At 73.5% G+C, this 44475-nt stretch carries 39 protein-coding genes; 18 read left to right on the top strand and 21 right to left on the bottom strand.

Annotated features, from left to right (window positions below; translation table 11 throughout):
* Window positions 1-121 precede the first annotated feature (121 nt).
* Window positions 122-742 (top strand): carboxymuconolactone decarboxylase family protein, encoded by a 621-nt coding sequence (locus E1212_RS20410; RefSeq protein WP_131985830.1) that lies wholly within the window; start codon window positions 122-124, stop codon window positions 740-742.
* Here the strand turns inward: E1212_RS20410 and E1212_RS20405 are convergent.
* Both E1212_RS20405 and E1212_RS20400 read right to left on the bottom strand, forming a co-directional pair.
* Entirely contained in the window at window positions 729-1991 is a 1263-nt protein-coding gene (locus tag E1212_RS20405; RefSeq protein WP_131985828.1) for a Dyp-type peroxidase, read from the bottom strand. The two genes, E1212_RS20410 and E1212_RS20405, sit on opposite strands and share 14 nt — an antisense overlap.
* Window positions 1991-2755 carry a hypothetical protein gene (locus E1212_RS20400; protein ID WP_131985826.1) on the bottom strand — a complete coding sequence of 255 codons (765 nt, stop codon included), beginning with the start codon at window positions 2753-2755 and terminating at the stop codon, window positions 1991-1993. The genes E1212_RS20405 and E1212_RS20400 overlap by 1 nt, the downstream gene beginning before the upstream one ends.
* A 299-nt stretch (window positions 2756-3054) precedes the next feature.
* Between E1212_RS20400 and E1212_RS20395 the strand changes: the two genes are divergently transcribed.
* Window positions 3055-8541 (top strand): SdrD B-like domain-containing protein, encoded by a 5487-nt coding sequence (locus E1212_RS20395; RefSeq protein WP_131985824.1) that lies wholly within the window; start codon window positions 3055-3057, stop codon window positions 8539-8541.
* A 279-nt stretch (window positions 8542-8820) separates the two neighbouring features.
* On the opposite strand, the gene E1212_RS20390 is transcribed toward E1212_RS20395, so the two are convergent.
* A complete protein-coding gene (locus E1212_RS20390; protein ID WP_131985822.1) occupies window positions 8821-9375 on the bottom strand; it encodes an RNA polymerase sigma factor in 555 nt (184 codons plus the stop codon).
* Window positions 9376-9473: 98 nt separating this feature from the next.
* Window positions 9474-11939: a helix-turn-helix transcriptional regulator gene (locus tag E1212_RS20385; protein WP_131985820.1), complete on the bottom strand. Its 2466-nt coding sequence runs from the start codon at window positions 11937-11939 to the stop codon at window positions 9474-9476.
* A 241-nt stretch (window positions 11940-12180) separates the two neighbouring features.
* On the opposite strand from E1212_RS20385, the gene E1212_RS29575 reads away from it, so the two are divergent.
* Window positions 12181-14961 carry a LuxR family transcriptional regulator gene (locus E1212_RS29575; RefSeq protein ID WP_162605557.1) on the top strand — a complete coding sequence of 927 codons (2781 nt, stop codon included), beginning with the start codon at window positions 12181-12183 and terminating at the stop codon, window positions 14959-14961.
* A gap of 182 nt (window positions 14962-15143) precedes the next feature.
* Here the strand turns inward: E1212_RS29575 and E1212_RS20360 are convergent, their stop codons facing one another.
* The 4 genes from E1212_RS20360 to E1212_RS20345 all read right to left on the bottom strand — a co-directional run bounded on the left by E1212_RS20360 (window position 15144) and on the right by E1212_RS20345 (window position 18389).
* Window positions 15144-15875: an ANTAR domain-containing protein gene (locus E1212_RS20360; RefSeq protein ID WP_162605556.1), complete on the bottom strand. Its 732-nt coding sequence runs from the start codon at window positions 15873-15875 to the stop codon at window positions 15144-15146.
* Between the two features lie 103 nt (window positions 15876-15978).
* Window positions 15979-16779, bottom strand: a complete 801-nt coding sequence (locus tag E1212_RS20355; RefSeq protein ID WP_131985817.1) for a GAF and ANTAR domain-containing protein — start codon at window positions 16777-16779, stop codon at window positions 15979-15981.
* A gap of 182 nt (window positions 16780-16961) precedes the next feature.
* Window positions 16962-17771 carry a GAF and ANTAR domain-containing protein gene (locus tag E1212_RS20350; RefSeq protein ID WP_131985815.1) on the bottom strand — a complete coding sequence of 270 codons (810 nt, stop codon included), beginning with the start codon at window positions 17769-17771 and terminating at the stop codon, window positions 16962-16964.
* A gap of 36 nt (window positions 17772-17807) precedes the next feature.
* A complete protein-coding gene (locus tag E1212_RS20345; protein ID WP_131985813.1) occupies window positions 17808-18389 on the bottom strand; it encodes a TetR/AcrR family transcriptional regulator in 582 nt (193 codons plus the stop codon).
* Window positions 18390-18495: 106 nt separating this feature from the next.
* Here E1212_RS20345 and E1212_RS20340 point away from each other — a divergent pair, with 106 nt between their 5' ends.
* Entirely contained in the window at window positions 18496-19173 is a 678-nt protein-coding gene (locus E1212_RS20340; protein WP_131985811.1) for a GAF and ANTAR domain-containing protein, read from the top strand.
* Window positions 19174-19216: 43 nt separating this feature from the next.
* Here E1212_RS20340 and E1212_RS20335 read toward each other — a convergent pair whose 3' ends face one another.
* Together E1212_RS20335 and E1212_RS20330 are read right to left on the bottom strand one after the other, a co-directional pair.
* Window positions 19217-20314, bottom strand: a complete 1098-nt coding sequence (locus tag E1212_RS20335; protein ID WP_131985809.1) for a baeRF2 domain-containing protein — start codon at window positions 20312-20314, stop codon at window positions 19217-19219.
* Between the two features lie 17 nt (window positions 20315-20331).
* A complete protein-coding gene (locus E1212_RS20330; protein WP_131985807.1) occupies window positions 20332-20715 on the bottom strand; it encodes a hypothetical protein in 384 nt (127 codons plus the stop codon).
* 115 nt (window positions 20716-20830) lie between these two features.
* Between E1212_RS20330 and E1212_RS20325 the strand changes: the two genes are divergently transcribed.
* The 3 genes from E1212_RS20325 (at window position 20831) to E1212_RS20315 (ending at window position 22363) form a co-directional block, all read left to right on the top strand.
* Window positions 20831-21157 (top strand): plasmid stabilization protein, encoded by a 327-nt coding sequence (locus E1212_RS20325; RefSeq protein WP_131985805.1) that lies wholly within the window; start codon window positions 20831-20833, stop codon window positions 21155-21157.
* A gap of 96 nt (window positions 21158-21253) precedes the next feature.
* On the top strand, window positions 21254-21631 hold the full coding sequence (locus E1212_RS20320) for a DUF1304 domain-containing protein (RefSeq protein ID WP_131985803.1): 378 nt from the start codon (window positions 21254-21256) through the stop codon (window positions 21629-21631).
* Between the two features lie 75 nt (window positions 21632-21706).
* Window positions 21707-22363 carry a G5 domain-containing protein gene (locus E1212_RS20315; RefSeq protein ID WP_203417040.1) on the top strand — a complete coding sequence of 219 codons (657 nt, stop codon included), beginning with the start codon at window positions 21707-21709 and terminating at the stop codon, window positions 22361-22363.
* A gap of 21 nt (window positions 22364-22384) precedes the next feature.
* On the opposite strand, the gene E1212_RS20310 is transcribed toward E1212_RS20315, so the two are convergent.
* A complete protein-coding gene (locus tag E1212_RS20310) occupies window positions 22385-23929 on the bottom strand; it encodes an MFS transporter (protein WP_131985801.1) in 1545 nt (514 codons plus the stop codon).
* A gap of 165 nt (window positions 23930-24094) precedes the next feature.
* On the opposite strand from E1212_RS20310, the gene E1212_RS20305 reads away from it, so the two are divergent.
* Window positions 24095-24988 carry a LysR substrate-binding domain-containing protein gene (locus tag E1212_RS20305; protein WP_131985799.1) on the top strand — a complete coding sequence of 298 codons (894 nt, stop codon included), beginning with the start codon at window positions 24095-24097 and terminating at the stop codon, window positions 24986-24988.
* 16 nt (window positions 24989-25004) lie between these two features.
* Here E1212_RS20305 and E1212_RS20300 read toward each other — a convergent pair whose 3' ends face one another.
* From E1212_RS20300 to E1212_RS20290, 3 genes are read right to left on the bottom strand one after another with little or no spacing between them, the layout of a single operon-like run.
* Window positions 25005-25796, bottom strand: a complete 792-nt coding sequence (locus E1212_RS20300) for an ABC transporter permease (RefSeq protein ID WP_131985797.1) — start codon at window positions 25794-25796, stop codon at window positions 25005-25007.
* On the bottom strand, window positions 25793-27256 hold the full coding sequence (locus E1212_RS20295; protein ID WP_203417039.1) for a DUF1349 domain-containing protein: 1464 nt from the start codon (window positions 27254-27256) through the stop codon (window positions 25793-25795). Before E1212_RS20295 ends, E1212_RS20300 begins: the two co-directional genes overlap by 4 nt.
* Window positions 27253-28182 (bottom strand): ABC transporter ATP-binding protein, encoded by a 930-nt coding sequence (locus tag E1212_RS20290; RefSeq protein WP_131985795.1) that lies wholly within the window; start codon window positions 28180-28182, stop codon window positions 27253-27255. The genes E1212_RS20295 and E1212_RS20290 overlap by 4 nt, the downstream gene beginning before the upstream one ends.
* Before the next feature lie 142 nt (window positions 28183-28324).
* Between E1212_RS20290 and E1212_RS20285 the strand changes: the two genes are divergently transcribed.
* A complete protein-coding gene (locus tag E1212_RS20285) occupies window positions 28325-29374 on the top strand; it encodes a sensor histidine kinase (RefSeq protein ID WP_131985793.1) in 1050 nt (349 codons plus the stop codon).
* A complete protein-coding gene (locus E1212_RS20280) occupies window positions 29371-30039 on the top strand; it encodes a response regulator (RefSeq protein WP_131985791.1) in 669 nt (222 codons plus the stop codon). The genes E1212_RS20285 and E1212_RS20280 overlap by 4 nt, the downstream gene beginning before the upstream one ends.
* Here the strand turns inward: E1212_RS20280 and E1212_RS29570 are convergent, their stop codons facing one another.
* From E1212_RS29570 to E1212_RS20260, 5 genes are read right to left on the bottom strand one after another with little or no spacing between them, the layout of a single operon-like run.
* Window positions 30040-30483 carry an MDR/zinc-dependent alcohol dehydrogenase-like family protein gene (locus tag E1212_RS29570; RefSeq protein WP_162605554.1) on the bottom strand — a complete coding sequence of 148 codons (444 nt, stop codon included), beginning with the start codon at window positions 30481-30483 and terminating at the stop codon, window positions 30040-30042. It lies immediately after the preceding gene.
* Window positions 30438-30962: an alcohol dehydrogenase catalytic domain-containing protein gene (locus E1212_RS29565; protein WP_162605555.1), complete on the bottom strand. Its 525-nt coding sequence runs from the start codon at window positions 30960-30962 to the stop codon at window positions 30438-30440. The genes E1212_RS29570 and E1212_RS29565 overlap by 46 nt, the downstream gene beginning before the upstream one ends.
* Before the next feature lie 5 nt (window positions 30963-30967).
* Window positions 30968-31330 carry a sensory rhodopsin transducer gene (locus E1212_RS20270; RefSeq protein ID WP_131985787.1) on the bottom strand — a complete coding sequence of 121 codons (363 nt, stop codon included), beginning with the start codon at window positions 31328-31330 and terminating at the stop codon, window positions 30968-30970.
* Between the two features lie 19 nt (window positions 31331-31349).
* On the bottom strand, window positions 31350-32123 hold the full coding sequence (locus E1212_RS20265) for an SDR family NAD(P)-dependent oxidoreductase (protein WP_131985785.1): 774 nt from the start codon (window positions 32121-32123) through the stop codon (window positions 31350-31352).
* The gene (locus E1212_RS20260) at window positions 32113-32790 is read right to left on the bottom strand and encodes a GntR family transcriptional regulator (RefSeq protein ID WP_131985783.1); all 678 of its coding nucleotides are present in this window, start codon (window positions 32788-32790) and stop codon (window positions 32113-32115) included. Before E1212_RS20260 ends, E1212_RS20265 begins: the two co-directional genes overlap by 11 nt.
* Before the next feature lie 142 nt (window positions 32791-32932).
* Between E1212_RS20260 and E1212_RS20255 the strand changes: the two genes are divergently transcribed.
* Genes E1212_RS20255 through E1212_RS20230 form a run of 6 tightly spaced genes read left to right on the top strand, consistent with a single transcriptional unit; the run spans window position 32933 to window position 41499 of the window.
* Window positions 32933-34288, top strand: a complete 1356-nt coding sequence (locus E1212_RS20255; RefSeq protein WP_131985781.1) for an ABC transporter substrate-binding protein — start codon at window positions 32933-32935, stop codon at window positions 34286-34288.
* A complete protein-coding gene (locus tag E1212_RS20250) occupies window positions 34285-35268 on the top strand; it encodes a carbohydrate ABC transporter permease (protein WP_131985779.1) in 984 nt (327 codons plus the stop codon). The genes E1212_RS20255 and E1212_RS20250 overlap by 4 nt, the downstream gene beginning before the upstream one ends.
* 11 nt (window positions 35269-35279) lie before the next feature.
* Entirely contained in the window at window positions 35280-36131 is an 852-nt protein-coding gene (locus E1212_RS20245; protein WP_203417038.1) for a carbohydrate ABC transporter permease, read from the top strand.
* A 7-nt stretch (window positions 36132-36138) separates the two neighbouring features.
* Window positions 36139-39063 (top strand): neutral/alkaline non-lysosomal ceramidase N-terminal domain-containing protein, encoded by a 2925-nt coding sequence (locus E1212_RS20240; RefSeq protein ID WP_131985777.1) that lies wholly within the window; start codon window positions 36139-36141, stop codon window positions 39061-39063.
* Entirely contained in the window at window positions 39050-40198 is a 1149-nt protein-coding gene (locus E1212_RS20235; RefSeq protein ID WP_131985775.1) for a mandelate racemase/muconate lactonizing enzyme family protein, read from the top strand. The genes E1212_RS20240 and E1212_RS20235 overlap by 14 nt, the downstream gene beginning before the upstream one ends.
* On the top strand, window positions 40195-41499 hold the full coding sequence (locus E1212_RS20230) for a DegT/DnrJ/EryC1/StrS family aminotransferase (protein WP_131985773.1): 1305 nt from the start codon (window positions 40195-40197) through the stop codon (window positions 41497-41499). Before E1212_RS20235 ends, E1212_RS20230 begins: the two co-directional genes overlap by 4 nt.
* A gap of 16 nt (window positions 41500-41515) precedes the next feature.
* Here E1212_RS20230 and E1212_RS20225 read toward each other — a convergent pair whose 3' ends face one another.
* Window positions 41516-41845 (bottom strand): TfoX/Sxy family protein, encoded by a 330-nt coding sequence (locus E1212_RS20225; RefSeq protein WP_131985771.1) that lies wholly within the window; start codon window positions 41843-41845, stop codon window positions 41516-41518.
* Window positions 41846-41896: 51 nt separating this feature from the next.
* On the opposite strand from E1212_RS20225, the gene E1212_RS20220 reads away from it, so the two are divergent.
* Entirely contained in the window at window positions 41897-42451 is a 555-nt protein-coding gene (locus E1212_RS20220; RefSeq protein ID WP_131985769.1) for a dihydrofolate reductase family protein, read from the top strand.
* A gap of 55 nt (window positions 42452-42506) precedes the next feature.
* Here the strand turns inward: E1212_RS20220 and E1212_RS20215 are convergent, their stop codons facing one another.
* Window positions 42507-43481, bottom strand: coding sequence for an AraC family transcriptional regulator (locus E1212_RS20215; RefSeq protein WP_131985832.1), 975 nt, complete (start codon window positions 43479-43481; stop codon window positions 42507-42509).
* A gap of 157 nt (window positions 43482-43638) precedes the next feature.
* Between E1212_RS20215 and E1212_RS20210 the strand changes: the two genes are divergently transcribed.
* Window positions 43639-44460 (top strand): NAD(P)H-binding protein, encoded by an 822-nt coding sequence (locus E1212_RS20210; RefSeq protein ID WP_131985767.1) that lies wholly within the window; start codon window positions 43639-43641, stop codon window positions 44458-44460.
* Window positions 44461-44475: the final 15 nt, after the last annotated feature.

Raw genomic sequence — 44475 nt, 5'->3', positions numbered from 1 at the left:
CGCCGGTGTCAAGGCCACGCCCTACCGGTGGCCTGCGCCCAGCCCTGACACCGACTGCGGGCCGCTCCCTCGAGCACCTACCGGGAGCAGACCTGAAGAACCCCTATGAAGGTAGGACCCGATGACCAGTCCGCACTTCCTCGGCGACGCCCCGGACTCGCCCGGCGCGCAGGAGATCTTCGAGCACGACCGGACCGACGGCGGCTACGTCATGAACGTCACGCGGCTGTGGGCGCACGACCCCGAGGCGCACCAGAGGCTGTTCGACCTCATCACCTATGTGTGGGAGAGCAATGGCATGACTGTGCGGCAGCGCGGCATCCTCGTCGGCGCCGTCGCCTCCGCCCTGGGCGACTCGCCCTGCTCGCTCGTCTGGGGCACCAAGCTGGCCGGCGAGGCCGACCCGGAGACGGCGGCGGCCGTGCTCAGCGGGCGCGACGACGGCCTGACGCCCAAGGAGCGGGCCATGGCGGCGTGGGCGCGCAAGGTGGTTCGCGACCCGAACGGCACGACGGAGCGCGACGTGCAGGACTTGCGCGACGCCGGGTGGACCGACGGCGAGATCTTCGGCCTGACGGTGTTCAGCGCGCTCCGGGTGGCGTTCTCGACCGTGAACGACGCCCTCGGTGCCAGCCCCGACGCGCAGCTCCTCGACCTCGTTCCGCAGCCGGTCCTCGACGCCGTCGACTACGGCCGCCCCATCGCGAACCGGCCGGTCGAGGACGCCGTCACGGCAGGGTGACGCCGAGGGGGCGGCCGGCGTCGAAGCCGGGGAGGATGAGGAAGGTCGCGCTGCCGGTGGGTGTGACGTACTCGCCGAGGTCGTCGACCTCGTCGAGGCGGAACTGGGTCTGGACGAACGTGCGCAGGTCGCGCTGGAAGCAGACGAACAGCAGGCCGTGGTCGTCGCCGCCGTCGTCGAAGGCGTAGCCGCGGCGCAGCATCAGCGCGCTACCGGTGACCGACGGGTGCGCGGCCCGCACGTGCGACCGCGCGGGCGTGACGTACTGGCCGTCGGGCGTCTTGGCCAGCAGGTCGACCTCGCCCGTGGGGCCGCCGCCGGACAGCGGTGTGCCGTCCGTGCGGCGCCGGCCGATGACCGCCTCCTGGCGGGCGACCGGCTCGGCGGTGAACCGCGCGACGTCGAGGCGGAGCCTGCGCACGACGCAGATGCTGCCGCCGGCGAACGGGCCGTCGGCGATCCACACGTGCTCGTCCTGCTCCGCCGCGTCGTGCGGGACGATGACACCGTCGTGGAACCCGAGAGGGTTGCGGGCGATGGTGCCGGTGCCGGGCGCCCGGAAGCCGCGCTGCGACCAGCGGGCGACGGCGTCGGGTGCGGCCTGGGCGGTGAGCCAGCTCGCCGCGCGCTGCACGTCGTTCGGGTCCGACCCGTGGACGGCGAGCAGCAGGTCGCCGCCGGTCCGCTCCGGCGCGAGGGCGGCGTCCTGCGCGAACGGCGGCAGCGGCGCCGCGCCGGGCAGCTCGGCGCCGAACGCGGCGACCACCCGCGGGCCCAGCCCCACCGTCGCGGTGACGTCGCCCGGCCCGTCCAGCAGCCCGGCCTCGGTGGCTCGCTCGCCGGTCAGGTCGAGGACCGCGGTGCCGAGCCGCCGGCACAGGGCGCGGACGGCGTCACGGAAGGCGGGCGTGGCGGCCGGCGCCGTCGTCAGGTCGAGCACGACGAGCAGTCCGTGCGGCTGCGGGGTCCCGGGCCGGACGATGCCGGCCTGGTGGACACCGGTGGGGTCGACGGGGTCGGGCCGCGACGACGTGGCCGACGGCGTGGGGACGGTGGTCGCGGGCGATGCCGCCGGCCGCCGGAGGTCGCCGTCGTCGGCGGTGGCCCGGCCGGCCGCGAGCCCGGCCACGCCCGCGAAGCCCGCCGCGGCGCCGGCGGCGGTGAGCCCGCGCAGCAGGTCGCGCCGCCGGGTGCGGCCCGGCTGCGCGGGGACGTTCCCGTCCGGTGTCCGGTCGTCGGGCTCGGTCATCAGCCGCTCGCCGTCGTCTCGAGGAACTCGCCGGCGAAGTGCACGCCCGGCGCGTCGGCGAAGTCGACCGCCGTCCAGTCACCGCCGGCGCCGAGCCGGGCCTCGAGACGCCGCAGCCGGCTCTCGTCGTCGACCCAGTAGCGCACCGTCGCATCGCTGCCGTCGGGTGCCGTGGTGGCGGTCGCGGGGTCGTAGGCGCGGTCGGCCGTCGGGCCTGCCACGACGTCGACGGTGACGCCGCCGACCTCGTCGGAGCGCAGCCAGCGGGCGTCGGTCTGCTGCAGCAGCAGGGGGTTGTCGGGCCGGTCGCTGGCGGCCTGGAAGACCAGTGCGAGCATCGCGTGCAGCCGCGACTGCTCCGGGTTCAGCGCCGACGACGTCCACGCGGTGTCGTCGGGTGGCGGCAGCGGCGGGCCGCCGTCGCCGTCGCCGCCGCCGGATGGCCCGGACGGCCCGACCGGTGCGTGCGACGTGATGCCGGAGAGCGTCCACGCGACCAGCTGCGGGTCGCCGCCGTCCTCGCTGACGCGGGCGTAGCCGACGTGCGCGGCGAAGTCGGCCCAGCCGTCGACGGCGAACGTGCGGGCGCCGTCGGTCACCTCGAACCGGAGCGCGCGGACGCCGTCGGTGTAGTTGGTGTAGCGCATCATCGACAGGCGCTGCGCCTCGTCGACGCTGAGCGGCCGCGGCCCGTCGCCCTCGTCGGCCGTCCGCGACGCCGTCGGGGAGGTCTCCGGAGAGTCGCCGCCGGAGCATCCGGACACAGCGATGAGTGCAATGCCGACCATCGCCGCAAACCGCCCGAAACGGCGCATGGGCCGCATTCCAAGGCGGCGGCTGGGCGTGGTCATGCGCACGAGTGTACGCATGACCACGGTGCGCTCACCAGGCAATTCGGGACACAGTCCGGCATCGCCACGCCCTAAAACGTGATCTGCATCACGTCGCGTGCTGATCGCCATGCGAGTTGACTCTTCATGGTCAGCGCCGCCGTGTATCCCGTGCAGGGTCGCGGCGTCGCGGAATGTGCAACGTGGTTGTGCGACAGTGACGGAGGACCCCCGTGAGATCGTTCCAGGAACGAGGCCGCGGCCGATCGGCCGCCCAACGCCCGAAACGGGCCTTCTCGAGGCGGGCGCGTGCTGCCGCCGGAGCGCTCACCGCGCTCGGCGTCGTCGGCTCGGCCCTCGGCGCGGCCGGTGTGTCCACGCTCCCCGCTCAGGCAGCCGTCGGCGACCCGATCACGGGCACGATCTGGCAGGACTACAACTCCGACGGCATGTACGACACGTTCGAGGCGTCCGGTCTGCTCGAGGGCATCGAGGTCTACGCCTACGACGCCGACGGCAACGTCGCCGGGCCGGCCCTCACCGACGCGAACGGCGACTACTCGCTCCCGGTGACGAGCGACGCCGGCCCATGGCGGGTCGAGGCGAACGTGCCCGACACCCCGGAGTGGGCCGAGTGGCGCGACTCCGTCGTCGGCCGCGCGGCCGGCCGCAGCAACGGCACGACGGTGCAGTTCATCGACAGCGTGCCGGCCACCGAGGTCGACTTCTCCTTCCAGACGCCGGGCACGTTCGTCGAGAACAACCCGTTCGTGTACCTGCCGGCGTTCCGGTACGCGGGCCATGACGGCGTTCAATCCGCCCTGTTCGGCGGCGCGGCGCACGAGTACGACGCGATGAGCCCGAACACGACGACCGCGGTGCCGACCACGATGCAAGTGCCGTTCGGCCAGATCGGCGCGACCTACGGCACCGCCTGGCAACGGGCGGAGGAGCCCGGCGGCATGGGCTCGGTGTTCGCGTCGGCGTACGTACGGCGGCACTCGGGCCTCGGCCCGGGCGGCATCGGCGCGATCTACAAGATCACGCCCGACGGCGGGACTCCGGCCTCGCCCACCGCCACCGGCGACGTGTTCGTCGATCTGACCGACTACGGCATCGACGTCGGCAGCGACTACGACCCTGGGGCGGCGCTCGGTGACCCGAACGGCCTGCGGCCGATCATGGCGCTCGACAACCCCGCCTACGACTGGGGGACCGACGCCCAGGCCTGGGACCGGGTCGGGCGCGAGGGACTCGGCGCGATGGAGATCTCCAACGACCAGGAGTCGCTGTTCGCGGTGAACCTCCACAACCGCTCGCTGGTCGAGATCGAGATCAGCCGCGACGGCACGCAGGTGCTCGACGTCACAGAGCACGAGCTGGACGCCTACTTCCCGGACGGCAGCGACCTGCGGCCGCACGGCATCTCGGCCAACCCCGAGACCAACGAGATGTATCTGACGGTCACCGACACGGCAGAGTCGACCGGGAACCGGGCCGACCTGCACGCCTACGTGTACTCGTTCGACCCGGCCGACCCGACGAACCTGACGCAGGTGCTGGACTTCTCGCTCGGCTATCAGCGCGGCCTGTTCGCGGGCCTCTACAGTGCGAACTACCAGCCGTGGAGCACCAACTCCGCGGACTGGCTGCAGTTCCTGCAGGGCCAGGTCATGTACTCCGCCGTGCCGATCGTCGCGGACGCGCGCTACCTGCACGGCGACCTGGTCGTCGGCATCCGCGACCTGGGCGGCGATCTCTTCGGCATGCAGAGTGCCCTCGCGCCCGACAACCCCTTCCTCGTGGTGTCACGCTCGCTCGGTGGTGAGCTCCTGAAGGCCGGCCCCAACGGCGACGGCACCTGGAGCATCGAGCAGGACGGTCAGGTGAACGGCGTGGACGGAGCGGACACCCAGGTCACCCTGAACGGCCCGAACGGCCAGCCGGGCAAGTTCTTCATGGACACCTGGGTGAACAGCGCCGAGCACCTCGGCGCCACGCTGGTCGTGCCCAGTCGCGCGGACGGCATCATGGCGACCGGGCTCCACGTCGCCGAGGGCGGCTTCCAGGTCGGCACTCGCCGGTTCCACCAGAACGACGGCACGCTCGTGGAGCCGCGCGGTGCGGCCGTCATCACCGGCACCAACATCCCGCCGTCCGCGACGGCCAAGGGCAATGGCCTCGGTGAGTTGACGGCGATGGCGTCGGCCGCGCCGATCGAGATCGGCAACTACGTCTGGTACGACGTCGACAACGACGGTGTCCAGGACCCGGACGAGGCGGTCGTCCAGGGCGCGACGGTCAACCTGTACGAGGTGGACGAGACCGGCAACCGCACGCTCGTCAGCACCACGACGACCGACGCGAACGGCGAGTACTACTTCTCGTCCAACGACCAGGACTACCAGCTCCAGACGCACACCGACTACGTCGTCGGCGTGGACAACCCGGCCGACTACGAAGCCGGCGGGCCGCTGGAGAACTGGTACCCGACGGTGCCCGACACCGGTGACCCGAACTCCGTGGACGCGAACCGGAACGACTCCGACGGCATCGTGGAGACCACCGACGACGGCGACTTCCCGTATGCCGCCATCACCACCGGTGGACCGGGCGAGAACGACCACACGATCGACTTCGGCTACTCCAATATCGACTACGAGTTCGACAAGCGCATGCTGAGCGGGTCCAATGCGCCGGAGAGCCCGGACGACGACGGCACCTGGACGGTGACGTACGAGCTGGTCGCCCAGAACACCGGCATGATCCCCGGGGCGTACCTGCTCACCGACGACCTGACCGGCTACGGCGACGGCATCGAGGTGGTCGACACCCAGGTGGTGTCCGGTCCGCCGCAGGCCGACGGGCTGCTGAACCCGAACTGGGACGGTGTGAACGACCTGAACGTCGTCACCGGCGAGGTGCCCATCGACCCGCAGTCGACCATCGAGAACGGCACCGAGCACATCTACACGATCCAGGTGACCGTCGGGCTGACGACCGACCCGGAGACCGGCGAGGCGACCGCCACGCCGGAGTCGCTGGCCTGCGGCCGCCCGCTACCGGACGGGGGGACCACGGGGCTGTTCAACACCGCCACGCTGGATCCCACCAACCACGAGGAGCTCACCGACGACGCCTGCGCCGAGCTCCCGCTCGTCACGCTCGACAAGACCGTCGTCACCGAGCCGCACGTCGTCGACCGGGAGAACCAGCCCGGCGTCTGGGAGATCACCTACGGCCTCGCCGTCACCAACGAGACCGAGGTTCCGACCGACTACGACCTCGAGGACCAGCTCCGCTTCGGTGCTGGCATCGAGATCATCGACGGCTCGGTGACCAGCGCGAACACCGTCCCGGGCGACATCACCACCCGGCCGGAGTACGACGGTGTCAGCGACCTGCTGATCGTCGAGGACCAGCCGATCGACTCGCTGGAGTCGCACGAGTACACCGTCACGGTCCAGTTCACGATGGACCTGCCGAACCCGCCCGCGGCGCCCGACCCGTCGGACTGCACGCTGGCCGGCGGCGAGGGTGAGGACGGCACCGGGCTCTACAACGACGCGAGCTCGTCGTTCAACGGGTACCCGGACAGCGACACCGAGTGCCGCGAGGTCGGCCAGCCGACCCACGTCAAGTCGCTCATCTCGGCCGAGCCGATCGGCAACGGCCAGTGGGAGATCGTCTACGGCATCGACGTGGTCAACAAGGGCGTCCAGGCGAGCTGGTACGACCTGGCCGACGAGCTGCACTTCACCGACCAGGTCACGATCGTGTCCGCCGACGTCACCGCGTCGCCGGCCGAGGCGACGCTGTTCGACCCGCCGTGGAACGGGCAGGACCAGCTGGTCGTCGCCGAGCAGGTGCCGATCCTGGGCACCGACGACGACGGCTACGCGCCGCACCACTACGAGCTGACGGTGATCGCCGAGGCGCCACTGCAGCTCGCACCGGGTGAGGACGGCTCGGACCCGGCGGCCTGCCCCGGCGAGGGGGAGGACCCGACCACGGACACGGCGTTCAACAACACGTCGACGCTGACCGACGAGGCCGGCCTGGAGGAGGACGACCAGGCCTGCGCGCCGCTGCCGTCGATCGACATCGAGAAGACGGTCAGCGCCGGCCCGGTCGCGAACGGTGACGGCACGTGGACGATCACCTACGACCTGGTGGCCAGCAACACCGGCGCCGGCGACGGTGACTACACGATCAGCGACCGCCTCCGTTACGGCGAGGGCATCGTCGTCGAGTCGTCCGACGTGGTCACCACGCCCGAGGGCGTCACCGCGCTGGACACCTGGACCGGCCAGGGACCCGACGGCGACCCGGTCAACGTCATCGCCGAGGACGTGCCGCTCGCCGCCGGCGGGGTGCACACCTACCAGGTGCAGGTGACCTTCTCACTCGACGAGGACACCCTCACCGAGGAGTCGATGACCTGCCCCGAGCCGGACTCCGGCGAGAACGGCGGGCTGGCCAACAGCACCGGCATCGAGCACAACGACCTCACCGACGACGACGAGGCCTGCCTCTCCCTCGGTGAGCCGAGCCTGGACAAGGAGCTGGTGTCGGCCGAGCCGGTGAACGATGGGCAGTGGGAGGTCGTCTACACGCTGACGGTCACCAACCTGCTGCCGGGCGAGACCACCTACGACCTCGAGGACGAGCTGCTGTTCGGCGACACCGTCGAGGTCGACTACGCCGAGGTCACCGACGCGCCGGACGGCGTGGACGTGAACGAGGACTGGGACGGTCTGGAGGACACGGTCATCGCGACCGACGTCGCCCTGCCGGGCATGAACGACGAGGGCTACGCACCGCACGTCTACACCGTCACCGTCGTCGCCGACGTCCCGCCGAGCTTCGAGGTGGACGACGACGGCAACACCGCGGCCGCGTGTGCCGGCGAGCCCGGCGACAACTGGGAGAACGGCGGGCTGAACAACGGCGCCACCCTCACCACCGAGGGCGGCAACGAGCTCACCGACACCGACTGCGCCGACCTGCCGTCGATCCACCTGGACAAGACCATCGCGTCCGGCCCGACGTCGACCGGCACGAACGCCTACACCATCACCTACGAGCTGGAGGTCACCAACGACGGCGCGGCAGCCGGGGACTACGTCCTCAGCGACCAGCTGAACTACGGCACCGGCATCGAGATCGTCGACGTCACCGCCGAGAACACCGAACCCGGCGACGTCGCGGTCCTGGACACGTTCACCGGGCAGGGCGCGGAGCCCGACGCACCGGAGAACGCCATCACCGGCGACGTCACCATCGACGCCGACGCCACCCACACCTACGAGGTCACCGTCGCCGTCACGGTCGACCCGGCGACGGCGACCGCGGAGTCGGTCTCGTGCCCGGACGACCCGGGTGCCGGTGAGTCCGGCGGGCTGCTCAACCTCGGGCTGCTCGACCACAACGGCCACGAGCTCGACGCCGACGCCTGCGCTCCGCTCGACCCGCCGACCCCGCCGGACACCCCCGGTGACGACGACGGCTCGGGCGACGACGACGGCTCGGGTGACGACGACGGCAGCGGCGGCGACGGTGGTGGCGACGGTGGTGGCGACGGTGGTGGCGACGACCTGGCCGACACCGGCGGCGACGCCACGCTGCTGCTGGTCACCGGTGCGCTGCTCCTCCTGGCCGGCGCGACGGCTCTGGTCGTCGTCCGCCGCCGCCCGCAGACGGGAGGCCTGAGCAGCTGATCGACGCCCGCGGGGCCGGTCCGACCGGCCGGCCCCGCGGTCGAACCGCAGTGGGCCCGGCACGCCGCGACACACGCGGCGCTCCGGGCCCGCCGCGTGTGCCGCGGCCTGCCGGAGTCCGCGCTGGAGGCCTGCGGTCTGATCCGGCGGCAGGCGCTGACGTGCGTGGTGGAGGTCTGCGGTCTGCTCCGACCGCAGACCTGTACCGCGCGTTGGAGGTGTGCCGTCTCATCCGACCGCAGACCTCTAGCGTGGTGCGGAGCGGTCCTGACCTGCGGGTCAGACGTCGGCGGGGGCGGCGGCGTAAGCCGCGCGCAGCGCCTTGCGGGCGCGGGCGGCGAGGCTGGAGACGGCGTTCGGCGTCATCGACAGCCGGGTGCCGACCTCCGACGGCGAGTACCGCTCGACATCGACGAGCCAGAGGACCAGCCGCCAACGGGCCGGCAGGCCGGCCAGGGCGGTCGCCGCGCGGCCGTCGTCGGCCCTGGGTACGCCGAGCCGGTCGATCAGGGCGTCCCAGGCGGCCGGGTCGTGAACGGCGATCGTGCGGCCGCGTGCCGTCGAGTGCCGGTAGGCGAGGCGTCGCACCGTCGACAGCACGTAACCGGGGAACGAGGAGCGGGGCCCGCGACCGGCGCGAACGGCGTTCAGCACGAGGCAGAACGTCTCCTGGACGAGGTCGTCGGCGGCGTGCCGGTCCCGGACGATGTGCTGTGCCACGCGGTGCGCCATGGGGGCCGTCTTCTCGTACAGGGTCCCGAAGGCGGCGTCGTCGCCCTCGTGAGCCCGGTCCAGCAGGACCGCGAACTCCTGGTGGTCCCACTCGTCGATCATGGGAAGAACCTCGTGGCAGTGCGATGTTCCGCGCGTCGGTGGTCCCCGCAGACATCACTACGGGGATTCACGATCTTGCGGCAAAGCGGCGCAATCGGTCACTGCGCCGGCGGCAGGATGGCCAGGGCGCGGGCGACGGTGACCGCCTCGTAGCGATCGGCCGCGCCGAGCTTGCGATACAGCGATCGCGCGGTGGTCTTCAGGGTGTTGCCGGAGATGTACATCGACTTCGCGATCTCGCTGAGGGTCTCGGGCCCGTCGAGCGAGAGCAGCACCTCGGTCTCGCGCTCGGACAGCGCGGGCGCGGCGCCGGTGTTGGCGCGGTGCAGCGCGGCCAGCTCGACCGGCAGCGTGCTCAAGGGGCCCGACGGCGGCAGCGGCAGCTCGCGCTCGACGACCGCCGTCCGCAGCGCCGGCAGCAGCAGGAGCGGACGCCGGGCGCCGGTGCGCTCGATCAGCGCGAACAGCTGGTGCAGGTGCGGGCCGGTGCCGAGGCCGCGGCGCAGGGCGCACTCGACCTGCAGGGCATGGACGTCGGCGCGCACGGTCCGCGGCACGGTGCCGAGGTCGCCGAGCGAGGCCAGCTCGCGGCCGGCGGTCGCGGCGTCGCCGGCGGCCAGCAGCGCGCGGGCCCGCGCCACCGCCAGGAGGGCGACGTGCCCCGGCGGCGCCACGGCCGACGCGAGCAGCACCGTGGCGGCCTTCGGCTCGTCGCGGGCGATCAGGGCGTGCGCCCGGGCGATGGTCGCCAGCAACCGGTTCAGCGGCAGCCGGTTGGTCGGCTGGTCGTCGCCGCTGAGCAGGTCGGCGTGCCCGGCCGCGGTGCGGTCGCCGCTGAGCAGCGCCAGCACAGACCAGGCCAGCGCGAGCCGGGCGGCCGGCGGCACGACGTCGCCGTCGAGTCGTCGCTGCGCGCCGTGCAGCCGCTCGGCGACGCCGGCGGTGCGCCCGTGCTCGAGGTCGAGCGCGCCGCGGGTGAGGTGGACGTGGTCGGTGAACTGGTTGTCGGCCCAGCCGTGCCGCCGCGCGATGTCCGCCGCCGAGCGCGCCTGCCGGGCCGCCCCGGCCAGATCGCCGCGCAGGAACGACGTGTACGACCGCAACGCCTCGCTGTTCGCCTCGTGCCAGGCGATGCCGTGGTGCCGGGCCTGCATGGCCGTGCGGCCCAGCAGGTGCTCGGCGGCGTCGAGGTCGCCGTCGGCGAGCCGGTTGGCGCCGGTCTGCCAGTCGAAGTACACGACGCGGTCGAGGTGTTCGCGGCGCTGGTCGTCGGTGGCGGCCCGGATCAGCGCTTGCCCGGACCGCTCGACGGCGAGTGCCGCGGCGGCGTCGCCGCGGGCCCGGGCCAGCACCATCTGGAAGCAGCGGATGGTGAGCAGGGTGCCGCTCAGCGTGTACTGGTCGACCAGCCGGTCGGCCTGCGCCACGCGGCGGGCGAACGTCTGCAGGTCCGGCGGCGGCGCGACGGCGGCGACGGCCGACAGCAGCAGGAGGACGGGGTCGGCCGCGATGACGTCGTCGGGCAGCGTGTCGACCGCCGGCAGGAGGTCGTCGACCTGGCCGCGCGCCACCGCCGGCTCCCAGCTGGCCCGCACCACGCTGCCGGCCGTCGCCTTGTCCAGCGCGGTGTCGACCACCAGCGGCAGCGCCTGGGTGGTGCGGTCGTGCGCGACCAGCAGCCGCACTGTGCGGGTGACCAGCTCGGTACGGCGGCCGGGGTGCTCGGTGTCGAGGCGGGCCAGCAGGGCGCGGCGCACCGGATGCGGCAGCCGCCACTGCCCGTCGTCGGCGACGGGAACCAGCCGGCCCGCCGTCGCCCACCGGTCGATCAGCGCGGCCGGGTCGGCGGGGGCGGCGGCGTGGTCCTCGAGCAGCAGCGCCAGCACCGACGCGTCGAAGCGCGGCGCCGCGGCCACGTCGGTGAGCAGCGCGTGGTCGGCGGGATCGAGGTCGCCGAGCAGTTCGACGCGGACGAACCGGTCGACGAGGTCGCGCAGCCGCCGATCGGACAGCGCGGAGCCGGGCCGGCGGGCCCGCAGCGCCGCCACCACCAGAGCCGGCCAGCCGTCGGTGGTCTGGTCCAGCTCGGCGAGGTCGTCGGGGCTCAGCGGGACCCGGAACCGGGTGGCCAGCCTGTGGATCTCCGTGGCGTCGAACAGCAGGTCCGGCAGGGCGATGATCTGGATCGTGCCGTCGAGCAGCCGGTCGGTGGTCGCCCACGCGGGCTGCGTACGGGTGCTCAGCAACAGCCGGGTGTCGTGGTCGCGCACCGCGCGCAGGGCCGAGCGGACGCCGTCGCCGTCGGGATCGGGGACGTCGTCGAGCAGGATCGCGGGCGGATCGGTGGCGGAGTCGCCCACCGCGCGGCAGAGGACGTCGTCGACGGCGGCTCCGAGAGCGTCGCCGAGGCCGGGGTCGAGCCGTGCCACCCGGCCGGCGCCCAGCCGCCGGGCGACGTCGTCGAGCAGCAGCGACTTCCCGAGCCCGGGCGGACCCTGAACGACGAGGATCGGTGCGGCGTCGGGCCTGGTCAGCGGGTCGACGAGGCGTGGTCTGGGCAGCACTGAACGCGGCACAGACCGTCGTCGGTCACCCTCGGCACCCCGCATCGAGCCTTCTCCCCGTCCTGTCCACCCGGAGGTCGAGCTTAGTCTCACCCCTCGCCTCACCCCAGGATCCACCCCCGATCATCCGTCAGCAGTGTCGGGTTCTTACGTCATGGCAGGGTGTCGGACCGCGATGCTTGGTGAGGAAGATCGCGAAAGGGGGGCCCGGCGATGGGTGGTCGCAGGGTGAGGGGAACGGGTGGACAAGGAAGTACGCGACGAGCTGATCGGCCGCGACGGTGAACAGTCCAGGATCCGCGAGGTCCTGCTCAGGCTGACGGCCGGCGAGGGGGGCGCCGTCGTCGTGGAGGGGGCCGTGGGTGTCGGCAAGAGCGCGCTCGTGCGCGCCGTCGCCGACGACGCGCGCGCGAGCCGGCTGACGGGGCTCGACGAGGTGACGGTGTCATCGGTCGTCGGCGCCGAGGCCGAGCGCGGCTGGCCGTACTCGGGCCTGCACCTCGTGCTGTCCGCCGTCGTCGGGTCGCTCGACCACGAGCAGCAGCAGATCGCCGCGCGACTGGTCGACGACATCACCCGCCGGCTCGACCAGGCCAGCACGACCGCCTACGAGATCGCCGTCCAGGTGCAGGCGCTCATCAGCCGCGTGCGCCGGCCGCTGGTCGTCGTCATGGACAACGCCCATCGCCTGGACCCGCAGTCGCTCGAGGTGCTCGGGTTCGTCGCCCGCCGCGTCGGCACGTCGCCGCTGGTCCTGCTGGTCGTCGTCGAGGCGGCCGAGCGAGTGCCGCCGCTGCGCGGGCTGCCCGTGATCCGGCTCGGCGAGCTGCCGCCCACCGAGGCCACCGAGCTGGTCCGCCGCGCCGCCGGCTCGCACACCCTGCACAGCGTGGCCGCCCGCATCGCCGCCCGGGTCGGGGGCAACCCACGGGCGCTGCTCGACGTCGTCGGCCGGATCCCCGACGTGCAGCTGCTCGGGCAGGTCGAGCTGGACCGGCACCTGCCGCACTCGCCCGTCCTGGAGGCGCTGCAGCTGCCGGAGCTGGGCTCGCTCGACGACGACCAGCGCTTCGCCCTGCTCGTCGCCACCGGCAGCGAGGATCACCGGCTGGCGCCGGTGCTCAACGCGCTCGGCTCGCCGGACGCGCCGCACGTCGCCTGGCTCTTCGCCGAGCACCTGAATCGTTCTGACGGCACCTTCACGCTGCAGCGCCCCGCCGTCCGCTCGATCATCTGGCAGGCCGCGACCATGGCCGAGCGCGACGCCGCGCACCAGGCGCTGGCCGCGGCATACGCCGACTCCGACCCCGGCTGGCAGCTCTGGCACCTGGCGCAGACCCGGCCCGACCACGACGACGAGCTCGCCACGCGGCTGCACCGGGTCGCGAGCGAGTCGCTGGCCCGCGGCGAGGTGGAGCGGTCGCTGTCGTTCGCGCGCGAGGCGGTCCGGCTCACCTCCAAGCCGGGTGAGCGGATCGACCGGCTCCTGCAGGCCGGGCGATTCGCCGTCCTGGCCGGCCGGCTGGACGAGGCCGTGCACATCGCTCGCGAGCGGTTCCGCCTGGACACCACGGCCGAGCAGCGGGCCGACTTCGCGCTGCTCGAGGTGCGCGCCCGCAACCTGCTCGACGGCGAGGTCGCGACCGGACTGGTCAGCCGGCACGTGGAGGAGGTCTCGCCGATCGACCCGGCCCGCGCCGCCGCCCTCGACCTCGCCGCCGCCCACGGGCTGGCCGGGCGCATGGAGCAGGCCGAGGCGGCCCGGTTCCTCGCGCTGGCCGAGCGGTTCACCGACGACTTCGACGACTCCACCCGTGCGGCGCACCGGCGTACGGCGGCGCTGCTGGCGTCGGTCAGCGGCGAGCTGGACCGCGCCGTCGAGCTGGTCGAGGCCGGCCCCGGCGCGGCCGAGGACCTGTTCGGCGAGGCCGAGACGCACCTGCTGCACGCGACGGTGCTGGTGCGGGCGGAGCGCTACGGGCAGGCGCGGCGGCTGTTGCGGGCGGTCACCAGCGGGCAGTTCGGCGACTCGCCGCTGCTGCTGCGCGCCGCACTGGCCGGCCTGGTCCAGCTGGAGTCGCGGGCCGGCCGGCTGCGCGAGGCCGCCGAGGCCGCCGCCTGGTGGGACCGCGTCGACGCCGACAGCGCGCACCGGGCGCTGGTGCCGGCGTTCATGATCCGGGTCAACGCGTTCCTGGGTGAGGACGAGGCCGCCTGGGAGCGCCGCCGTCAGTCGATCGAGGGCGCGCGGCGGCACGGCGACTCGTGGGCGACCGCCGTCATGCAGGCAGAGACCGGGGCGTTCCTCCTGCTGCTGGGCCGCTTCGACGAGGCGATGTCGGTGCTCGACCACGCCCGGCGGCACGCCCTCGAGCACACCGACCCGTCGATCCTCGCCGTCGAACCCGACTACGTCGAAGCGTGCGTCCGCAACGGCGAGCTCGCCCGGGCCCGGGTGGCACTGGCCGAGTTCGAGCTGCGGGCCGACCGTGTCCCGACGGCGTGGGCGCGGCACACCGTCGCCCGCTGCCGCGCGCTGGTCAGCGAGGGCGAAGAGGCGCTGACGCTGTTCCGCGAGGCGGCCGAGACCGCCGCCGACACCGTCTCGCCGGTCGAGCAGGCGCGGACGCTGCTGTGCTTCGGCGAGCGGCTGCGCCGCCTGGGCCGCCGTACCGATGCGCGGTCGTGGCTGCAGCGCACGGTCGTGCTGGCGCAGGAGAGCGGCGCGATCGCACTGGCCGGCCGCGCGGGCCAGGAGCTCGGCGCCGCCGGCGGACCGGTCCCGCCGACCACCCGCCTGGCCGACCTCACCGACGCCGAGCAGCGCATCGCCACCCTGGTCGCCAGCGGCCGGCGCAACCGCGAGATCGCCACGGAGTTGTTCGTGTCGGTGCGGACGGTCGAGGCGCACCTCGGGCGCATCTTCCGCAAGCTCGGTATCCGGTCGCGGACCGAGCTCACCGGCATCGTGGTCACCGGCCTCGACGACGACGGCGGGCCGCCCGGCTCCGGTCAGGCCTGAGGCGCCGACCGGGCCGGAAAAAATCTTGGAAGTCGCGCGTGCGGATCCGGTGGCCCGCCGCCTCCTACTTGATGACGGGTGGAGGTGCAGGGCCGGCCGGCCCACTCGTCCAACGGGGGATCCGGCACTCCGCTCCCCGCGAAGCCCCCCTTCTCGGGAGCGGAGTGGCCGGACAGCCCCGTTCAGAGCCCGGCGGGCGGCTGGCGGCGGTCGCGCGCGAGCGCCGAGAGGTCGAGCGTGCGCTCGATGACCCGGCGGGCGACGTCGGCCACGGTGACCTCGTCGGCGTAGGCGCAGGCCCGCAGCAGCGCCAGAGCGTCGTCAGGAGAGAGGCCGAGCTGAGCCACCAGGAACCCGGTGGCCTGGTGCACCTCGGCGCGGCCGGCCCAGGCGCCGGTGAACTCGCCCGGCGGATCGGCCAGGTCGGGGTCGCGCAGCAGCGCCGCGCCGACGGCGGCGGCCAGGTGCGCGGCGAGGGCGGCTTCTGGCTCGGGGTGGTCGGAGCCGGATCGGTACGTCGTCAGCACGCCGAGCACGTCGGAGCCCATGGGCACCGGAATGGCGACCACCGTGGCCATGCCGACCTCGCGGCGGGCCGCCTCGGTGAAGAGCGGCCAGACCGGCCCGGACCCGTGGTCGCCGAGCCGGGCGACGACGGTGCGAGCGGTGCGGTAGGCATCGACTCCAGGCCCCTCGCCCAGGATGTCCTGCAGGTCCTCGAGAGTGCTGGAGACGTCGTCGGTGGAGCAGACGGTGAGCCGCTGCGGCAGCGTGTAGGCCAGGGTGATGGCGGCGCCGTCGCCGTCGAGGATGGACCGGCAGGTCTCGCCGAGGCGCTGGGCCAGTGGCGCCCTGGCCCCCGCGTCGGCGACCGCTGCGGCGAGTCGCGATATCACCTCGGCTCGTGTGGTCAACCGCCGCTCCTCCTCGGCAGCCGGCATGCCGATCCGGTTCTCGGCGCCGTCCACCCTACTGGATCGGACGGAGCGGGCGATCCGGGCGGCGGGCGGCGGCCGGTCATTCGCCGGTGCCGTAGGCCTCGGGCAGCGACCGGGTCCGGACGACGTCGCCCGCCACCCGGCTGAGCTTCACGTTGTTGTCGCGCGAGTAGCGGCGCAGCACCTCGAACGACTGGGTGGCGTCGAGCCCGTAGCGCTCCATGAGGATGCCCTGCGCCAGCCCGATCTGGTACCGGGCGTCGATCGCCTCCCGCAGCGTCGAGGACCGGCGAGCGTCGGTGATGGCGATGGCGGCGTGGCGCAGCAGCAGCTTCGCCACCGCCACGTGCCGCTCGGCCGGCTGCTCGGCCAGCTCCCAGAACACGATGACCGTGCCGGAGTAGTGCGGCCCGAGGTCCAGTGGCATCGCCAGCATGCTGCGGTAGCCGATCTCGGCGATGACGGCGGTCCATCGCGGCCAGCGCGGCTCCGTGGTGCTGTCGGTGACGAGGACCGGCTCCTGCTCGGCCAGCGCGGTGATCGACGGCCCCTCGCTCAGCTCGAACTGGACCCGGTCGGCCTCCTCGGCGCGGTCGGTGGTGGCCGCGGCGACCTCACGGCGGCCCCGAGGCCGCAGTAGCGTCGCCCCCGCGGCGTCACCACCGATGACCTCGACACCCTGATGGATCACGGCGTTCACCGTCGACTCGACGTCGGGCTGCAGGTACAGGTGCGGCGCGGCCGCGGCCAGCAGCTGAGCGACGTCGTCGGGTTCGAGGAGCCGCCGCGACCCGGGTTCGGCCACGTGCGTCGGCTCGATCTCTGGTTCGGGTTCGGGCTCGGGCTCCGCGTCGGCGGGAGTGAACGGCTCGCCGCTCACGGACGCTGTCCGCGACGACGATCGAAGGGGTACGGCATGGAGACCTCGGGCGACGAGCCGAATGCGGCGGGACTGCCGCCGGCTGGCGTCTCAACCGGAGACGGCAAACGTACCTACGGCACGGGCGAATGACAAATCTCCCGTACGACGCGCGGGGCTCGGCCCCGCGCCGGACCGGCGGCTCAGGCGCCCGGGACGCCGTCGCCCAGCCCGGTCGCGGCGCCGCCGCTGCTCGATGCCGAACGGCGCCGGAACGGGGGCGGCTGCGGCACCGCCTGACCGGACACCCTGGCGACCATGCGCTCAGCGACGGTGCGCAGCTTGAGGTTGTTGTTCTGCGAGTGCTTGCGCAGTGTGGCGAACGCCTGCTCGGCGCTGCACCGCTGCTGCGCCATGACGATTCCGATGGCCTGGTCGATGACGCTGCGGGTGGCCAGCGCCTGCTCCATCTGCTCGGCGAGCTCCGCGTCGTGGACCTGGCGCAGCGCGAGGGCCAGGGCCGTGGACGCCTGGGTGGCGAAGGTCTCGGCGCGGCGGCGGTTCTGGATGTCGAACGCCTCGGGCTCGTCGAAGTCGTAGAGGTTCATGGCGCCTATGACGTCGCCGTTCACGACCAGCGGCAGGCTCAGCGAGGACCGCACGCCCAGCGCGACGGCGTGCACCCGGTACTCGGGCCAGCGCGGGTCGGACTCCTGGTCCACGATCTCGACGACGTCGCCGGTGGCCAGCGCGTGCACGCACGGCCCCCAGCCGCCCTCGTACTGTCCCTCGTCGACCAGAGCGGCCCGCGGGTCGCTGGTGACCACGGTGCGCGGCTGGCCGTCGTAGCTGGTGGTGATGCCGCACGACGCGGGCGGCTCGACGAGGTCGGCGGCGAGTTTGGCGAGGTCCGTGAGGAACTCCTCGACCCGGGGCGCGTTGAGCAGAAGGTTCTGCACCGCGCCCAGCAGTTCGGTGAGGTCGCGGCCCGCTTGGCTTCGCTCGTCCGCCATTCTCGTCACTGTACGCCGCGCGAGCGGCGCCGGGCGCTACCGGTACTGCTCGATCAGCGTGGCCGCCATGGCCTTGGCCCGCTGCGCCGCGCCGGGATCGCCCTCGAGTGCGGCGATGATGGAGCCCTTCATGAGGATCTGCCAGGACCGGGCGAACTCCTCGGGGTCGCGCAGCCCGGCGTCGGCGGCGCGCGCGCTGACGATGGCACGCAGGTGGGCCAGGTGCTGGATGCTGGCCTGGCCCAGCGGGTGTGACCGGCCCATCTCGAGCAGGACGGTGATGAAGGCGATGCCGTCGAAGTCGTCGCTGGCGAACCACTCCTCGAACACGTCGAAGATGGCCAGCAGGCGCTCCTCGGGGCCGTCGGCGAGCTTCTCGGAGCCGGCCTCGACCAGCCCCACGGTCCACTCGCGCTCGCGCCGGTCGAGGTAGGCCAGGACGAGGTCGTTCTTCGACGGGAAGTGCTTGTAGAACGTGGCCTTGGCGACGTGGGCGCGTTCGATGACCTCGTCGACACCCACGCCGAGAATGCCGCGCCGGGCGAACAGCCGGTAGCTGGCCGCCAGGATCCGTTCTCGTGCGTTGGGCGTGCCGCCGGCCGCGTCCGAGACCTGCATGGCGCCCGACGATACATGTTGACAGACCCCGCTGTCGCGGGGTAGACAGAACCGTCTGTTCGTTCGATCATGGGGAACTGTGCCCGGCGAAAGGTGAGCGCAAGCAATGGACCTCAGTCCGTCGTCGGAACTTGCCGAGGCCGCCGCTGACCTGCACAGCGAACCGGACGTCGAGAGCACGGTCCAGACCGTCCTGCACCACGCGCGCGCCCTCACGGGAGCCGACGGCGTCACCGTCATGATCCGTCAGGGCGGCCGCCCGGCGGTCATGAGCGCCACCAGTCCCGAGGCGGCGAAGGCCGACCTGTTCCAGATCCAGTGTGCCGAGGGCCCGAGCCTCGAGGCCATGTCCGTCCGCGACGCCGTCGTGGTCGACGACGTCTCCGCCGACGACCGCTGGCGCAACTGGAGCGGCTCCGTCACCGAGATGGGCTTCCAGAGCGTCCTGTCCCTCGGGCTCCGCACCAACCGCTCGGCGCTCGGCGCTCTGAGCGTCTACTCCGCCAAGGTCGGCGCGTTCGCCGCCGACCACGCCCAGCTGGCCCGGCTCTACGCCCGGCACGCGTCGGTCGCGCTGGTCTCGGCGCGGCACGAGTCCGGGCTGCGGCGGGCCATGAACGCACGGCACGTCATCGGGCAGGCCCAGGGAGTGCTCATGCAGAGACACGGGCTCGACGCCGACCAGGCGTTCGCCCTGCTGCGCAACACTGCGCGCGACCACGGCGTGAAGCTCGGCGAGCGAGCCGAGCAGATCGTCGCGTCGCGGCCGGCCGAGGTCGGCTGACCCCTCCCAGCCGACCTCGCGCCGGGCGCGCGACCCGTGCGCTCTAGCCCGGCGGCCGGTCCCAGCGCAGCAGCGCGGCGACGCCGTCCTCGGGCAGGTCCGGCGGGGCGGCGAAGACAGCCCCCGCCCCGGTGGCCGCCGCCGCGGCGAGAACCAGCAGATCCGAGCGGACGGAGTCGGCCGAGCGGACGCCGTCGGGCAGCGGCAGGTACGGGTGGTCGGCCGGCCGGACGAGGGTGCCGGCGGCGCGGTCCTCGTCGAGGACGACGGTGTCGATGCTGGCCATGACCGCCATCTCGAGCACCGGCCCGAGCCCGACGGCGACGGCCTCCTGCCGGCCGACGTGCTCCTGGAACCGGTCGATGTCGTCCTGACGGCGGCGGGCGACGGCGTCGGTGACGGCGACGTCGACCTCGGTGGTGAGCGAGTTCATCCCCGCTCCGTCGGCGCGGCTCCCCCGTTCGGACTCGACCAGCCGCTCGGCGAGGTGCGGGCTCAGCGCCTCACGGATGTCGTGGCGGGCGCGCGGGTCGCCGGCCAGGACGATCAGCGGCGGCGGCGTGGCCGCGGCCAGCCGCTCGATCTCGGCGGCGACGGCGCGGGCGTTGAGCCGCCACTGCTCGTCCGTCCTGCTCTGCAGGTCCGCCCGGGCCAGGCCGCCGTCGGGGACCTTGGAGATGTTCTCGGTGCTGCCGTCCACGATCGTGGTGGTCGCGGGTTCGCGGCCCCAGGCGGCGTGGTGGTGCAGGTCGGCGCCCACGTGGTCGGCCAGCACCACGAGCACCGGCACGGCGCAGTCCTGGTAGGCCAGCCAGGCGGTGACATCCGGCAGCGGTCCCCACGTCAGCACCTCGGCCCCGCTCCAGCCCGGCAGCGTCTCGTCGACCAGCACGCCGTCCGCCTCTGACGCGACCACGAACCGCCCGGTCTCGCCCGGTCTGCCCGTCGGCTCGGCCATCCGGTCCGCCAGTGCCGCGGCGACGCCGCGGGGCGCACCGGCCTCGGTGAGCTCCGTGCGCGCCGCCCTGCTGCGCAGCTCGAGCAGCCGGCCGGCGTCCTCGGTGGTGCGGCTGACGTCGAGCATGGCGCTGGCGAACGGTCCCTGGTGGTCGAGGATGCGGGTGAGAGTGTCCAGTCGCATGAGGTTCCTCCCTCGCGTCACGGGCCGGGTTCGGTCTCGATGTGCATGCCGGTGACGTCGTCGCCGGCGAGCTCGGCGTCCACCTCCTCGTCGAGGCCGGCCTCCTCGGGCACGGGCAGACCCGCCGTCGGGTCGGCGTCGTCCTCGTCGGCGGTCTCGTACAGGTCGGGGTCCTGAGCGGGGTCGGGTTCCTCTTCGGCCAGCCGCTGATCGAGCGTCTCCTCCTCCTCGACCCGCAACAGGCCGTACGTCGGCGCGTCCACGGGCACGGAAGGCACGCCCGGGTCTGGCACGTCGCCGTCAGGCTGCATGTCGTCGGCGTACTCCGGGATGCCCGCCTCCTCCAACGAGGCACCGGGATCGCGGTTGGGGCCGTCGTCGGGGTTGCCGGTCGTGGTCATGGCGTCCTCCTCTGTCCTGCCTCACCCGGTCGGCTACCCGGTGCGGATGTCGGCAAACGACGGCGGATGGTTTCGCGCCGGCCGGGTACGGATCACAGTGACGGAGGTGAGCCGGATGCCGAGAGGACAGTGGAGCAAGAAGCGCGAGCGGCAGTACGAGCACATCAAGGAAGGCCTGGAGGATCGCGACTACGGCGAGGACAAGGCCGAAGAGATCGCCGCGCGCACTGTGAACAAGGAGCGGGCGCGCTCCGGCGAGGCCGCGCAGAAGAGCCGTACGTCCGTCGACGACATCTCGTCCGGGCGCCGGGGTGGCCTGCGCTCCGGCAAGGGCCCCGGTGGCCGCACCAAGGACCAGCTCTACAACGAGGCCAAGGAGAAGGGCATCAAGGGCCGCTCCAAGATGACCAAGAAGGAGCTGGAGAAGGCGGTCGGCCGCTGACGCCGCATCGCTGAACGCGAGCCTGTCGGGCCGGTGATGAGGGTCTCACCGGCCCGGCGCCTTGTCCGGGCCCGCGTGCGCCGCCACGCTGGCGCCATGACGGTTGTCGCATGGATCTTCGCGGTGGTGGCCGGCGTCTTCCACCTCGCGGCGTTCGTGATGGAGAGCATCCTGTTCGACCGTCCGTTCGTGCAGCGGGCGCTGGTCCGCGACGCCGGCCAGTCGACGGGCGTCCGGCTGTGGGCGTTCAATCAGGGCTTCTACAACCTGGCGCTGGCCGCGGGCGCCCTGATCGGGGTCGTCGTGTGGGCCGCGGACCAGGAGACGGCCGGTCGAACGCTGGTCGTCTTCAGCTGCGCCGCGATGACGCTGGCGGGGATCGTCCTGGTTGCGTCCGACCGGCGGCTCTGGCGGGGTGCCGTCGGGCAGGCGCTGCCTCCGGCGATCGCGATCGTGGCGGCGCTCGCCTCCTGACGGCTGTTGACGCGGCCGTGGGGGAGGACTAGCCTCGCGGCTTTCCTGATCATGGGTGCAGAGGGCCGGGGGGCCATGACCGTCGATCGATCGCGCCTGCGGGCGCTCGTGACCGTGCTTCTTCTCGCCGCCGCGGCGGGTTGCGGGTCGGCCGGGGATGTGGCCGGCGGCGACGAGCCGCGGCCGGCGCCGCTGGCCGGCTCCGCGGCGACGGCGACCGTGTCGGCCTCGCCGGCGGTGACGCCGTCGCCGACGCCGGTGGTCACCGTCGAGACCGTGTCCGAGACCGAGGCGGTCCCGTTCGAGCGGGTCACCGTCGAGGACGACACCATGGATGCCGGCACGTCCGCCGTCACGACCGCCGGGGCCGCGGGGGTGCGGACGCTCGTCTTCGAGGTCACGCTCACCGACGGCGTCGAGACCGGCCGGGTGCTGGTGAGCGACGAGGTCACCACCGCGCCGGTCGACGAGGTGACGACGGTGGGAACGTACGAGCCGCCGCCGGAGCCGGAGCCGGAGCCGGAGCCGGAGCCCGAGGAGGCGGCGCTCGTCGAGGCGCCGCCCGACGAGCGTTGCGATCCGAACTACAGCGGTTGTGTGCCCGTCGACAGCGACGTCGACTGCGCGGGCGGCAGCGGCAACGGACCGTCGTACGCGGACGGGCCGGTCACCGTCACGGGCGAGGACATCTACGGTCTCGACGCCGACGACGACGGGACCGGCTGCGAGTAGCCGATCCCGTCGCCATCGAGGTCACCGCAGCGGGCTGCGCCGGGTCCGCGAGCGGTCGGCGTGCTGGCGGGCATGCGCCCGGACCGGCCCCGAGCGGGACTGCCGCCGTCGCCGTCGTTCGGCCGGATGCGTCGAGCGCGACCCGTCGCGCAGGCCGCGGCTGAGCAGCCCCGGCACCGGCGACCCGGACGCCGCCGGCACGGAGTCGCGAGGGACGACGTAGAGCACGCCGCGACCGGGCCGGTCGCGCAGGATGAGCCGCGTCGTGAGCCGGCCCTTCCGGGCGAGGACGGCGCCGACGGTGATCGCGCCCAGCAGCGGCCCGGCACCGCTGACGATCATGGCGACGTGGGCCCCCGCCTCGTGCGCGATCCAGCCGACGAGAGTGCCGGAGCCGGCCTGCGCGCCGAACAGCACCAGGATGTACAGCGCCATGACCCGCCCGCGCATGGTGCCCGCGACCGTCGTCTGGACCAGCGTGTTGCCGCCGGTCAGGTACAGCAGCGTGACCGCGCCGACCCCGACGAGCACCACGCAGAACAACGGCAGCGAGTCGATCATGCCGGCCACCATCTGCAGCACGCCGAGCACGCCCGCGGAGTACACGAGCGTGCGCAGCCGCAGGCTTCTGCGCCGGGTCGAGGCGAGCGCGCCGGCCACGGCACCGGCGGCGAGACACGAGTTCAGCAGGCCGTAGCCGGCCGACCCGATGTCGAACACATCGTCGGCGTAGGCGGCCAGGACGGTGGCGAGGTTGATGCCGGTGATCGCGACGAAGCCGACCAGGACGACCGACCACAGGATGACCGGCTCGTCGCCGGCGTAGCGCAGGCCCTCGCGCAGCTGCCCGCGGGTGCGGGCGATGGCGGGCGCGGCCGAGAGCTCGGACGCGCGCATCATCACCAGCAGGACGACGGCGACGACGCCGGCCAGCGCGTTGACGATGAACGACCAGCCCTCGCCGACCAGCGCGATGCCGACGGCGGCCAGGGCCGGTCCGATCAGCGCGCCCAGCTGGAACACCGTCGAGTTGATGCTGATGGCGTTGCGCAGGTGCTGGCGCCCGGCGACCTCCGGCACGAACGCCTGCCGGGCCGGGTTGTCGACGACGATCGCCAGGCCCGTGAACGCGGCGGCGGCCAGGACGTGCCACGGCTCGATCGCGCCGAGCAGCGTGAGCGTCCCGAGCGTCAGGGCCGACAGGGCGAACAGCGACTGCGTGATCATCAGCAGCTTGCGCTTGTCGAAGCGGTCGGCGACGACGCCGCCCCAGAGGCCGAACACGAGCATCGGGGCGAGCTGGAGGCTGACGGTGAGCCCGACCCAGGCGACGTTGCCGGTCAGGCTGAGGATGAGCCAGTCCTGTGCCACGCGCTGCATCCAGCCGCACGTGTTGGTCAGGATTTGGGAGATGACGTAGAGGCGGTAGTTGCGTACTCGGAGCGAGGCGAAGGTGTCGCGCCAGTGCGACCGGTGCTCCTGGTCGTCCGCGGCGGGCGGCGCGACCGGGCGCGTATCTGAGTGGGCTTGTGAGGACGGGTGAAGGGCGACGGACGCCGGTCTCACGGTGGGGTTCCTTGTGCTGGTACGGATGGTTGGCGTGCAGCGGTCCCGCCTCAGCGGCAGGACCGTGTTCAACGTTAGGTGCTGAACGCCGATTCGCTAAGCCGATAAGGGCTATAAATGTCATCAAGAAATCCAATGACGACTTCCGATGGCGGTGAACGGTCGATGTTCGATCCGGTACATCTGCGCACATTCCTGGCGGTGGCGTCGACGCTGAGCTTCACGCAGGCGGCGCAGCAGCTCGGCATCAGCCAGCCCAGCGTCAGCCAGCACGTCCGGCGCCTGGAGGAGGCGGCCGGGCGGCAGTTGCTGCTGCGCGACACCCGCGCCACCGCGCTCACCGACAACGGCGAGGCGATGGCCGGCTTCGCGCGCTCCATCCTCGCCGCGCACGACGAGGCGGCCAGCTACTTCACCGGCACCGCCATGCGCGGCCGGCTCCGTTTCGGCGCCGCCGACGACCTCGCGCTGGCCCAGCTGCCGGCCGTGCTGCGGGCGTTCCGGCAGCTGCACCCGCGCATCAACCTCGAGCTGACGGTCACCCAGACCCGCACGCTCATGCGCCGGCTCGAGGCCAACCAGCTCGACCTGGTCTTCATCAAGGAGTTCCCCGGCGAGACGGTCGGCCGGGTCGTCCGCCGCGACCGCCTGGTGTGGATCGGCCTGCCCGGCACCCAGGTCCGCCCCGACGAGCCGATCCCGCTCATCACCTACACCGCACCGTCGGTCAGCCGGGTGACGGCGCTGCGGGTGCTCGCGGAGTCCGGGCGCAGCTGGAAGATCACCTGCAAGACGCTGGAGGTCAACGGCGTGCTGGCGGCGGCGCGGGCGGGCATCGGGGTGGCGGTGTTCCCCAGCAGCCTGGTCCCGGCGGACCTGCAGGCGCTGCCCGCCTCGGTCGGCCTGCCCGAGCTCGGCGACATCGACTTCACGCTGCTGTCCAACCCGCGCTCGCCCGTCGAGCCCGTCGAGGCCCTGACGTCGGCCATCCTCGGCCAGCCCTTCGCCGGCCGCTCCGCGCCGCCGCCTCCGGCCGCGCCCGCCCCGGCGGCGACCTGATCGGCCGGTGTCGTGATCAGCCGGCGTCGCGGGAGTGAAACAGCGCCGCGGCGAGGACCAGGGTGACGAACGCGTAGCCGGCCAGCACCCCGAGGCCGGCCCAGGGCTGGATCGGCAGCCGCTCCAGTCCGGTGGTCGCCTGGATCGTCAGTCCCGCCGACGACGGTGACCAGCGCTGCAGCTGCTCCTGCCAGCCCGGGTCGGAGACGAACCGCACGAGTAGCGGGATGGCGTAGAGCACCGTGAGCGCGGCCGTGAGGGCGGCGGCCGTACCGCGGACGATCGTCGCGACGGCCACGCCGATCACCGCCACCAGTCCCAGGTACAGCACGCTGCCCGCGGCGGCCCGCAAGGTGGGACCGTCGGCCAGCGAGAGCTGCGCGTAGCCATGGGCCGGGGTGAAGCCGTTCGACGGCAGGATCGCCGCGGCTGCGAGCACCGACCCGGCCACGCCGAGGGCGGCCGCAGCGACCACCGTCACCGTCACCACCGTGAGCCTGCCCGCCAGCACCCGCACCCGCGAGGGCGAGGCGGCGAGAGTGCTGCGGATCAGCCCACTGGCGTGCTCGTTCGTCACCGCCAGGACGGCGAGCACCGCCACCGCGGCCTGCCCGAGCCAGACGCCGGTGAGGCTGAGCCGCGCCGTGTCCTCCGCGCACGTCGTCGGCGTCGGGCAGTGCGCCGTGTCGACGGAGGCCACCGCGGCCACGCCGAGCGCGAGGGTCAGCCCGATGACGGCGGCGACCAGCCATGCGGTGCTCGGGACGGTGCGCAGCTTGGTCCACTCCGCCCGCAGGACGCGGCTCACGTGTCCCGTCCGCGCAGCGACCTGGCCGCCAACGCCATGGCGACGGTCGCGTAGAGGCACAGCATCCCGAACCCGGCCCACGGCCCGACCATGGCCCACGGCTCGACCAGCCCGGCGGTCGGGTCCTTGGTGCGCTGGATCGCCAGCGCTCCGGCCGGGGTCAGACGCATGATCCACTCCGCGGCGCCCGGTGGGAGCGCGGAGGCCACCAGGATCGGCAGCACCACCAGCAGCACCACGCCGGTGATGGCGCCGGCGCTGTGCCGGGTGAGGATCCCGGCGGCCAGCGCGAGGACGGCCACGACGGCGAGCATCGCCGCCGTCCCGACGACGGCGCGCAGCACCGGCCCGTCGAACAGCGAGGACTCGGGGAAGGCGGGCGGGCCGAAGCCCGCGTCCCGCAGCAGCGGCCGGGTCAGCAGGACCGCCGTCACCGCCGCGACCAGGCCGGCGACGAACGTGACCCCGCCGATGACGATCGCCTTCGCCGCCAGGACCTGCCCGCGGCGAGGAGTCACCGCGAACGTCGTGCGGATCATCGCCCGCCCGTACTCCGAGGTGGCGAACAGCACGGCGACCGCGATCACCACCATGAGCCCGACGACCGCGCCGAAGAGGCCGATCTGCACGGGGTCGTCGTCAGGCGGATCGGGGCCGATGTCGCCGGAGCCGGTCACCGTCAGGACGCCGCCGGCGATGGTGACAGCGCCGGTCCCGGTGCGGCCGACGTCCGTGCCGGACCACCGCTCGGGGGCAACCGCGTCGTCGGCGTCGACGGCGAGGTCCGCGAAGGTCGCGCGGCCGATCGTCTCGACCTCGCCGACCGAGGTGCTGCCCGCCTGGCGCTCCACCCGCACGTCCGGCGGCGAGGCCACGAACACGCCGAGCTCGGCGGTCTCGGGCAGCCCAGGCACATCCACCGTGCCCACCTCGGCCCAGTCGATGCCGTCGGCGGACTCGTAGCCCGTGACCTCGGTGCCGGAGCGGACCAGTCGCAGCCACCGCGGTGCGACGCCGTCGCGGCCGGCGACATCGGCGTCGAACATGGCCCGCAGCCGCACGCCGTCGGCAGGGGTGACCATGAGTGCGGCATAGACCGACCCGGGCGTGGTCCCGTCCTTGATCATCAGGCCAGCCATGGCGTCGTCGTGGCTGGCGTCCTGGCCGGTCACCCGCACGGTGACACTGCCGTCGCCGGTCATCGGGCCGTGCACGAACTGGAACGCGTCGGCGACGAGGCCGCCGTCGGGGCCCGTGACGAGGTCCGGGACGTCGTTGGCGTCGGTGCCGCTCCCGGAGGCGGCGAGCAGCGACACCAGCACCGTCACGACGACCGCGGCGACCATGCCGGCCACCCAGCCTGGCACCGACCGGAACTTGGTCCACTCCGCGCGGAGCAGCCGGCCGAATCCGGCGGCGCGCTGGGACCGCGGCGGCACCGGCCGCAGCGTGGTCGTCACGACGCACCCGGCACCGCGGCGGCGGTGAACTCGCCGGCGTCGCGGGTGAGCTCCATGTAGGCCTCCTCGAGCGAGGCCCGGTGCGCCGAGACCTCGCTGAACGGCAGTCCGTGGTCGGAGAGCAGGGCGATCACGCGCTCGGTGGGCAGGCCGCCGACGGTGACCGTCTCGCGGCCGGTGGCCGCCACCGTCGCGCCCGCGCCGGCCAGCACCGTCATCGCCTCGGTCCGGTGCGACGTGCGCAGCGCGACCCGGCCGCCGGACGCCGCCGCGAGCAGTGCGCCGACACTCGTCTCGGTGACCAGCCGGCCCCGCCCGATGACGACGAGGTGGTCGGCGGTGTCCTCCAGCTCGCCCATGAGGTGGCTGGAGACGAGGACGGCGCGGCCCTCGGCCGCCAGTGAGCGCAGCAGCTCGCGGATCCATCGGATGCCGTCCGGATCCAGCCCGTTGACCGGCTCGTCGAACATCAGGACCGGCGGGTCGCCGAGCAGCGCGGCGGCGATGCCGAGACGCTGTCGCATGCCGAGCGAGAACCCGCCGGCCGGCCGTCCGGCCGCCGACTCCAGCCCGACCAGGCCGATCACCTCGTCGACCCGGCGGCGGGGGAGGCCGCTCGCCTGCGCCATCCAGAGCAGGTGGTCGGCGGCTCGCCGGGACGGGTGGACCGCGGCCGCGTCGAGCAGCGCGCCGACGTGGCGCAGCGGCGTGCGCAGCGACCGGTACTGGCGCCCGCCGACCAGTGCGACACCCTCGTCCGGCGCGTCGAGCCCCAGGATGATGCGCATCGTCGTCGACTTGCCGGCGCCGTTGGGGCCGACGAACCCCGTGACCCGGCCGGGCGGGACGGTGAACGACAGCCCGTCGACCGCGAGCGTCGATCCGTAGCGTTTGCGGAGGTCACGCACCTCGATGTCGGCGTCCATGGGGGAAGGCTAGACAGCGCGGGCCGGCCGCGTCGTCACGCGCCGGAGCCGTCTTGCCGGAGCCCGCGTCCCTCGTGTGGGGGACGGCGGACATCCTGCTCAGGGGGACGGCGCCGTTCTCGCGCGCGCGAGAACGGACGGCGTGAGGCGTGCCGCCACCGTGGTCGCGGCCGGCCGGGACGTCGCCGTCCCCGACCGGCTGCTGCTGGCCGCAGTGGTGCTCGCGGCGGCCGCCGTCGCCGAGGTCGCGGTGCGGGCCGGCGACCCCGGGCCGGGGCTGCCCGTGGCGTTGCTGCTCGCGCTCGCCGCGACGGTGCCGGTGGCGTTCGCGCGCGCCCACCCCGCGGCGGCGACGGCTGCCGTGACGACGGCGGTGCTGCTCACGCTCGCGACGTTCAGCACGCCGACGCTCGCCGCCGTGGCGGCCCAGCTGGTCGTCGTGGTGCTGCTGGTGACACGGCGGGTGCGACGGCGCCGGGCGGCGGCGTCGCACCGGGCGGCGTCGGAGCGGGCCGTGGCCGACACCCTGCTGGAGCACGCGGCCCGCGGCGAGCGCGCGCGCATCGCGCGCGAGCTGCACGACGTCGTTGCGCATCACCTGTCGATGATCTCCGTCCAGGCCGAGACCGCCCGGCTCGCCACTCCCGGGCTGCCGGCCGAGGGTGCGCACCGGCTGCGGGCCATCGGCGACACCGCCCGCGAGGCGCTCACCGAGATGCGCCGGCTCCTCGGCGTGCTGCGCGAGGACGCCGACGACGGCGGCACCCGGCGGCCGCAGCCCGGCCTGCCGCAGCTCATCGAGTTGATCGACGAGGCGCGCGACGTCGGCGGCGCGAGCACCCGGCTGATCGTCAGCGGGCAGGTCCGGCCACTCGAGCCGGGCCTCGAGCTGACGGCGTTCCGGATCGTCCAGGAGGCGCTGACCAACGCACGCCGGCACGCGCCGGGTGCCGCCGTCGACGTCGAGCTCCGCTATGCGGCCGAGGCCCTGCACCTGCGGGTGCGCGACAGCGGCCCCGGCCCGGCGGCGGCGCATGGGCGCCCTGCCGGTGGCCACGGGCTGCTCGGGATGCGGGAGCGGGCGGCCGCGGTCGGCGGCGAGCTGTGGGCGGGGCCGGAGCCGGCCAGCGGGTTCGTCGTCGAGGCCGTGCTGCCCACGTCGCCCGCCCGCGAGCCGGAGCCGTCGCCGTGATCCGCGTCGTGGTGGTCGACGACCACGAGGTGGTCCGGGCCGGCTTCGTGGCCCTGCTGGACACCCAGCCCGACGTCACGGTGGCCGGCAGCGCGGCCGACGGCGCCGCGGCCGTGGCGCTGTGCCGCGAGGTCCGGCCCGACATCGTGCTCATGGACGTGCGGATGCCGGTCCTCGACGGCATCGAGGCGACCCGGCGCATCGTCGGCGATGCCGGCGGCGACGGCCCGCGGATCCTCATGCTGACGACGTTCGACCTCGACGAGCACGTGTACGACGCGCTCGCGGCCGGCGCCAGCGGGTTCCTGCTCAAGGACGTGACGGCGGAGCGGTTGTTCGATGCGGTCCGTGTGGTGGCCGCCGGCGAGGCGCTGCTCGCTCCCTCCGTCACCCGGCGGCTCATCGCCGAGTTCGCCCGGCTGCGGCCCCGGCCGGCGGCACCGGCTGCCGGTCTGGCGGCACTGACGCCGCGCGAGACGGAGGTGCTGCGGCTGGTCGCCGAGGGACTGTCGAACCCTGAGATCGCCGCACGTCTGGTCGTCGGCGAAGAGACGGTGAAGACCCACGTCAGCCGGGTGCTCGCCAAGCTCGCCCTGCGCGATCGCACCCAGGCCGTCGTCACCGCCTATGAGGGCGGCCTCGTCATCCCGCGCCACGGCCGCTGATCACCAGGCGATGGCGGCCTTGACGAACCCGGGCTCCTTGGCGACCAGCGCCTCGAACGCCGCGTCCACCTCGTCGAGGGCGAAGCGGTGCGTGACCAGCGCGCCGATGTCGATGCGGCCGGCGGCGACCAGGTCGAGGCCGCGGCGGACGCTCTCGCGCAGCCGGTCGCGGTCGCGGACGTGGGCGTTGACGACGTCGATGGCCTTCCAGTTCCAGGTCCGCAGGTCGACGGTGCGCGGCTCCTGGTGGTAACCCATGATCGACAGCACGCCGTGGGGGCGTACCAGTGTCGTCGCGAGGTCGAGGCCGGGCGCGGTGCCGGAAGCCTCGACGACGACGTCGAAGTCGCCGGCCGTGTCGACCTCGCCCGGTGCCGCCGCCGCGTCCGCGCCGTGGATCAGCGCCTGTTCACGCGCGTCCGGCCGTGGGTCGATCGCGACCACCTGCCGCGTCCCCGCGTGCCGGAGTAGTTGCAGCAGTACCAGGCCATGAAGCCGGTGCCGACGACGGCGACCCGGTCGCCGGTGTCGAGCCGGGTCCGGCGCAGCGCCTCGACGACGCAGCCCAGCGGCTCGCCGAGGGCCTCGGCCGGGTCCAGGCCGGTGGGAACCGGAACGAGGTCGCGCACGGCGCCGATCGCGAGGTCCGCGAACGCGGCGTCGACGCGGCCGGTGACCAGGTCGCCCGCCGCGAACGCCGTCACGTCGGGGCCGACGGCGACGACCTCGCCGACCGGCTCGTGCCCGAGCACCGGCGGTTCCGGAGACTGCGGGCCGGCCGTCCAGTCCGCCACCTCGCTCGCGCACACCCCGCTGACCAGTACCTTCAGCAGGACCTCGCCGTAGCCGGGGCCGGGCAGCTCGACCGTCCGCACGGCCGACGTCCGCGGCCCGGTCAGCTCGCTGCGCCTCGTCGTCACCATCGCGCTCACCGCGCCGGGTAGGCGATGGTCGACATCAGGGCGTTGGCGGCCTGCCGCGAGTCGAGCCGGGTGTGCTGGACCACGACCGGAACGTCGCTGTGCAGCAAGACGCTGTAGTCGACGCCCGCCGGCACGCCCAGCGCGCCGAGCTGCTGGTGGAACGCCCGCCGCGCCGGGACGGACAGGACGTGCGGCCCGTCGGGCTCGCGGTCGGTGAAGTAGACCCAGAGCCGCACCGTCGCGTCGGCCGGCCCCGCGTTGAGGATGCAGACGCTCTCGTGACTGGCCAGCGCCGGGTCGTCGCCGCTGCTGCCGGGCGGAATGTATCCGTCGGCGACCACCCAGACCGTCGAACCGATCGGCTCCACGCGAAATCCTCCTCGTTCGTCAGAAGTCGTTGGCGCTCTTCGCCATGAGGCCGCCGTCGCAGACCAGGTGCGACCCGGTGACGTACGACGACTCCTCGGACAGCAGCCACAGCACCGCCGCGGCCACCTCGTCGGGCCGGCCGAGCCGCCCGAGCGGGACCTGGGTCGCGGCGGCGGCCCGGATCCGGTCCGGGTCGGCACCGCCGGCCGTCAGCATCGCGGTGTCGGTCGCGCCGGGCACGACGGCGTTGACGCGGATGCCGTGCGGCGCGTAGTCGAGGGCCGCGGACCGGACGAACGCCGACACCCCGCCCTTCGACGCGGCGTAGGCGCTGTTCCCGCCGCCGGAGTGACCGACGAACGCGGCCGGCGACGACGTGCAGACGACGGAGCCGCCGCGGCCGGCGTCGACCAGCCGGCGCAGCGCCTCGCGGCAGGTGAGGAACACGCCGACCAGGTTGACGGCGACGACGCGCTCCCAGTCCGCGGCCGGGAAGGCGTGCACCGGCGCGTTGACCTCGATGCCGGCGTTGGCGAACACCGCCCCGGGGTCGCCGACGGCGTCGGCCACCGCGGCGAACGCCGTCGCCACCGACGCCTCGGACGACACGTCGCACGCGACCGCCACCGCGTCGGCGGCACCCGCCGCCCGCGCGGCCGCAGCTGCCGCCGTCGCCGCCGATGCGTCCACGTCGAGGGCCGCCACCCGGGCTCCGCGCGCCGCCGCGGCCACCAGCACCGCCCGGCCGATGCCGGAGCCCGCGCCGGTGACGGCGACGGTCTCAGGCCACATCGCCGCTCTCCGCTCCTCGCGGCGGCGCGAGGTGGATGTGGATGTGCCGCTTGACGGCGTCGAGCACCGCGTCGCGGTCGCCCGAGCGGATGACGTCGAGCAGCTCCTGGTGCTGCCGTGCCACCTCGGCGGGGTCAGAGTGGGCCGGGGCGTCGCGGCGGAAGTAGGCGCGCACGCGCGGCTGGATGGTCTTCCACATCTGCAGGCAGTGCCGCTGCTCGGACCGGGTGATGACCAGCTCGTGGAAGCCGATGTCGAGGTCGGCCAGCCGCTCCGCCTCGCCGGACCGCGCCGCCACCAGCATGTCGTCGACCAGCACCTGCAACGCGTCGAGGTCGGCGTGGCCCAGCTTGTCGAGCGCCTTGCCGAACGCGAAGCGCTCCAGCGTGATGCGGATCGGCACCAGGACCTGCTCGACCTCGTCCTGCGAGACGCCCAGCACCTCGCTGCCGCGGTACGGGTAGGAGGCGACCAGCCCTTCCTGCTCGAGCTGGCGCAGCGCCTCGCGGATGGGGGCGCGGCTGGTGCCGAGCTCCGCGGCGAGGTCGAGCTCGACCAGCCGGTCGCCGGGCTTGAGCCGGCCGCTGGTGATCGCCTCGCGCAGGATCTCGGCGACGTGCTCACGCCGCGACAGGCTGGGAACCCGTCGCAAGCCCAGTCCGGTCATAGGGGCACTCCAACCTCGTGTAGCGAGCGGATGACCCCGATCCTAGAGCATATGAGCGACTGTCGACAATCGTCCGTCGACTCTGTTACGGTCCTGCACCACACACCGACCCCGGTCATCCCGACGAACCGAGGAGCCGACCATGAACCTGCGTCACCGTGGGACCGCGCTGGTCGCGGCGGGCGCCGTCGTCACCGCGCTGGCCGCGTGCAGCACCAGCGAGTCCGCCCGCCCGGACGAAGAGGCGGCGGCCGGCGACGGCGCCGTCGCCGCAGCAGAGGAGGCCGCGCTCGAGGCGGCCGGCGGCGAGGAGCTCGGCGGCGGCGTCACGATGCTCGGCGTCCTGGGCGGCGAGGAGCTCGACGCGTTCCTCAGCGTCATCGCGCCGTTCGAGGACGCCACCGGCATCGACGTGCAGTACGAGGGCACCCGCGACTTCGCGGCGGTCCTGCAGACCCGGGTCGACGGCGGCAACCCGCCCGACCTCGTCGCCACGCCGGCCATCGGCGAGATGGCGGCGCTGGCTGAGCAGGGCGCCCTCGTCGACCTGCGGAAGGTGGTCGACGAGGCGGTGCTCACCACCAACTACCCGGCCAGCATGCTCGAGACCGGGACCGCCGGCGGCGAGCTGTTCGGGCTCTACAACACGATCAACCTGGGCGGGTTGATCTGGTACGACCCGAAGCGCTACGACGGCCCCACCGAGCCGGCGAGCTGGGACGAGCTGCAGGCCTGGGCGGCGGAGAAGGCGGCCGCCGGCGAGACGCCGTGGTGCGTCGGCCTCGAGAGCGGCGCCGCGAGCGGCTGGCCGGCCGCGGACTTCATCGACGAGATCCTGCTCCGCCAGGCCGGGCCGGAGTTCCACCGCGCCTGGCGCGACGGCACTGAGCCCTGGACGTCGCCGCAGGTGAAAGAGGCCTACGAGACCTATGGCGAGATGATCGCCGAGGGCATGGTCTACGGCGGGACGACGACGGTGCTCAGCACCGACTTCTCGCAGGCGGCCAACCCGATGTTCGCCGACGACCCCGGCTGCTACGTGATCCAGCAGGCCACGTTCATGGGCAGCATCATCACCGACGCGTTCCCGGACCTGGAGCCGGGCACCGACCTCGACTTCTTCCCGGCGCCGGATTTCAGCCCCGAGCACCCGGGCATCCGCTCCATCTCCGGCGAGATCCTCGGCATGGTCACGGAGTCGCCGCAGTCGGCCGCGCTGATCCGCTACCTCGCCTCGACCGAGGCCGGCACGCTCATCGCGGCGACCGGTCGCTGGCTCTCGCCGAACGTCACGGTCGCCGCCGACGCCTACGAGGACCCGTTCCTGCGCCGCGCCAACGAGGTCCTGACCTCGGCCGAGGGCACGTATCCGCTGGGCAACTCGCTGATGCCGCAGTCCGAGGTGGACGCGTTCTGGCAGTCCGGGCTGGCGTTCGCCCAGAACCCCGGCGACCTGGACGCGATCCTGCAGGGCATCGAGGACGCCCGGGCCCGATGATCGGCGACCGGATCGTCCTCACGCTGGCGGCGACGGCAGTGATCGTCGTCGCCGGCTGGGCCTACCTGCGCCTCGGCGACCGCGCCCTGGCCGCGCTGCCGCACGGCGCCTACCGGCGACTCGCGCCGTGGCTCTTCGCCGGCCCGGCCGTCGCGATGGTGCTGCTGGCGCTCGCCGTGCCGGCGGTCATCACGGTGGGCTGGAGCCTCGTCGACGACGGCGACGGCGGCAGTGGCGGGTTCGCGGGGTTCGCCAACTACGCGCAGACGCTGTCCGACGAGGTCACCCGCGTCGCACTGCGCAACACCGTGCTCTGGGTGGTGCTGCTGCCGTCGCTGGCGGTGTTGGTCGGGCTGGTGATCGCGGTGCTGTCCGAGCGGGTCCGGTACGGCGCGCTGATCAAGGCGGCGCTGTTCCTGCCGATCGCGATCTCGGCCGTGGCGGCCGGGGTGATCTGGAGCTTCATGTACGACTACCAGCCGCCGGGCGCCGCGCAGACCGGCACGCTGAACGCCGTCGTGACGGCGCTCGGCGGCGAGCCGGTCGCGTGGATCGTCGACACCGCGACGAACAACTACGCGCTGATCGGCGCGACGCTGTGGACCCAGGCCGGGTTCGCCATGGTGATCTTCGACGCGGCGCTGCGGTCCGTGCCGGGCGAGCTGCTCGAGGCGGCCCGGCTGGACGGCGCGTCGGAGTGGGCGGCGTTCCGGCACGTCACGCTGCCGTTCCTGATGCCGACGGTCGTGGTCGTGGCGACGACGATGACGGTGGTCGCGCTCAAGGCGTTCGACATCGTCTACGTGATGACGAATGGCAACTACGGCACCGACGTGCTGTCGACCGTCATGTACCGCGCGCTGTTCACCGCCAAGGACAACGGGCTGGCCGGCGCGGTCGCGACGATCCTCATGCTCACCGTCGTGCCGATCATGATCGCCAACGTGCGGCAGTTCCGCCGCGAGACCGGGGCCGCGTGATGGCGGCGGGCGTGGTGCGCGTGCGGGCGCCGAGGTGGCGGCGGATCCCCGTGCACGTGGTGGTGCTGGGTGTGGCCGCGATCTGGGCGGTCCCGCTGGTCGGGCTCGTGGTCAGCGCGTTCCGGCCGTCGTGGGCGGTGTTGTCGTCGGGCTGGTGGGAGTCGTTCGCGCTGCCCGGCGACTACACGCTGGAGAATTACCGCCGGGTGCTCGACCGCGACGGCATGGCGCTGAGCCTGTTCAACAGCCTCGCGGTGGTGGTGCCGGCGACCCTGCTGACGGTGGCGGCCGGCGCGGCCGCGGCGTACGCCCTGGCCGGCATGCGGTTCCGGCTGCGCTCGGCGGTGCTGCTGACCATCGTCGCGCTGATCATCGTGCCGATCCAGATCACGCTCGTGCCGCTGCTGCGGGCGTTCAGCGCGCTGGACCTCACCGGCAGCTTCCTCGGCATCTGGCTGGTGCACCTGGGCTTCGGGCTGCCGTTCGCGATCTACCTGCTGCACAACTTCTTCGCCGCGATCCCGCGCGAGCTGTTCGAGGCGGCCGAGATGGACGGTGCGTCCCGGGGCCAGATCTTCTTCTCGGTCGTGCTGCCCGTGGCCCGGCCGGCGCTGGCGGCGCTGGCGATCTTCGACTTCGTGTGGACGTGGAACGACCTGCTGGTCGCGCTGATCTTCCTGGGCGGCTTCCGCGACGTCGCGCCGATGACGGTCGCGGTGTCGCAGCTGGTCGCCTCGCGCGGCGACGGCTGGGAGATCCTCACGTCGGCGGCCGTGCTGTCGGTGCTGGTGCCGATGGCCGTCTTCGTCGCCCTGCAACGGCACTTCGTCCGCGGCCTGCTGGCCGGCGTCTCGAAAGGATGAGCACACCATGACCGTGCGGATCGGCTTCGGCCGGACGGACCTCACCCCGCCCCTCGGCGTCGAGCTGGCCGGCTTCGGCCCGTTCCTGCGCCGGCGTGCGACCTCGGTGCACGCGCCGCTGTACGCCCGGGCCGTCGCGGTGGCCGGGGGTGACGGTGACGGCGGTGGCCGCTGGGTGCTGGTGAGCTGCGACCTGCTGGGGGTGGCGGCCGCCGTGGTCGACGAGGTGACGGCGCGGGTGGCCGAGGCGACCGGCTGGCACCCGGACGAGGTGGTCGTGCACGCCACCCACAACCACTCCGGCCCGGCCACCGTCGAGAACGTCGGCTGGGGCGCGCCCGACGAGCTGTACGTCGCCCGGCTGCCGGAGCTGATCGCCCGCGCGTGCGTCGAGGCGGTGCGCGCGCTGGCGCCGGCGACGGTGCGCCACGCCGTCGCCCCGCTGGACCGGTTCGCCCACAACCGGATGCTGCCGTCGCGCGGCCTGACGAACGCCGCCGCTCTGTCCGGTTCGTGGAGCGAGCCGGACCCGTCCCTGATCGATCCGGGCGTGCACGTGCTGCGGGTCGACCACGGCGGCGAGCTGGCCGGGTTCGTCGCCTCGTACTCGTGCCACCCGGTGATCTGCTGCGAGGAGACGTCGGCCGTGCACGGCGACTACCCGGGCGAGGCGCTGCGGCTGGTCGAGGCGGCGCACCCCGGCGCGACGGGCGTGTTCCTGCAGGGTGCGCTCGGCGACCTCAACCCGCTCTACGCGCACGGCCCGGCCGAGGAGTCGCTGGTCGCGCTGGAGCTGTTCGCCGGCCGGTTCGCCGACGCGGTGTCGGCGGGGCTGACGGCGGCGGAGCCGCTCGCGACGCAAGCCGTCGCCGTCGTCAAGCAGGAGATCCCGTACGAACTGGCGCCCTACGACCTGGACGAGCTGCGCAAACGACGTGACGACGGTGACGACGTCACGTACCTGTCGCTGCGGCGGACCGTCGCCGCGCTCGAAGCCGGCGAGGAGGTGCGCCGGCCCCTGTGGGTGCACGCGCTGCGGCTGGGTCCGGTGACGCTGCTCGGCTACAACGTCGAGGTCTTCCACGGCATCAAGCGCCGGCTCCAGGAGGCGCTCGGCGAGGACTGCCTGGTGCTGTCGACGACGAACGGCTGGCTGGGCTACGCGCCGACGCACGACGCGTACGAGCCGCCGGCCGAGCCGTACCCGGCCTATGAAGTGCCGCTGATCGCCTGTCATCTGCCGTTCCGGGCCGACATCGAGGACGACCTGGTGGCGGCGGGCGTGCGCGCCGCCGGACTGGTCGGCGGCGCGGACGAGGACTGGTGGCGTGGCGCCGTCGTCTACGAGTGCCACCTGCCGAGCTTCCGCGACGGGTCCGGCGACGGCATCGGCGACCTCGACGGGCTGATCCAGGGCCTGGACTACCTGCGCGAGCTGGGCATCGACGCCGTCTGGACCGGGCCGTTCTACCGCTCGCCGCTGCTCGACCAGGGCTTCGACGTGTCCGACTTCCTCGACGTCGAGCCGGTGTTCGGCACGCTGGAGACGTTCGACCGGCTGGTCGCCGCGGCGCACGAGCGCGGCATCAGGGTGATCGTCGACTACATCCCGAACCACACGTCCGACCAGCACCCGTGGTTCGTCGCGTCGCGGTCGTCGCGGGACGACCCGAAGCGCGACTGGTACGTCTGGCGCGATCCCGCGCCGGGCGGCGGCGTGCCGAACAACTGGACCAGCGAGGCCGGCGGGTCGGTGTGGGAGTTCGACGAGCCGACGGGGCAGTACTACCTGCATTCGCACCTGGTGGAGCAGCCGGACCTCAACTGGCGCAACCCCGATGTGCGCAAGGCGCTGCTGGACGTGCTGCGGTTCTGGCTGGACCGCGGCGCCGACGGCGTGCGCATCGACGTCGCGCACATGCTGATGAAGGACCCCGAGTTCCGCGACAACCCGGCGGCGCCCGGCGGCAACCACAACGAGTTCGACCTGCAGCATCCCGACTTCGGCACCCAGCTGCACGTGTACGACCGCCGGCACCCGGACACGTTCACGGCGCTGGCCGACATCCGCGCGGTCGCCGACGAGTACCCCGGTTCGCGCCTGACGATCGCCGAGATCGAGGCGATGCCGTGGGCCGACTGGGCCGAGTACTACACGGCCGGCATGCACCTGCCGTTCCCGTTCCGGCTGCTCGAGACCCACTGGCGGGCCGACCTGCTGCGCTCGGAGCTGTCCGGGCTCTACGCGGCGCTGCCCGACGGCGCCTGGCCGATCGTCGCGCTGGGCAACCACGACCGGGTGCGGCTGGCGACCCGCCTGGGTCCGGCGCAGGCGCGGGTGGCCGCCGTCCTGCTGCTCACGCTGGCCGCGACGCCGTGCCTGCTCTACGCCGACGAGCTGGGACTGACCGACCAGCCGGTGCCGGTGGAGCGGCAGCGCGACTACTTCGCCCGCACCCACGGCGGCGTGAGCCGGGACCCGTCACGCACCCCGATGCCCTGGAACGACGGCGTCAACGGCGGGTTCTCGCCGGCTCCGGAGGCGTCGTTGTGGCTGCCGGTGTCGCGCGACCTGGCGCGGCTGAACGTCGAGGCACAGGTGCGCGATCCGGAGTCGATGCTGCGGCTGTACCGGGCGCTGACCCGGCTGCGGCACGCGTCGCCGGCGGTGCGCCGCGGGTCGATCACGTTCGACGCCGGGACCGAGTCGGTCCTCGCGTACCGGCGCACGGAGGGGAGCGACCGGAAGCTCGTGCTGCTCAACCTCACCGACCGGCCGGCGACAGTGCCGCTGCCGGTCGACGGTCGGGTGCTGCTGTCGACCGCGTCTCCGGCCGGCGCGCCGGCGCGGCGGGTGGCGGCGGGGGAGTTCGCGCTGGCCGCCGACGAGGCGGTCGTCATCGACGTGGAGAGGGATCATGCGGATCACTGACATCAAGGCGGCCGGGCTGCGCGGCGCGACCCCGAAGGGCGGCTGGGCACGCGAGCTGGACCCGGACGACAACGTCCACACGCTCGTCGCCGTGCACACCGATGAGGGCGTCGTGGGCATCGGCAGCGTGTTCTCCAGCGAGACGCTGGTGCGGGCCGCGCTCGACACGCTGCGCCCGCTCGCCGTCGGCACGGACCCGCGCGAGCCGGACCGCGTCAGCCAGATCTTGCACGAGAACACGTTCTGGCTGGGTCGCGGCGGCGCGGTCACGCACACCGTCAGCGGCATCGACATCGCGCTGTGGGACATCCTCGGGCAGGTCACCGGGCTCCCGGTGAGCACGCTGCTCGGCGGGCGGTACCGCGAGCGGGTGCGGCCGTACGCGTCGGTGCTGATGGACGACCCGCCGGTGCTGAAGGACGACCTCGCCCGGCTGGTGGCAGACGGGTTCACCGCGTTCAAGATCGGCTGGGGGTCGTTCGGCCGGGTGAGCGACGCCGTCGACGAGGAGATGGTGCGGGCGGCACGCGAGACCGTCGGGCCCGACGCGCTCCTGGCCGTCGACGCGGGCGGGTCCGACGCGTTCTGGCCGCGCGGGCTGCCGTGGGCGGTCCGGACCGCCGAGATGCTGGCCGGCTACGACGTCGCCTGGTTCGAGGAGGCGCTGCGCCCCGACGACGTCGAGGGCTTCGTCGAGCTGCGGCGCCGGTCGCGGGTGCCGATCTCCGGCGGCGAGGTGCTGACCCGCCGGCAGGACTTCCACCGCTTCCTGGCCGCGGGCGCGTTCGACATCGTCCAGCCGGACACCACGAAGGGCGGCGGGCTCTCGGAGTCGCGCCGGGTGGCCTGGCTGGCCGCGGAGTTCGGGGTCGCGTTCGTCCCGCACGGCTGGAACACCGCCGTCGGGCTGGCTGCCGACCTGCACCTGGCGGCGGCGCTGCCGGCGACGGAGCTGGTGGAGTACAAGACCGGGTCGGCCTATATCGACGAGCTGGCGGCGGGCGGCTTCGCGCTGGACCCCGACGGGTACCTGCCGGTGCCGTCGTCGCCCGGGCTGGGGTTGCGGCTCGACGGCGATGCGCTGGAGCGGTACGCGCCCGGGCATTCGCTGTTCGCCTCGGGTGGCGCGCGATGAGCGGCGTCGCGCTGCCGGCCGTGCTGGGCGGTTCGCCCGTCGTGACGGCGGCGACCGACCCGGTGTGGCCGGAGACCGGCGCCGTCGAGAGTGCTCTGCTCGGCGAGATCACCGACGGCGGGCAGTGGGTCGGCTACGCCAACCACCCGGCGAAGTGGCGGGCGGTGCTCGAGCAGGTGGTCGCCGACACCACCGGCCACCGGTACGGCGTCGGCCAGCCCAACGGCACGCTGGCCATCGCGAGCGGGCTGCGGGCGCAGCTGTACGCCCGGGGCTCTGGGTGGGCGCGGGGACGTGACGAGGTGCTGGTCGCCGACCTGACGCACGCGTCGGCGCACCACGGCGTCGTGCTCGGGGTTGCGGCGCAGCTGGGCCGGGCGCCGCGGATCGTGCCGATCCCGGCCAAGCTCGACGCGACCATGGACGAGGAAGTCGTGGCGTCGTACCTCGCCTCGCACGGCGACCGCGTCCTGGCCGTCGTGCCCGCGACGATGTACGGCAACTTCGGCGCGATCGACCGGATCGCCGCGCTGGGGCGCGAGCACGACGTCGTCGTCCACCACGACAACGCGCTCGGCGGTGCGGCCCGGTTCGACGGTCCCGGCGCCCCGACGGCGTCGATTTCCGGCCAGGGCGGCGGCAAGGCGGCGCCGTCGTGCGAGGGCGGTCTGACGTTGACCTCGGACCCGGAGCTGGCGGCGCTGATGCGCGCCGACACCGACTGCGGCACCGGACCGGGCCGCCTCGACCCGATCCCGTTCGCCGAGGTCGGGCCGATGATGGCCGGCAACCAGCGGATGGGCGAGCAGCCCGCCGCTCTGCTGCTGGTGCAGTGGCTGCGGGCGCTGCACGCGCGGCTGCAGATGCGCGAGAACCGGCGGCTGATCCGGTCGCTGATCGAGGATCCCTCGGTGTTCCCGGAGCCGGTGCTGTGGAACCCGCCACCGGACGCGGAGTACCCGCCGTTCTTCTCGCTCTACCTGTCCTGCACCGACGCGCTCGAGTCGTCGCTGGGGCTGACGCCCAAGGACCTGCGGGTGACGCTGGCGGCCGAGGGCGTCTGGGCCGAGGCCGGCTTCACACCCACGCACCAGGACCCGGCCTGGAAGCACTGGGCCGACGAGGTGCCGCTGTCGTACGACGTGTCGGCGCGGGTGGTCGAGCGGGCGGTCTTCGTGCACACCAAGTTCCTGCGCGATCCGCGCTTCCCCGGCGTGCTGGCCGAGATCTTCCGGCGGGTGGTCGCGCACCGCGACCGGCTGCGCGGGATCGGTGAGGGGCTGCCCGAGCCGGTGTGGTGACGGCCTGGCCGGCCGACTACTTGGGCGGAAGCGTGCCGGCGAAGGCGAGGCCGCGGCCGACCCAGCGGCGCAGGTCGGCGTCCTCGGCGACCGCCGCGGCGTCGACGACCAGCCAGTTCCTCATCGGCCGGCCGGTGAGCTCGAACGGCCGGGTGCCGGGCTCGCCGAGCCCCGCCTCGCGGTCGGCCGGGGCGAGCCGGACCAGCAGGCCGTCGTCCTGCACGCCGCAGGCCATGTTGCCGTCGAGGAAGAACACGAGACTGCCGAACATCCGCTTCTCGGAGCAGCCGGACCGCTCGCCGACGATCTCGCGGACGCGCGTGGCCAGGCCATCGTCGAATGCCATGTCCCCAGACTGCCGCACCGCACCGGTCTCGTGCATCGGTAGGTTCGGGGGATGGGCAGGGTGCTGTGGCACGTCACGATGTCGGTCGACGGGTTCATCGCCGGGCCGGACCACGACATGGACTGGGTGTTCGAGCAGCCCGCACCGCCGGAGGCCTCCACGGACGTGGTGCCGCGCGTGGGCGCGATCCTCTGCGGCCGCCACACCTACGACGTCGGGCAGCGTGACGCCGGCAAGGGCAGCGGCGAGGCGTTCGAGGGCGAGTGGTCCGGGCCCGAGTTCGTGCTGACGACGCACCCGCCGGCCGATCGATCGGCCGGGCCGGGCGGCTCGGCCGGGTCTCGGACCTTCCTGTCCGGCGACATCGAGGCCGCGGTCTCGACGGCGATGGCCGCCGCCGGCGACGGCGACCTGCTGGTCCTCGGCGCCGACGTCGCGCTGCAATGCCTCGAGACCGGCCTGGTCGACGAGCTGCTCGTGCACCTCGCCCCGCTGCTCCTCGGCGACGGCGTGCGGCTCTACGGCGGCCCCGGCCGCGAGCGGGTCGACCTCGAGCTCGTGGAGGCCACCGGCACCGTGCTCCGCTACCGGGTGCTCAGGCCCTAGCCTCTGGCCGCCCCGTGCCGCCGCGCACACCCCGTCGCGCGAGCCGCCCGCCGGGTCACGCCGGCGTCGCGGGCGAGGGGGCGGCCGGGACGGAGCCGCGCTTGACGGCGCCTGGCGGGAGGCCGACGACGCGTTTGAAGGCGCGGGCGAAGGCGGCCTCGGAGCGGTAGCCCAGGCGCCTGGCCAGCTGCGCCGCCGTCGCCTGCTCGGACTGCAGGGCGTCGAGGGCGAGGTTCATGCGCCACGTCGTCAGGTACTGCATGACGGGCTCGCCGACCACCTTGGTGAACCGGTCGGCGAACGCCGAGCGCGACATCGCGAGCTCGGCTGCGAGGCCGGCCACCGACCAGTCGCGGTCCGGCTGCTTGTGGATGAGAGAGATCGCCCGGCCGATCTGCTCGTCGTGCAGGGCGCCGAGCCAGCCGGTGCGGGCGGCCGGGTCGGTCTCGAGCCACGCCCGGATCGCCTGGATCACCAGGATGTCGCCGAGCCGGGTGATGACCTCCTCGCCGCCGGGGCGCAGCTGCTGGGCCTCGCTCGCCATCAGTCGCAGGGTGCTGTGGATCCACTCCTGCTGCGGCGACCCGCCGACCTCGACGTGGATGGTCTCGGGGAGGGCCTCGACGAGCTTGCGCGCGGCCGGGTGGTCGAACCGGACGGCGCCGCAGATCAGAGTGGTCGGGTCGCCGCCACCGCCGTGACGGATCAGCTCGTACCGGTCACTGGAGAACTCGCGCTCGAGGTCCATCACGTTCGGCGCCGAAGCACCGGGCGCACCGAGGATCAGGTGTCCGCGGCCGTGCGGGACCAGCGCCAGTTCGCCCGGGAGCAGCCGCCGCGGCGCACCGTCCTCGGGCTGCAGCCAGGCCGGGCCCGACGTGACGATGTGGAACCAGATGTGGCCCGGCATCGCCGGCATCGTCATGCCCCAGGGGGCGCTCAGCTCGGAACGGCAGTAGAACGCGCCGTTCATGCGCATCTGGTGCAGCGCCTCGCCCAGCGGGTCGGTGGGTGCCCAGTGATCCGGCATCGTCGTCATGCCCACGAGTATCCGCTTGTCATGACCGGACATCCAGAGTGGTTGGACGATCAAGCATGAATGACGGTCACACAGTCATAGATCAGCCGAGTCAGCATTGCTTCACTGGACGACAGGTCATCACCACAACGACACCAGGGAGCACACCATGAACGCCACCACCCTCGTTCTCGGCGGCACCGGCAAGACGGGCCGCCGGGTCGTCGAGCGCCTGACGGCTCGCGGCGCGGACTTCCGCGTCGGGTCGCGGTCGGCGGAGATCCCGTTCGACTGGACCGACCGCACCACGTGGCCGGCCGCGCTGGCCGGGGTCGGCCGCGTCTACATCGCGTACTACCCCGACATCGCCATCCCCGGCTCCGCCGACCTGGTCAGGGCGCTGGCCGAGGCCGCCCGTGACGCCGGCGTCCAGCGGCTGGTGCTGCTGTCCGGGCGCGGCGAGGAGGAGGCGGAGGCCACCGAGAAGGTCGTGCAGGCGTCCGGGCTGGAGTGGACGATCGTCCGCTGCTCCTGGTTCAACCAGAACTTCGACGAGGGCTACCTGCTCGACCCGATCCTCGCCGGTGAGGTCGCGCTGCCGGCCGGCGACGTGCCGGAGCCGTTCGTCGACGCCGACGACATCGCCGACGTCGCGGTGGCGGCGCTGACGGAGGACGGCCACGCCGGCGAGGTGTACGAACTGACCGGGCCGCGGCTGCTGACCTTCGCCGAGGCGGTCGCCGAGATTGCGAAGGCCAGCGGGCGCGAGATCGCCTTCATCCCCCTCGCGCACGAGGACTACATCGCGGCACTGGCGGACGCGGACCTGCCGCCCGAGGTCGCCTGGCTGGTCGGCTACCTGTTCGGCGAGGTCCTCGACGGCCGCAACGCGCACCTGAGCGACGGGGTCCAGCGGGCGCTGGGCCGCGAGCCCAAGGACTTCGCCGACTACGCCCGCGACGCCGCCGCCAGCGGCGTGTGGAACGTCTGACCCGCCCTCCCACAC

The organism is Jiangella ureilytica (genome assembly GCF_004348545.1).
GTDB classification, from domain to species: Bacteria; Actinomycetota; Actinomycetes; order Jiangellales; family Jiangellaceae; genus Jiangella; species Jiangella ureilytica.
Note: the sequence above shows the minus strand (reverse complement) of the source record. Positions and strands in the feature narration are given on the sequence as shown.

Coding starts and splice junctions, on each gene's coding strand:
- E1212_RS20410 (WP_131985830.1), top strand. CDS start 122: ATGACCAGTCCGCACTTCCTCGGCGACGCCCCGGACTCGCCCGGCGCG.
- E1212_RS20405 (WP_131985828.1), bottom strand. CDS start 1,991: ATGACCGAGCCCGACGACCGGACACCGGACGGGAACGTCCCCGCGCAG.
- E1212_RS20390 (WP_131985822.1), bottom strand. CDS start 9,375: ATGATCGACGAGTGGGACCACCAGGAGTTCGCGGTCCTGCTGGACCGG.
- E1212_RS20350 (WP_131985815.1), bottom strand. CDS start 17,771: ATGGCGGACGAGCGAAGCCAAGCGGGCCGCGACCTCACCGAACTGCTG.
- E1212_RS20345 (WP_131985813.1), bottom strand. CDS start 18,389: ATGCAGGTCTCGGACGCGGCCGGCGGCACGCCCAACGCACGAGAACGG.
- E1212_RS20340 (WP_131985811.1), top strand. CDS start 18,496: ATGGACCTCAGTCCGTCGTCGGAACTTGCCGAGGCCGCCGCTGACCTG.
- E1212_RS20335 (WP_131985809.1), bottom strand. CDS start 20,314: ATGCGACTGGACACTCTCACCCGCATCCTCGACCACCAGGGACCGTTC.
- E1212_RS20330 (WP_131985807.1), bottom strand. CDS start 20,715: ATGACCACGACCGGCAACCCCGACGACGGCCCCAACCGCGATCCCGGT.
- E1212_RS20325 (WP_131985805.1), top strand. CDS start 20,831: ATGCCGAGAGGACAGTGGAGCAAGAAGCGCGAGCGGCAGTACGAGCAC.
- E1212_RS20320 (WP_131985803.1), top strand. CDS start 21,254: ATGACGGTTGTCGCATGGATCTTCGCGGTGGTGGCCGGCGTCTTCCAC.
- E1212_RS20315 (WP_203417040.1), top strand. CDS start 21,707: ATGACCGTCGATCGATCGCGCCTGCGGGCGCTCGTGACCGTGCTTCTT.
- E1212_RS20305 (WP_131985799.1), top strand. CDS start 24,095: ATGTTCGATCCGGTACATCTGCGCACATTCCTGGCGGTGGCGTCGACG.
- E1212_RS20290 (WP_131985795.1), bottom strand. CDS start 28,182: ATGGACGCCGACATCGAGGTGCGTGACCTCCGCAAACGCTACGGATCG.
- E1212_RS29565 (WP_162605555.1), bottom strand. CDS start 30,962: ATGGTGACGACGAGGCGCAGCGAGCTGACCGGGCCGCGGACGTCGGCC.
- E1212_RS20265 (WP_131985785.1), bottom strand. CDS start 32,123: ATGTGGCCTGAGACCGTCGCCGTCACCGGCGCGGGCTCCGGCATCGGC.
- E1212_RS20260 (WP_131985783.1), bottom strand. CDS start 32,790: ATGACCGGACTGGGCTTGCGACGGGTTCCCAGCCTGTCGCGGCGTGAG.
- E1212_RS20255 (WP_131985781.1), top strand. CDS start 32,933: ATGAACCTGCGTCACCGTGGGACCGCGCTGGTCGCGGCGGGCGCCGTC.
- E1212_RS20250 (WP_131985779.1), top strand. CDS start 34,285: ATGATCGGCGACCGGATCGTCCTCACGCTGGCGGCGACGGCAGTGATC.
- E1212_RS20240 (WP_131985777.1), top strand. CDS start 36,139: ATGACCGTGCGGATCGGCTTCGGCCGGACGGACCTCACCCCGCCCCTC.
- E1212_RS20235 (WP_131985775.1), top strand. CDS start 39,050: ATGCGGATCACTGACATCAAGGCGGCCGGGCTGCGCGGCGCGACCCCG.
- E1212_RS20230 (WP_131985773.1), top strand. CDS start 40,195: ATGAGCGGCGTCGCGCTGCCGGCCGTGCTGGGCGGTTCGCCCGTCGTG.
- E1212_RS20225 (WP_131985771.1), bottom strand. CDS start 41,845: ATGGCATTCGACGATGGCCTGGCCACGCGCGTCCGCGAGATCGTCGGC.
- E1212_RS20220 (WP_131985769.1), top strand. CDS start 41,897: ATGGGCAGGGTGCTGTGGCACGTCACGATGTCGGTCGACGGGTTCATC.
- E1212_RS20215 (WP_131985832.1), bottom strand. CDS start 43,481: ATGCCGGATCACTGGGCACCCACCGACCCGCTGGGCGAGGCGCTGCAC.
- E1212_RS20210 (WP_131985767.1), top strand. CDS start 43,639: ATGAACGCCACCACCCTCGTTCTCGGCGGCACCGGCAAGACGGGCCGC.